This window comes from Pseudomonas sp. GW822-FHT05A08 (genome assembly GCF_058800485.1).
Genome location: NZ_CM179511.1, coordinates 3,015,809 through 3,071,425, shown reverse-complemented (window position 1 = coordinate 3,071,425; position 55,617 = coordinate 3,015,809). Strand labels below are relative to the sequence as shown.

Genomic DNA, 55,617 nt, shown 5'->3' with positions numbered 1-55,617 from the left:
GCCGGGTCCTGTCGGGTGCGGCGCACGGCGGGCACGACGATCCCGCCGACCGCGGCGATATCCGCCAGCTTCGAACCCGACACGCCGGAGAAAAATGCCGTGGCCAGGATGGCGATCAGGTTCATCGAGCCCCGTACCCGGCCGAAGAGCCGTACCAGCAGTTCGATCAGGCGCGAGGACATGCCGTTGGCTTCCATCAGCAGCCCCGCCAGCACGAAAAACGGAATCGCCAGCAACACGAAGTGATCCATCCCGGCCATGACCTGCTGCGAGTAGATCACCATCGGCAGCGACGGATCGCCGATGAAGTACAGCAAGGCGCACAGGGCCAGGACGAAGGCAATCGGTACGCCCGCCAGCAGGCCGCCGAAGAAGCCGCCGACCAGCAGGCCCCAGGGTTGCAGGGCGTAAGCCTCGACCTGGGTGTTCCAGGCATACACCGAGCCGCCAACCAGCAGGCAGCCGAGCAACGTCAGCCAGGTGACGGGAGTGGCACCGTTGACGGCATTGGCAATGCCCACCGCCGTCATCAGCAGCGCGCCGACGAACACCGGCAGCACATTCAGCCACTGCGGCAAGCCCATCGGGGTCACGACGTTGACCGAGTCTTGCAGCAACAGCCAGGACGAGAACGCCAGCCCCGCCGCCGTGCCCGCTACCAACCAGCCCCCGGTCTGCTGCGCGGCCTGTTGCCAGCCGGCGGGCAACAGCGCGCGGAAGAAGTCCACCTGTACATGTTGTTTGCGGGCCAGCACCGTAGCGCCGCCGAGAAACACCAGCATGACCATCAGGCCACGGGCAACTTCCTCGGCCCAGTCCACCGGGTGATGCACGAAGTAGCGCAGGATCACCGAGACGAACACCACCGCCACGTTCAACGCCAGCACCACCGCGCACAGGCGTTCGACCCACCGACACAGCAGCGCCAGCAAGCTGCCACTGCCCGGCGTTGTGGCAAAGCCCCAGTCGTCGGCCATGGCGGCCGCTGCGTTGGTCTGCCCGGGATGTTCCTCTACCACTTGATCCGCGACAGCGAGAGCGTCGGATGAACTCATGGTGTCTGTCTCCTCTTGTTATGGGGGCTGGCCTGGATCACGCCCTGGCCGCGTCGATAAGTCCCAGCACCGACGCCATGGACGGCGTGGTCCGGGTAAACGGCAGCCAGAGTTTGTCGCGCATGAGGGTACGGATGCTGGCGCGCTCGGCGTCAGCCATGGGGAAGAAGGTCATGCCGCCCTTGCCCAGCGCGGCGATGGCTTCGGCGCCTTTGATCGCGGCCGCCCGGCGCTGGGACACGCTGGCCTCCCGGGCAGCCGCCATGAACACCGGTTGCAGGTCGGCAGGAATCTTCGCCAGCCCGCGCTTGCCGATCACGGCAATGCAAGGGCTGAACAAATGGTCGGTCTGCCAGCTGTGGCTCACCACTTCGTCGAGCTTGTTGGCCAGTACGCTGGCGGCATCGTGCTCGAAGCCTTCCACCACCCCCGTCTGGATGGCGGTGTAGACCTCATTGAAGGCAATGGGGGTCGGGATCGCACCCAGCAGCTTGAAGGTTTCGATGAACGCCTGGGTCGGCAGGACCCGCAGCTTGGTATTCCTGATGCTCTCGAGATCCTTGATCGGCGGCTTGGTATAGACGCTGCGCGCGCTGAAATGCGCGCCCCAGCCCACGACCGAGCAACCGGTGCGCTCGCGCAGCAGCCCGTTGTAGATCTCGCCGACGCCGCCATCCACGGAGCGGGCGACATGCTCGTAGCTGTCGAACAGGAACCCCAGGTCCAGCAGCGCCAGTTCCGGCAGGGCCGTGGCCCAGATCGAACTCCCGGAGACCATCAGGTCGATCGAGCCCAGGCGCACCTGTTGCACCACATCGGCCTCTTTGCCGAGTTGGCCGTTGGGGAAAAAATCGATACGGATACGGTCGCCCACGGACTGTTTCAGGTTCTCGGCCAGGCGTTGGTAGAACAGGTAGTGCGCCGAGTTCTCGTCCGCCGTCATGGTCGAGGACAAGCGCAATACCGAAGGGGCGGCACGGGCAATGGAAGGCAGGGCCAGCGCGCAGGTACTGAGGGCGGCACACTGCACGAAACGACGTCGGGTCAGAGGCATGAGGCTGTTCTCTTTTGTTGTTGTTTTGCGACATTTGCATGAGTTAGTAAAACGTTTTACTAAATCGTTTTACAAACTACCTCCAATAACCCGGATCTGGCAATGGAAATTTGCCCACGAAGCAGACATTGCCTTCGAGCAAAGCGTCCGACGGGGCCACGCGCGGTCGAAAACCGTCTCCGGTCCGGACACACGAACGGCTTCGTGCCCTGCCACGGCTATCCGCGGGGACTCGCGGGCTACGTCGTGTATCCCACTGTATCTACCGCCCTCCCCGGTACACGCGCTTGCATCCGCCCCGGGATTCGGACACAGGCCAGATACGTCGCGGCCGTCAAATGCAACCCAGGTTGAAGGGGATCAGCCAGGTCCCCCGCCCCACGGCTTGCAATCCAATGGAGAGATCAGCATGAAGATGACACTGCGCAACCACACCATCGGCGCGTCGGTCCTGGCCCTCACCCTGTTCGGCATCCTCGGCACGGCCCAGGCGCAGACGCCCGCAGCGGCGCAAACCGACGCGAGCAGCACCGGCACCACTTATGCCGCCCCTTCGCCGTTCGGCCCGCTGAAGCATGTCAACGCCGGGCTGCTGGATGTGGCATACGCCGAAACCGGCCCGGCCGATGGCCCGGTGGTGATTCTGCTGCACGGCTGGCCGTACGACATTCACAGCTTTGATGAGGTTGGGCCCTTGCTGGCGGCCAAGGGTTATCGGGTGCTGATGCCCTATGCCCGCGGTTACGGCGATACCCGTTTCCTGTCGGCGAAAACCCTGCGCAATGGCCAACCGGCCGCGCTGGCCAGTGACGTCATCGACTTCATGGATGCGCTGAAGATCAAGCAAGCAGTGCTTGGTGGTTATGACTGGGGCGCGCGTTCGGCGGATATCGTCTCGGCGCTGTGGCCGGAGCGGGTCAAGGCGCTGGTGTCGGTCAGCGGCTACCTGATCGGCAATCAGGCGGCCGGCCAGAACCCGCTGCCGCCCAAGGCGGAATTGCAGTGGTGGTACCAGTTCTATTTCGCCACCGATCGCGGTCGCGCAGGCTATGAGAAAAACACCCACGACTTCGCCAAGCTGATCTGGCAACTGGCCTCGCCGCAATGGACGTTCGACGACGCCACCTTCGAGCGCAGCGCCAAGGCCCTGGACAACCCCGACCATGTCGATATCACGGTGTTCAACTACCGCTGGCGCCTGGGGCTGGTTCAAGGCGAAAGCCGCTACGCCGCACTGGAACAGAAACTGGCCACGGCCCCAACCATCAGCGTGCCGACCATCACCCTCGAAGGCGATGCCAATGGAGCGCCGCACCCGAACCCCGCGGATTACGCCAAGCGTTTCACCGGCAAATACCAGTTCCGCCTGATCAGCGGCGGCATCGGCCACAACCTGCCGCAGGAAGACCCGCGGGCGTTCGCCCAGGCGGTGATCGATGCGGATCGTCTTTGACCAGAGGTCTGCTGCCAGCCCCCGCCATGAGGGGGCTGGCGTTTTGCTCTAGGCTACAGAATGCTGGATCCCCTCTTGACCCACATGCCACAGCAAGGAGCGCTGCTCATGTCCGCTTTCCAGAACGCACAGACGATCGATGGTTTCACCATGAAACTGTGGCGCGGCGAACGCATGTGCCTGATCGGTTTCGATGTCGAGAGTCCTCCCGCGGACCTCGTGGGCTTTGCCATCGAATGCAGGTTTCCCGGTACCGACGCGTTCAAGCCCCTGCCCAACCGCATCGCCTTTGCCTACGACGAGCCGGCCCACAGCGCGGTCGATGGCCAGCGCAAGTATTCCTCGCTGGAAGCGCCCTTCCAGAAGTTTCGCTGGGTTCACGTCCCCCATGAGGTCGACCAAGGCACCTTCACCTACCGGGGCCGGATGATGCACATGGCCAACGACGGCCAGCTGGTTCCCGGCACGGTCATCGAACTGTCGATCGACCTCGACCCCATCAGCTACGAAGACATCCTCGACATTGGTTTCACCCGGGGCTTTACCTCCTCGCAGGCCTTCCGCGACCGGGTGCCCGCGGGCGTCAAGGTCGATGTGTATGGCAAGAGCCTGATTCCATCGAAAACCAAGGACGGGCTCGACCACCCGAAGACCGAGACGGCCATGTACCAGTGGCTCGGCTTCGAGGCGGTGTCGATGATTTTCGCGGTGCTGGATGAAGTCCTGCGGCAGCCGGACACCACCCTCGATGTCTTCGCCTACGACTTCAACGAACCGGACATCCTCGCCAGACTGGAGGCGCTGGGTAGTCGCCTGCGCATCATTATCGACGACGCCGGCGATCACGCCGCCGCCGACAGCTGCGAGACCCGGGCCGCCAGCCGCCTGCTGGCCTCGGCCGGCGCGGACCGGGTTCGACGCAGCCACTTCCATGGCCTGCAGCATCACAAGGTGCTGATCGCCCGGCGCAACGGCAAGCCTTACCAAGTGCTGTGCGGCTCCACCAACTTCAGCTTCCGCGGCTGCTATGTGCAGAACAACAATGCGCTGTTGTTCAAGCACCTCGAGGTAGCGGACCTGTTCGGCCGGGTCTTCGACGCCAGCTTCAGCGATCCGAAAAACTTCGAGGCCAGCGACCTGGCGCAGAAATGGCACGTGATCGAAACCGGCACCGCAACGACCGCTGGCCCGCGCCTGCATTTCTGTTTCTCGCCACACAACGGCAGCGACCTGTCGCTCAGCCCGATCGGCGGCGCGATCGACCAGGCCAGCCGCTCGGTGCTGTTCAACATCGCCTTCCTCAACCAGATCACCAGCGGCCCCCTGTACGAGTCGATCAGCCGCCTCTACAAGCGTCCGGTGTTCAACTATGGCGTGACCGACAAGGCCTCGGGCATGGATGTGATCAAGCCTGATGGCACATCGGCCGAGGTGGATTTCGCCTATCTCGCCCAGTACGCACCGGAACCTTTTCGCAGCGAGTGGTCCGGCGGCACCGGTATTTCGGTACACAACAAGTTCGTCGTCACCGACTTCAACCTGCCGAGCGCCAAGGTCTTCACCGGTTCCTCGAACCTGTCCATTTCGGGGGAAGAAAAAAACGGCGATCACCTGGTCCTGATCGAGGACCAGAAAATCGCCGTGGTCTATGCCATCCAGGCCCTGCTGATATTCGATCACCTGCACTTTCGCAGCGTGATGCAAAAAGCCTTCACCAGCGCCGATGAGACCCAGGGGAAGCAGCCACCGCCACTGTTGCTGAAAAAACCCACGGCGATCTCGGGCCAGCCCGCCTGGTTCGAGGCGTACTACGTCGCAGGTTCGCAGAAACAGGGCGACCGGCAGTTGTTCTCTCACTAAGGGCACGAACTGTCGAAAGGTGCCAGGAAGGCCTCATGCCCTGCTGGCGCCTGCGCGGGTCAAACCGAGAAGATCATGCAACCGATCGCACCGGCCTCGTGGTAGATGGCGTGGCCGCTGTTCTCCACCGTGAACCCGCGCAACGAGCGTTTGGCCACGTCGCTATAGGCCAGGGAAACCACCCAGCGGGCCTCGACAGGCTCGGTGTATTTGGCGATTTTCTCGATATCCTTGCGGGTTTCCGCCAACAGTTTGTTGCCAGCATTGGTGGCGCTCTCGACTTTCACCTCGATGGCATAGATCTCGACACCCTGGCTGGCCAGTACATCCAGGTGCAGGGTGCCGTTCGGCGGTGGGTAAGGCGCTTCGCGAGTGCACCCCAGGTGGGCTGCGCGCAGCAGCATCAGAAACTCGACCTGGAACCAGACTTCCCAGGCCGCGCCGGTACTGATGGCGGCCTCGATGCGCGAGTGGTCACTGAGGATGATGTGGCTGAGTTCGGTGTTTCTCATCGGGCGTTCCCTCTAATGGTTGGTAGAGAGAGGAACGAGCCGACGGCGCCGTTGTGAACAATGAGCGTGAGGCCGGCATACCTGCGCATGCCGGCCTAGTGGTTTTATTTCCTGATGGAAACGATAGTGGCCGCGCCGCCGTCCAGGCGGAATGCGAAGGTCACCCGGTCGCCAATCGCCAGTCCCGCCAACTGCTCTGCGGTCGCGGCGAAGGTCATGGTCATCGACGGCCATTGCACGGCGGGGACGGCGCCGTGGGCGATGGTCACCCGCTGCTTCGCGGCATCGATGGCCTTGATCGTGCCCTCGGCACTGGCCTGTTGAACCTGTCGGGCTTCCTGCTTCATCTGCATGCCGTTCATGTCGTCCATTTTCATGCCATCCATTTTCATGCCGGGCATGTCCTGCGCGTGGGCGGCAAGGGACAGCGCGGCCAGGGTGCCAGCGATAACGATCTGGATCAGTTTCATAGGTTTTTTCCTTGTGTGATGGAGACAGCGCGAAGGTGCCGGCGGCGCATCAGGCGATAGGCCGCCGGTATGACGAACAGGGACAACAGGGGCGCGGTGAGCATGCCGCCGACCATGGGCGCGGCGATGCGGCTCATCACTTCGCTGCCGGTGCCGCTGCCCAGCAGGATCGGCAGCAGGCCGGCGATGATCACCGCCACGGTCATGGCCTTGGGGCGCACGCGCTGCACCGCGCCTTCGCGAATCGCCGCGAGCAACCCAGCCTCGGTACGCTCGGCGGATTCCTCGCGCTCGGCCCAGGCGTTCTTCAGGTACAGCAGCATGATCACGCCGAACTCCGCCGACACCCCGGCCAGGGCGATAAAACCGACGCCGGTGGCCACCGACAGGTTGAAGCCCAGCCAATAGAGGAACCACGCCCCGCCCGTCAGGGCGAACGGCAACGTGGCCATGATCAGCAAGGCTTCGTCGAAGCGGGTGAAGGTCAGGTACAGCAGCACGAAGATGATCAGCAGGGTGGCCGGGACCAGCAGCTTGAGCCGGGCGTTGGCCCGCTCGAGAAACTCGAACTGCCCGGAGTAGCTCAGGCTCATGCCCGGCTGCAGCTGGACCTGCTCGCTCACCGCCCAACGCAGGTCGGCGACCACGGAGGCAATATCCCGCCCCCGCACATCGACATACACCCAGCCCGAAGGCCGGGCGTTTTCGCTCTTGAGCATCGGTGGACCCTCGCTGACCTTGACCTTGGCCACGGTGCCGAGGGTGATCTGGCTGCCCAGCGGGGTGTAGATCGGCAACTGCTCCAGAGCCCCCAGCGAGTCCCGCCAGTCACGGGGGTAACGCAGGCTGATCGGGAAGCGGGCCAGCCCTTCAATGGTCTCGCCGATGTTTTCACCGCCAATGGCACCGCTGACGATCGACTGCACGTCGGCGATATTCAGGCCGTAGCGCGCGGCCGCCTGGCGGTCGATGTCCACATCGATATAACGACCACCCGTCAAGCGTTCGGCCAGCGCCGAACTGACCCCGGGCACGTTCCTGGCCACCCGCTCGACGGCCTGGGTCACGGCATCGATCTGCCGCAGATCGCTGCCGGCCACCTTGACCCCGATCGGGCTCTTGATGCCGGTGGCGAGCATGTCCACACGGTTGCGGATCGGCGGAATCCAGATATTGGTCAACCCCGGGACCCGCACCACCCGGTCCAGCTCTTCGACGAGTTTTTCCGGGGTCATGCCCGGGCGCCACTGGTCATGGGGCTTGAACTGGATAGTGGTCTCGAACATCTCCAGGGGCGCCGGGTCGGTGGCGGTTTCCGCGCGGCCGGCCTTGCCGAACACATGCTCGACCTCAGGTACGCTCTTGATCAGCCGGTCGGTCTGTTGCAGCAGCTGCGCCGCCTTTTGCGCCGACAGCCCCGGCAGCGCCGACGGCATATACAGCAGGTCGCCTTCGTCCAGCGGCGGCAGGAACTCTCCCCCTAGACGCGAGATCGGCCATAGCGCGCTGAGGAACACCAGCAAGGCCACCAGCAAGGTCGCCCGGGGCCTGCGCAATACCGCCTCCAGGGCCGGTTCATAGATACCGATCAACCAGCGGTTCAGCGGGTTCTGCTGCTCGTTGGGAATCCGCCCGCGAATCCAGTAACCCATCAACACCGGGACCAGGGTCACCGACAGCCCCGCCGCCGCGGCCATGGCGTAGGTCTTGGTAAACGCCAGCGGGCCGAACAACCGCCCTTCCTGGGCCTCCAGGGTGAACACCGGGATGAACGACAGGGTGATGATCAACAGGCAGAAGAACAGCGCCGGCCCGACCTCGGTCGCCGCCTCGGTGATCACCTGCCAGCGCTGTTCGCCTTGCAGGGTGTGCCCGGGGTGGGCCTGGTGCCAGGCCTCGAGCTTCTTGTGGGCGTTCTCGATCATCACCACCGCCGCATCGACCATGGCCCCGATCGCGATGGCGATCCCGCCCAGGGACATGATGTTGGCGTTGAGCCCCTGGTGCCGCATCACCACAAAGGCGATCAACACCCCGATCGGCAAGGAGATGATCGCTACCAGGGAGGAACGCAGGTGCCAGAGGAAGATCCCGCACACCAGTGCCACGACGATGAACTCCTCCAGCAACTTGTGGCCGAGGTTGCTCACCGCGCGGTCGATCAGCTGGCTGCGGTCGTAGGTGGTGACGATTTCCACCCCCGCCGGCAGGCTGCGTTTCAGCTCGTCGAGCCGGGTCTTGACCGCCGCGATGGTTTCCCGGGCGTTCTTGCCGCTGCGCAGAATCACCACGCCGCCCACCGCTTCGCCCTCGCCGTCGAGTTCGCCGATGCCGCGGCGCATTTCCGGGCCGAGCTGGACAGTCGCGACCTCGCCCAGGGTCACCGGCACCCCGCCCGCCGTCAGCTTGAGTGGAATGGCGCGGAAGTCATCGAGGGTCTTCAGGTAACCGGAAGCCCGCACCATGAACTCCGTCTCCGCCATCTCCAGCACCGCGCCACCGGTTTCCTGGTTGGCCTTGCCGATCGCCGCGCCGACCTCGGCCTGGGTGATACCGAAGCTGGCCAGTTTCAGCGGATCGAGCAGTACCTGGTACTGCTTGACCATACCGCCCACCGTGGCGACTTCCGCCACGTTCGGCAGGGTCTTGAGCTCGAACTTGAGGAACCAGTCCTGCAGCGCGCGCAGTTGCGCCAGGTCATGCCCACCGCTGCGGTCCACCAGGGCGTACTGGAAAATCCAGCCAACCCCGGTGGCATCCGGCCCCAGCGCCGGCCTGGCACTGGCCGGCAAGCGACTCTGGACCTGGCTCAGGTACTCCAGCACCCGCGAACGGGCCCAGTACAGGTCGGTGCCGTCTTCGAACAACACATAGACAAAGCTGTCGCCGAAGAACGAATAACCGCGCACGGTCTTGGCCCCCGGCACCGAGAGCATGGTGGTGGCCAATGGGTAGGTCACCTGGTTCTCGACGATCTGCGGTGCCTGCCCGGCATAGGGCGTGCGGATGATCACCTGCACATCCGACAGGTCCGGCAGCGCATCGACCGGCGTGCTCTGCACCGACCAGACACCCCAGGCGCTGACGAACAGCGTCGCCAGCAACACCAGAAAACGGTTGGCCACCGACCAACGAATCACGGCCGCGATCATGGCTGGTTCCCCGCTTTTTCCAGGCGTTGGACCCGCAGCTCATTGCCGCTCTGGCTCAGCGCCACCCGCACCTTGTCGCCTACCTTGAGGCCCTGCGTCAAGCCAGGATTGGCCAGAGGAAAGGTCATGGTCATGGCCGGCATGCCCAGGCTCTTGAAGGGACCATGGGCCAGCGTGACTTCCTGACGGTCGATGGCCAGGATCTGCCCTTCGGCTTCATGCAAGACGGCTGCGGGGGCCGCCAAGGAAGCGGCGACTATGCCCTTGAGGCTGGCTTCCGAATCCAGCAGGAACTGCCCGGACGCCACCACCTGCTGCCCTTCCTCCAGGCCTTTCAAAATCGCCGTCTGGCCAGCATTGTCCGGCCCTGGCTGCACCTCCACCGGGCGGTAGCGCCCCCCGTCTTCGGCGAGCATCACCAGGGCCCGGCGGCCGGTGCGAATCACCGCCACGCTGGGCACCCACAACAGAGCTTGTTGGGTCGCACGCTTGAGGCTGACCTGGGCGCTCATGCCCGGCCGCAGCCGACCCTGCGGGTTGACCAACTCGACCCGCACCCGCAGCGTGCGGCTGTCGGCATTGGCCTCTGGAAGGATCGCGTCGACCTTGCCGGCGAACACCTCCCCCGGAAAAGCCGGCAAACGAGCCTCGGCCACCTGCCCGGTGACGAGCGAGCCAGCCTGCGCCTCCGGAACCGCCACCGCCAGCCAGACGCTGTTCAAACCGTTGACCCGGGCCAGGGTCTCGCCGGCGGCCAGGGTCATGCCCTGGCGGACATTCAGCTCTTGCAGCACACCGCCGATGGGGCTGCTCAGGGTCAGGGTCGGCTGGGCCTTGCCACTGCGCTCGACCTGGGCAATCACGGCTGTTGGCATCCCGCTAAGGCGCAGTCGCTGGCGAGCGGCCGCCAGCAGAGCGGCATCGCCACTGGCCTTGAGGGCGAGGAACTCTTCCTGGGCCGCTGCCCATTCCGGCACCAGGATCTCCGCCAGGGCCGCATTGGCCTTGAGCAGATCCCCCGGGGCCCGGGCATACACCCGCTCGACAAAACCCGCGGTGCGCGGCTGAACGACCGCCACCTCGCGCTCGTTGAACGCCAGCACCCCGACGGCATCGACGCTGCCGGCCAACACCCCGCGCGTGACGCTGGCCAGGCGCAGGCCGAGGTTCTGGGTCAGGCTCGGATCGATGCGCACCGCCGCGCCATCCCCCTGGGCTCCCTGGCCCTCGGCGTACCGCGGCACCAGTTGCATGTCCATAAAGGGCGACTTGCCCGGCTTGTCGAACTTCTGCTGCGGGTACATCGGGTCGTACCAGTACAGCGCCTTGGGCTCGGCCGATGCCTCCTGCCCGACCGCCACCACCGGCATTTCACCCCTGCGCGGCTGGGCCAGCCAGTAACCACCCGCCCCTCCCAGGGCCAGCGAGACGCCGACCAGCGAAGCGACTTTCCATATCGATGCATTCATTGCGCGGTCTCCCCATAGGCGAAATACAGCCGAGCGTTGGTCAGGGCACGCTGTTCCTCGACGTCGATCTGCTTGAGGCGGGCTTCGATCAGTTCGCGGCGGGCGGCGACCACCGCCGCCAGGTCGCCCTTGCCGGCGCGGTAGCTGGCCAGGCTCAGGTCGACCTTTTCCCGGGCCAACGGCACCAGGCTTTGCTGGTTGCGGCGCACCGCGCGATCCAGGCGCTGGTAGTCGGCCAACTGCGCTTCCAACTGCTGGGCGTGCTCCCGGGACAGGGCTTCGCGCTCGGCCTCCAACTGGCTCAGCTCGGCCTGCCGGGCGGCGATTCTGGGGTTCTGGCGCGAGCCGGGAAACAACGGCAAGTCCCAGGAAAACTGCACGCTGACCATGTCGCCGAACTCACGGCCGCGGCGCTGATAGTCCAGCTCCCAGCTCCAGTCCGACTGCTTGTCGGCCTCGGCCTCATGAACCCTGGCTTGCGCCTCGCGGGACATGGGCGCGAACGCCGCCAGTTCAGGATGGTGTTGCAGCTTGTGCGCGTAGCCTGCGCTGTCCACCGGCCACTCGGGCAAACGTCCCTCGGGCCGGTCGTTGGCGGCGCCGCCGATCCAGCGCTTGAGCGCGGCCCGGGCCTGGGCCCGCTGGCTGATCAGTTCGTCCTCGCGTTCGGCCAGTTGCGCGGCTTCCTGGCGGGGCGTCACCGCATCCGCCGGTAACCCGCGGCCACCGGCGATCTGCGCACGCACGGTGTCGCCCAGCAGGCGATTTTCCTTGTACAAGTCCTGGAGCAACACTTCCTTGCGCTCCACCGAATAGCTGTTGATCCAGGCCAGGGCCGTGGCCTGGCGCACGTTCAGCAACTCCACCCGACGCTCGGCGGCGGCCCGCTCGACCGCCCCGGCGGCGACCTCGACGCGGGCCTTGCGCTTGTCGCTGTTGGGCATTTCCTGGCGGATGCCGACCATCTGCATGGTCATGCCGTCCTGGTCGAGACGCCAGCGATCCGGGCCACCAATGGGGTAGTTCTGCACCCCCAGCAACAGCTTGGGGTCGGGCAATTCGCCGGCGGGGATGGCCGCGCTGCTGGCGGCCTGGATTTTCGCGTCTTGGGCAGTCAGCGACGGCGCGTTGTTCTCGGCCAGCCGCAACGCCTCGTCGAGGGTCAAGGCGCCAGCGAGGCTCGGCCACACCAGCGCGCCCGCCGCCAGGCCAGCCACGAGGGACCAGCCGGTGCAATAGCACTTGGGGTTCATGTTGACGATTCCTGTGATGATCCACCGCGCGCCCGAAAGACAGGCACGCAGCCATGTCATCCCGTTAATACGGAATGAGGTTCAGGGGGATACAGGAATCAGGCCCGGGGCGGTCGCCATACCCCGGAAAGGTTTTGCGCGGGCAGAAAATCGCTGGAGAAGGACAGGACAACGGGGTGGCTCAGGGTTACGGCAGGCTTGACGATCGAGACTTGCAGCATCCCGCCGGTCTTGCATTCCTGGCCCGGCTTGCAGGGTTTGCCGTGCTCGACCGGGCTTTTCAGGTCATTGCAGCAATCCATGCCCATGCCGTCCATCATCGCCATGCCCATGGACTTCATCGGGCAGGGTTCGGTCGGCGCCTGAGCGCCCGCCATCCCGCTGAGGGGAAGCGCCAGGCTGATCAGGAACACAAGACAAAACCGCAGGTAGCGTTTCATGGGTCTGGAGTTTAGCGATAAAAAACCGAGTGGTGGAAAACCGCTCTTGCCCTTGGACCGATGGCATAAACCGGCCGCCGAAAAAACCGGCTGCGCATGATATCAACGGACCAGGATTAAGCCAGGATTAGGGCGCGGAAAAATCGCTACAAGGACGGCTCGAACACCCCCGCTTCTTCCAGCATGTGCACCAGCGTTTGCGGCCAGACGGTGGCCTCGGTGGCTCGCAGATCATCGGCGGACCACCAATGATGATCGGCCATCACCTGGGCCTCGGATGAGGTCCAGCCTGCACGAGAGAGCGGCTGATCTGGCGCGTGCACCACAAAATATTGCTCGACGGAGGTCACCCATTCGCCACAGGGCAGTTGCATGGGGAACCGGCGACCGGCCACCGGCTCTCCCACCGCGCTGACCTGAATACCGGTTTCCTCGTGCAGTTCACGAATCGCCGCGACCTGGAAGGTTTCGTCCCCTTCAAGCCCGCCACCGGGCGTGGCCCAATAGTCATCCCCCGCCAGCGCCCCTTCCTTGTGCAGGAAGCGGAACAGCAGGACCTTTCGCGAAGGGTTGATGACCAGCAATCTTGCCGATTTTCGTTCACGCATCGGTATCTCCCTGAAGTGTTGTTCTGATGTATGCGTCGACGCGTCTCACAACGGCAGCGAGCGGTCCTGAATCACCCGTTTCATCACCAGGGTCGAGGTCAGGCGCTGGACGTTGGGCAGCTTGGACAGGCGCTCATCGTAAAGCTGCTGGAAGGCCGGCAGGTCGCGGGTGATGACGTGCAGCAGGTAATCCGGCTCGCCAAACAGCCGTTGCGCCTCGACGATCTGCGGGATCGGCAGCAGCGCCGCTTCGAAGGCGGTCACCGCCTGGTGATCGCCCTCGCGCAGCGTGGCAAACACCATCGCCGAAAACGTCAGGCCCAGGGCGCTGGGCGACAACTGGGCGCGATAGCCCTGGATCACCCCCGACTCCTCCAGCGCCCGCACGCGACGATGGCACGGCGACAGGCTGAGGCCGACCCGCTCCGCCAGCTCGGTCACCGACAAACGCCCGTCCGCCTGCAGCTCGGCAAGAATCTTCTGATCAATTCTATCCACCTGGAAGGATCTACCCAAAAACCTTATTCAGACTGGAATAATAGAGAAAATATTCTCACCGCACTCCATTAATCTTTCCGCAAACCTGATCTTTGCGAGAAAGAAGCATGCCCTCCCCGATTAACACCACCGTCGACAGCCCAGAAACAGCATTCGCCCAGCAGCACAAGGCAAGACGGCCATGAGCCTGAGTATTTTCGCGGCGTTCTGGGCGGTGTCGTTTCTATTTGTGATCACCCCCGGGGCGGATTGGGCCTACGCGATATCGGCCGGCCTGTTCGGGCGGGTGGTGATACCCGCGGTGGCCGGCCTGTTGATCGGGCATCTGCTGGCGACGCTGATAGTGGCCGCCGGGGTCGGCGGGCTGATCGCCAGCAATCCCCTGGCCCTCTCGCTGCTGACCCTTGGCGGGGCTGGCTATCTGCTCTGGCTGGGGATCAATATGTTGCGCAACCCGTCCGTGCCCCGCGCCGGGGAGGCCCAGCCTTCCGCGTCCTGGGCTCGCTGGACCCTCAAGGGCGCCTGCGTCAGTGGCCTCAACCCCAAGGTGTTCCTGCTGTTCCTGGCCTTGCTGCCACAATTCACCGACCCGCTGGCCGCCTGGCCGGTGCCGCTGCAAATCGTCGCGCTGGGGCTGCTGCATGCCTTCAGTTGCGCGGTGATCTACCTGCTGGTGGGCTTTGCTTCCCGCGCCGTGTTGCAGACGCGCCCGGTGGCCGCGCAAGCGGTCAGCCGGCTCTCGGGGGCGCTGATGATCATCATCGCCGTGCTGCTGTTCATCGAGCAGATCCTGCGCTGAACCGGTATGTTCCACGGGTATCCAAAAGGCTCGAATACCGCACTCCCCCGAATACGCAAAAGGACCAGGAACCGCAATGAAAAGCTTCCGACAGCGCGCCACCGAAGGGCTTCAGGCAGGCGACCGCTTCACCCTCTCCCGCTGTTTTTCAGAGGCGGATATCCAGGGCTTCGCCACGCTGTCCCGCGACTACAACCCGGTGCATTTCGATGCCGAGTTCGCCGCGGCCCGGCGCTTCAGGGCACCGGTTTCCCATGGCCTGCTGACCGCCAGCCTGCTCACCGAAATCGGCGGACAGATCGGCTGGCTGGCCTCGGCCATGAGCTTCCAGTTCAAGCAGCCGGTGTATGCCGGCGACACCATCACTTGCCACTGGGTCATCCAGGCGCTGGACGAACAAGGCCGGGCTACGGCGGCCATCAACATGACCAACGAAGACGGCATCATCGTCCTGGAAGGCCAGACCAGCGGCCTGGTGCCAGGGCCGAAGGAGCGGGCAATCCTGATGCGCATGCTGGCCGAGGGCGACCCGAGCAATGGCGCGGCGGGTGCGGGGGAATGATGGGCATTGGGCGAACCGCGCGTCTGGCTCGCCCGTATCGATGTTCGGCCCGTGCTCACTCTTGCCGGATAATATCGACCGAGATCTCCCGCGCCGGAATCGGCCCTTTGTTCTCAAGCCAGTGCGTGGTGTCCCGGTCCTCGGGCCACCCCACTCCCGGGCCATAGTCCGTGTCGCCGCCATCGCGATGGTCAGTGATGGTGCCTTCCAGTATGTAGACGACGCCTGGCCGGTCTTTATGGTTGTGGATCGGCCCGAATACGCCTCCAGGCTCGATGGTCACCAGGCGCATTCTGAGTTGGCGCCCGGCCATACCCTCGATTTCGGGACCCAGGTCAATGGTTGCCAGTACCTGCACTGCAACCCCTTTGGTTTCCGGTGCCACTTGTTCATTGCTCATGCTGCTCTCCTCCCTGTACCTACAGGGCCTCACTAGCAGTAGACACCCCTAAAAGGAGAGAGCTGCCGACAGGCGACAAAGGGTCGGGAGCAGGCGTTCAATGGGGACCAGGATGGATCGACATCCCGCTCTCGGCTTCAGGCCCCACACTGGCAACACACATTCCATTCCCGGTGCAGTCGGCCCCGCTATTCGCCTTTAACTGGCGATGCAAAACCGGCACAATCGCCGGCTTTTTTCGCGACAGGAAGCGCCCATGCAACGGATTGTAATTCTGGGTAATGCCGGGAGCGGCAAATCCACCCTCGCCCGTGCCCTCGGCAAGCGCCGGAACCTGCCTGTGGTCCACCTGGACACGCTGTTCTGGGAACCCGGTTGGGTCGAACCCGACGCCGAGCAGTTCCGCGAACGGGTCCGCGCGGCGCTCGCACCGGCTGCCTGGGTGTGTGAAGGCAACTATGCCCGGCGGACCTTCGACCTTCGCCTGCCCCGTGCCGACCTGATCATCTGGCTCGATACGCCACGGCTCACCTGTTTCACCCGGGTGATCATACGCAGCATCATGAACCGTCCCCGGCCTGACCTTGCCGCAGGCTGCACGGAAAAGCTCGATCGGGCATTCCTGACCTTCCTGCGCTTCGTATGGACTTTCGATCGCGGCTACCGTCCGGGTATCGAGGCGGTACGCCTGGCCATAGGTCCGCAGATTCCCACGCTGCACTTGCGCGGCCGCCGGCAGATTGCGGCGTTTCTCGATAGCGTGTCGGCGGCGCCTGAAGCCTGCCTCGAATGATCCGCAGCCGATAACGGCCAGTCACGCCTGAGCATTTACGAGCCGTTGCGGTCGTTCGAGATGCCCAGGAAATCAGCGACGATTCAAAGTTTGGTTCAGCCTCCCCAAACTTGCCAAAGGAGGAATATCCCTTGCTGCTGCCTTGTAGGGATTGGCTATATAAATAAACGCACTTTGATATTATGAGACGCTGTTTTCGAACTATACGTAATACAGTCACCATCACTTTCAAGGAGGAACTTTATCTTTAATACAAAACATTCCAATGCGTTTAAATTGCTCGCTTCGTTCGCAGGGACGAGCTAAAGCCCGCCCCTGAGTTCGATCGCCAGGCATGGCGTTGAGATTCCTCGCAACTCAACGTTTACCATCTCTCGGGATAGTCGAAGGGAATTGCCATGAACAGATCATCGGATGTTGTTCACTTGAGTAGGGTGACGTGCGAAGACGTCGAATGGCTATACAAGGAAAAGGAGAGGCATCTCCATGAGAAAATTGATGCGACCAGAGATGCTTATTTTGGATTCATCTTCCCCATAAATCGCTCCGATCTTTCTGCGGTTTCGGAAGCTTTCGGACTGGATCACCAGGTTGCGCAGCTGATCTATAAGAAAAGCAAGGACTTTTCCACCTTTAAAGTTCCGGGCAGAACGTTTGGCCAGCTCACCAATCATATATACGGTGCGTCGGTACTTGCCCTAAGAGGGAAAAGCCTCGACACAGGCCTGGAGTCGGTCTCCGATCGCAGCATTAACGAACTTGCTGCGGCAAACGAAGATGTAATTCTCGAAATTGCAGGCGTGAGAGCATCCTGGTTTGGAAGAATATTCTTCCCTGCGCAAGCATTTTCAAATGCAATTTCCGTTTTTGGTGGAAAGGTAAGTCCAGAAGCGCTTTATGCTCTGGCCCAGGATTACGGTTATGCAAGTGTCGCGGGCAGTCGCAATACCATCAGGGGCGATTTCGGTATCGCACTGTGGTTAACGCTGCTTGCCCGAGCGCCCTGAGCTTCAGGCTGACAAGTGGCTGTGCCTGGCATCGACTGTCTTGCGCGTGCTTGTCGAAACTTTCGGCAAGCACGGTGCTTTGACCTCGAGGTCACCTTGAATAAAGCGCTTCCTCAGGACTCACAACCAGGGTTTGAGGAAGCGCTTTTATAGACTCTGGGATTCGAGCAGGCAGTGGCGAGCGTCCGCTTCTGGCCGAAAGCCAGTGTTGACCGGTAGCAATCATCAGCCCTAAGCGGTCGGTCACATTGCTTCTGGCTGACGCCTGCCTATCAGCTCCGGCAGGAGTAAGTGCCAAACTCGAACGTTTCAATCATTACCCATCAACTCGACGCAGGCTTCCATTGGAAACCACGTGCAGCGTCACAGTTACTGCAAAGGTCTGCGGTTTTTCCCAACATCAAGTCTTCGCGAAACTGCCAAAGCTGCGGGGAATTGTAGACTTTCTCGCCCGGCAATATTTCCGGGTAGGTCAGACCATACTTGTCGGCCAGCAATTTCACTTTAGTCGTGGATATGTAGCAGCACGGTCGCACCACATAACCGCCCTCGTGTTTCGAGACTTGCACGGGCTGGTCCCAAGGGTAACGGCACAGCCGGATACTCATATCCTCCACGGTATCGCTGGTCTGTAGCTCACGTTCGGCCGTTTCGCGGCTCGCAACGCTCGCCGAAGCGTAGATTCCCTGAGAGAAGTAGAAACCAATACCCAAACGTGCAGCCTCGGCGCGTGCATCATCAATGAGCTGCGCTCGATGTTCAGGGTTGAGTCTGTCAATCAATATATGGGATATGCGTGCCGCAACGGTGGCCTCTTTGGCCTCCATCGCCTGCGCCCAAATATCCGAAACGCCCAACGTATGGGCAAGACGAACCACATCGATCAGCTCGTGCAAGTTGCTAGATGTGGCAGTAAAGCTGAACGTAATGGCTTTCGGAAACCCAGTTTCTTTTTTGATACTGACAATCGCTTTGGTATTTTCGATAAAGTCTTCGAAGCGTGCACCGACACGAATACCTTCAAAGGTTTCCTTGGTTGCACCATCGATGGAAAGCCCGACTTTGTCGAGCTTTGAAATAGCGTTGCGATAACGACCTTTCAAGGGAATAGTGCCATTGGTAATCACCCATAACCGGGCAGAAGGGTGCAACTCCCTGCACATATCGATAATGTCGCAAAACTGTGGATGTAACATTGCCTCATTGGTGGTAAAACTAATCTCTTCGATGCGCCCCTCAAACTGGATAGATTTTCTGACCTCCTCGATATCAACGTAGTTTTTTTTGAACTTACCTTCGGAATAACAGCCAACGCACCGGAGGTTGCAGTTGTCAGAAATATTCAACCATATGGATTTTGGCGACAACACCAATCGGCCCGCTCGACCCTCAGCGATTTCGCCCCTTACCACGTGCTCATACTGCTCATAAAGCGACGTCAAGGCTTTTTGTTGCGGCGAAATGGGCTGGGATTGCGATGTCAATCTGTCAACATCTGTCGCAATAATAGAGCTATTTTCTGTATTTAGTGACATTACCGCGACGTCCTGACGTAATGAAAAGTGAGAGCTGGATCGCCCCTCATGGCTTCATAGGTAGCCAAAAAATTGAATGCAGGATCAATAATGATAGCGACTGATTGCTTGTTCAAGACAGAATTCCGTCTTCGGAGGATTGTCCACGAGCCGCGCAACAATGAAGAGCTTATCGACATCATCGATCATGTGTCGCATGTAACAGTGGACCATTCGATAGCGTTCTATGGCGAAATAGGTGTTCATTATTTTGAATTTTTCGTCCATATCACCGTCATCACCTACGGTGCCACCACCAGGCCCGAAAACACTGTGGCTTTCAAACAGCAGGTAGCCACCCGGCTTTAGAAGCGACACCAGGCGCTTCATGTAGTTTTCAAATCCCATATTGAAGTTGCCATCAATGGTGTGATGATTGGAAAACGACAGAACTACATCAAATTTCTTATCGGTGGTAAATACCGAAAAATCGCTTTCTATAAACTCTATATTGTCGCGTTTCAAATAACGCGCGGTATCCTTCGCCACTTTATTGAGAAAAGGGTTGAGTTCGACGGCTGTCACGGATTTCGCCAGTCGCGAACAATATACTGAGACAAAACCGCAGTTGCTGCCGATGTCCAGTACGTCAGCGCCCTTCAATTCTTCATCAATGGCGTATTGCTTGAACCGAAAACCCGTCGGTTTCAGGCCTGTGATTCCCAGCTCTTCCAAGCCCTGATAGAAATATCCTTGGCTGTATTGTTGCTTCTTTGGCCAGTTCTTCTGCTGTTCCTTCAAATGCCCTCGCAAACGCTTCTGGATGAAAAGCGTGCCTTTGAAGAGCCCCTTCCAGAAATCAAAAAATGAAAGTCTGACGCTGTATGGAATTTCCATTGATAAACCCGAAATAAGACGTCGATACTGGTGATCCTTCCAGGCTATCGGCCGCAGGTGGATTCACATTAGGCGTGGGCCGATTTCTGCCGGTGCCGACGAGCCGCCTTGGGTTGCCAAAGGCAGCCGTTCGACATCCACGATATCGACTGCTTAAATGGGCGCCCTTTCGTTTCAAGGTGCGCCCTTCAATGACCGACACCTTCCAGGGCAGTTGCCTGTGCGGCGCCGTCAACTACCAGCTCTCATCCCGCCCCAAGGCACTTTCCCACTGCCATTGCAGCCAGTGCCGGAAAAGCCATGGAGCGGCATTCGCCAGCTATGGCAGTGTGTTGCGCAGCGATCTGCGCATCGTGCAGGGTGCCGGGAGCCTCCAGTCCTATCGATCGTCCGAATCGGTGCTGCGCCAGTTTTGCGGCCAGTGCGGTTCGTCGCTGTTCTGGTCCAGGGACCAGGGCGAATACGCCGACTGGATCTCGATCGCCCTGGGCACTCTGGATACGCCCTTCACCGCGGATAAACAGAAACACATTCAGGTGGCGTTCAAGGCTTCGTGGTACGAAATCCAGGACAATTGGCCGCAAGAACCATGACTGCAATAAGGCAAACACGGATGGCAACCGACGCAAGGCACACCCAAACGCATCCACTCCGCCAGACGGCTTCAGGGCCAGGCGCGATACCCTCTAAGCTGAATAGAGCAGCACTGCGAACACGCCTCTACCGTCTTGATACAGGGGAACCGGAATGACCAGAACAGCAGTACGCCCATACTCGTCATGGATCCTGTTTTCCCTGCTCGCCATCAACCTGGCGCTGATCGCGGGATGTTCAAGCAAAGCCGCCAAGTATCGTTATTCGACCGCCAGCATCGGCTCGAACTGTTACGCCAAAGCGCTGCCCACTTCCGGCGAGGGTGGCCTGGCCTGGGGTTCCACCCTGGGCATGGCGCGCCAGAAATCCCTGAATAACTGCATCCGTTATGCCGGCCGCTCCGGCGGCACGCCCGGCACCTGCAAAGTGGTGTTGGCGGAGTGCAAGAAATAGCAGTGCAAAAGAAATAACAGGGAGCTTGCGAAGCAGGCCGCTCGGTTCTCAGGGTATTCGTTTATCTGGATGCCCTACCCTCATCAGGTCGACAACATGGAGGTTGATATGGGGAACGCGGTAAACAAACGCGTCGTGGTCATTGGCGCGGGCATAGTGGGCGCGTCCCTGGCGTATCACCTGGCGGGCAGAGGCGCGAAGGTCATTCTGGTGGAGGCTGAAGACATAGCGTCCGGGGTGACGGGACGCTCATTCGCCTGGATCAACACCGCCCACGACGGGCCCGATCCCATCGCCTCATTGCGCGGTACGGCGATCCAGGAGTACCGCCGGCTCGAAACCGAGCTGCCTGGCCTGAAGGTGCGCTGGACCGGTGCCCTGTCTTACGGCACAAACCCGAGTGAAGCGCTGCACGCCTCGGGTCACCCGCCTTCGGCAACCCAGCTGTCGCGCTCACAGATCCTCGACCTCGAGCCAAACCTCAAGCATCCCCCGCAGCAGGCCATGTACGCCGCCGAAGAAGGCGCGCTGGACGCCGTGCAAGCAACCCAGGCGTTGATCGCCGGCGCCCAGGCTCATGGCGCGCAGGTGCTCACCCAGACGCGGGTGTTCGGCTTTACCACCCAGGGTGCGCGGGTAACGGGCGTCACAACCGCAAGGGGCCGTATCGAGGCCGACGTTGTCGTGCTGGCCGCCGGGACGGGCATCAAGCAGCTGACCGAGCTGCTGAACCTGCCCCTGCCAATAGCGGCCTCCCCAGCCATATTGATCCGCTACGCCTCACAACCCGACCTCGTGCGCACCCTTATCTCCAGCCCGGAAATGGAAGTGCGGCAAGGCCCGGACGGCACGCTGCTGGCGGCGGAAGACTACCTGGACGACACGTTGGAAAACCAGCCAGCCGCGATAGCGCTGCGCACCGCCCAGGCCATCCGGAACGAGCTCCACGGGGTTGCGTCCATCGAGCTGGAGTCGGCCTGTGTCGGGCTCAGGCCCATGCCGGTCGATGGCACGCCCATCATCGGCTATCTGCCCGATATCGGCGATGTGTATGTGTGTGCGATGCACCCTGGCGTCACGCTGGCGGCGATAGTCGGCCGCCTGGCCAGCGAGGAGATCATCGACGACACGGCATCCCCTGCCCTTGCCCTCTGCCGTCCCGGGCGATTTTTCCAGGCATAGGGACCATGACCGACCGCGAGCAACTCCATCGAGAGGGTTACGTGCTGCTGCGCCAAGCAATCCCGGCCGAGTGGCTGGGTGAGCTGCGTGCCGTGTTCGACGCAGGCGTGATGCCGTCGAACCAATGGCCTGTGCCCCGTGGCATGGACTGGCGCCATTCGCTGCTGGACGCGGATTCGACGGTTCAGGCGGTGTGTCGCCTGCCGCAGGTGCTGGCGGTGGTGGGCGAGTTGATCGGGGAACGCTTCTTCCTCTCCCAGGTGGAAGGTCGCGAACCTCTTGCCGGTGGCGGTCAGCAGCAGCTGCACCGCGACTTGTCGGCCCAACGGCCAGGCGACATAGCCAACGCCCTGGCTTTTTTCGACGACTATGGCCCCGGGAACGGCGCCACCCGTATCGTCCCCGGCAGCCATCGCCCCGGGCCGGGAGAGCCGCCACCCGACTTCACCGACGAGTCGCGGTCGGTGCAGCTTTCAGGCTCCGCCGGGGACATCCTGGTGTTCGATGTCGATCTGCTGCACGCGGGCTGCCTGAACCCGAGCGGCGCACGCCGTCGCTCGCTCCTGATCAGCTATTTTTCCGAACCGCTCTATGCGTCGCACCTGGAAACCCTGGGTTTGCGCAATATCCGGATGGACACCACCGAGCGCTTCGATCCGGCGGACTTTGCCCTCGACCGGATCTAGTCCGCTCGCCGCCGCGCCTCCCCTCAAGGTCCATGAAGCACTGAACGATTGCCCATATCGGATGGCATAATCCCCCATCGTTCATAACGGGGGCGGATAAATGACCACTGAAAGCTACGACCTGCTCGCGATCTTCGCCGCCGTGGCCCAGGAGCGCAGCTTCACCCGCGCCGCCGCCAGGCTCGGTATGTCGCAGCCAGCCTTGAGCCGGGCCATGCGCCAATTGGAAGAACGCCTGGGCGTCAGGCTGCTGGCGCGCACCACCCGCAGCGTCTCCCCCACCGAAGCCGGCGAACACCTGCTGCGGGTGGTCTCCCCCCGGCTCGAGGAAATCGACGACGAGCTGGCCTTGCTCAGCAAGTTCCGCGACAAGCCGGCGGGCAAACTGCGCATCACCGCTGGCGAGCATTCGGCGATCACGGTCCTGCAACCGGCGCTGGAGAAACTGCTGCCCGAGCATCCCGACCTCAACATCGAGATTATCGTCGACTACGGCCTGACCGATATCGTCGCGGAAGGCTTCGACGCCGGCGTGCGCCTGGGTGAGCAGGTGGCCAAGGACATGATCGCGGTGCGCATCGGCCCCGACATGCGCATGGCGGTGGTTGGCTCCCCGGAATACTTCGCCCGCTATCCCAAGCCAAAAGTGCCGAGCGACCTGATGCAGCACAACTGCATCAACCTGCGCATGCCGACCTACGGCGGGATCTTCTCCTGGGAGTTCGAGAAAAAGGGCCAGGCACTGAAGGTGCGAGTCGAGGGCCAGCTGGTGTTCAACAACATCGCCATGCGCCTGGACGCCGCCCTCAAGGGGCTGGGGCTGGCCTATATGCCGGAAGACCTGGTGCTGGCCCATGTCGAGCAGGGTCGCTTGATTCGCGTGCTGGCGGACTGGTGCGAACCCTTCTCCGGCTACCACCTCTACTACCCCAGCCGGCGCCAGAGCTCACCGGCCTTCACCCTGCTGCGCGACGCCCTGCGTTACGCGGACTGATGCCCTGAGCGGGGGCCGCCTCATGGCCGCCCGGCGCTTGCCGCCAGGTGTTTTTCCAACGCCTCGCCGGCCCGCTTGGCCGCATCGGCCTCGCCCTGCTCGGCCAGCACCCGGACCAGTTGCCGCAGTTGCCCGACGCTCAGCCCTACCCTGATGCTGGCGGCCATGTGCGAGCGCAGTTGCGGCTCCGCGCCGGGGGTGGCGGCCAACGCGCCGACCGTGGCCAGCTCACGACTTTGCCAGTCCAGGTTGTCGCGCTCGAAGATATCGCCGAACAGATGGGCCTGCAGGTATTGGTTGATCACCGGGGCGAAGTCGAACAGCGGCCCCTGGACCGGCGCGCCGGAAATCCGCGTCTGGTTGGCCTTGCCCGCCGCCAGCAGCGCGTCGCCCGTGGGAATGCCGGCGCTGGGCTCGCGCCCCGGAACGTCCTCGATGCCGCGTTGCTTGCGCGCCTCGAGCACTTTCATCAGCTCGCCAAGGGCATTGAGGCTGCGCGGAAAGCCAGCGTAGGCATAGAGCTGCACCAGGATTTCCCTGGCCTCGCTGACGGTCAGCCCGGCATCCAGCCCCTGGTTCAAGGCGGCATTGAGCCGCGGCATGTTGCTGGTGGCCATGGCCGCCGCGATCAACGGGATGGCCTGCTGCTTGTGGGACAGCGTCTCGGAAACGGCGGGTACGGAGGACATGGCTTGAGGCTCCCTAGGGTTCTGCGCGGCGTGGCTCGGCGTCATCGCCAGGTTCAGGCTCAGCAGCGCGAAGGCCACTGTCATCCCTCCGGGCCTGCACCGCTTAACGGGCGTTGTATTGGTCATCGGTGACCTTCTCCAGCCATTGCACGCTCTTGCCATCCACCGCGCCGGTCACCGCCAGATGGGTCATGGCGCTCGTCGCCACGGCACCGTGCCAGTGCTTGACGCCCGGCGGGCAGACGATCACGTCTCCCGGATGGATTTCCTGCACCGGCTTGCCCCACTCCTGCGTCAGGCCCACGCCGGAAACCACCACCAGGCGCTGCCCCGCGGGATGGGTATGCCAGGCCGAGCGCGCGCCCGGCTCGAAGGTCACGTAGGCGCCGGAGGCATTGATCGGGCTGCTGGCGGGAAACAGCGGATCGACGCGCACCCGCCCGGAAAAGTAATCCTCCGGGCCCGCGACCGAAGACTGGGTACCTGCACGACTGATCTGCTGGGTGGCGAAAGGCTCGCTGGGGTTTTCAGCCTGGCCGGCCGCGTCAGCCAAGGGCGCCGCGGCGCATACCGCGAGCCCCAACAGGGTCTTGTTCATGATGAGAATTCCTCGTTGGTCGAGCCTATTGAAATGGCGAGCCGTTGCGGCGATCACAGCGTCCTGGCGTAGAACGCCGTCAGCTTGCTGATGGCCGCGTCCACATACTGGGGCACCCAGTAGGTTTCGATATGGGTGGCGCCGTCGATCTTGAACAGCTCCTTGTCCTGGGCGCCGGTGGCCTTGGCGAACGCATCCTCGGTCATGTAGAGGCTGTCGGCCTTGCTGCCGGCGATCATCAGCAACGGCTGCCGGATCAGTTCGATCTGCTGGGTGGCGTCGAAGCGCATCAGGTCCAGCAGGCTGCTGGTGGTGTATTTGAAGGTCGAGTTGGGGTGCGCGTGGGTTTTCCAGTAGTACTCGTAGCCCTGCCGATACAGCGCGAAGGGCAATTGGGCGATCTGTTCGTCGGTCAGGTTGGCATCCCCCGAATACAGCACTTCGCCGCCGGCCGCTTCCTGGGCACGGGCCGCCGAAGCCTGCTGCAGGCGTTGCTGGATGCTGTCCAGTTGCGAGTCGTTGTAGCCATTGCGGCGAACCCGCCCGGAATTGAACATGCTCACCGTCGCAATCGACTTGAAGCGCTTGTCGGTTTGCGCCGCGGCCAACGAATAACCACCGCCGCCGCAGATGCCGAGCAGGCCCAGGCGTGCTCTGTCGACGCCGGGATAGCCGGCGATGAAATCCGCCATGCCATGGATGTCCTCGATGCGGTACGCGGGTTTGTCCACGCTGCGCGGCTGGCCGCCACTGGCGCCCTGGTAGGCCGCATCCGCGGCGATGGTGATGTAGCCCTGGTCGGCCAGGCGCTGGGCATACAGGCCGGCGACCTGCTCCTTGACCCCGCCATTGGGGTGCGCCACCACCACGACCGGGTATTGCTTCGCCGGGTCGTAGTTCGCCGGGGTGTAGACGTTGGCGGAGATGTCCAGGCCATTGAGCTTGTAGCTGACCGGATGGATGTTGACCTTGCCCGGCTCGTTCTTGCTGATCGCGCCCTCGTAGACCAGGGTGAACGGATTCTGCTTGTAGTCCGCGGCCTCGGCGGCCGACATCCCGACCATCGCGGCCATGAGCGTGGCCTTCAGCGTTTGCTTCATTTGAATACTCCTGCCCTGCTTTTGAAGAACACGGCAGCCAGCCGCCGTGCCCATAGTCAATCCAGAGACTTCTCTGCAAGAAACCTCGAAACCAGGTCCGCGATCTCGACATTGTTGAGGTCCGAGAACGGGAAGTGGCTGTTGCCCTTGATCCCGATCTCCGGCAAGTGGATCAGCCTGGCGTCACCGCCATGCCGGTTCACCGCGTCGCGCCACAGCCGCGCCATCTCGAGCCGGGCGCGCCAGCTGTCCTGGGCCGGCAAACGCACCGGCTGGGCGGGAATGTTGTCGCCATAGAGGATCAGGATGGGAATGCGCGTCAGCGCCTCGAACTGCGCCTGGCTCACGACCTGCGCGGCGACGGTGTCGAACGCGCTGGGAATCGGCGCCGGCGCCTCGCCCTCGGGAAACACGAAGCTGCTGCCCGGCTCGAACGCGACGATGGCCCGCACGTTGCGGCTCTTGATCGCCGTCAGCCAGCCCGGCCCGCCCCCCTGGGAATGGGTGAACAGAATGGCCGGGCCGGTCTTCTCCAGCAGCGCCGACACACCATCGGACACCACCTCGATGTCGTAAGGGCCGGTGTTGGGCGTCATCGAACGGAAGAACTGCTCCTGCGCCGCCCGCCCCGGCGGGAACTGGCTGCCCGCGAAGGTCTCGGGCCACAGGCCGATGCGGAACTGGTTGAACCACAACTGCTCGTCCGCCACCGGCTTGATCGTCGCTTCGACCAGGCTGCGCCCCGCATCGCCACGGCGCGGCTGGTCGATCAGGTAGGTGGAGAAACCGCGACGCAGGAAGATGTTCTGGAAACCTTCACGCCCATCGGCCGTGGTCTCCCAGGACTTCGCCGACTGCCCCGCGCCGTGCCACATGACAATCGGCAGCGGGCGCGCGTTAACCGGCTTCTGGTAGAAGGCATACACATGGTCGCCGTGGTAGGTCTGGCCATTGGGATTCATCGGGTGGTAGGGATCGAAGGTGCCCGGCTGAGTGCGCACGCCACCGCCCGCGATCAGGCTGCCCTGATCCTCGATCACCAACGGACCGCGCTCGCTCGCCTCAACAACCGCGCCGCTGCACAGGGCAAAACAGAGGGTGCCCGCCCTGGCGGCGGCGGGCATGTACTTGCGGATCAGGTGCTGGGTCATGGAGGGCTCTCGATTGGAAATCGCAGAACCCCAACTTACCCCTCGGCCATTGATTGATAAATGGCACGGATTGGATAGGACTAATACCAGAAACGCATAGGTAGACTAATTGCCCCACCCACCGCCAAACGACCATTCCTCTGCCTCAGTGGTGGTAATCACCACCATCACATCCTCGGCATCGATGCCTGGCACGCGGCCCAGTCGCACGCTCGCCAGCTCGGGTCGACGAACGTCGACATCCCGCCTCCATCGCTGGCGTTCTTTCTGTCATTGGGGGGTGTTTAACAACACTTACCAATGGATCCATTAAAAATAAAAGCAACAGCTATCAGTCCGATAATCGCCCATAAATCAACCTTTAACCTGGATATTATCGTTGACACTCAAACACCACAGCTTCTCTAATGGATCCATTAAATAAAAACAATCACTCCCCAGGAGAGCCCTCCATGTACCCCAAGAACACTTGGTACGTTGCCTGCACCCCCGATGAAATCGCCGACAAGCCCCTGGGCCGACAGATCTGTGGGGAGAAGATGGTGTTTTACCGTGGCCTGGAGGGCCGGGTCGCGGCGCTCGAGGACTTCTGCCCCCATCGCGGCGCGCCGCTGTCGTTGGGGTATGTGGAAAGCGGCAACCTGGTGTGCGGTTATCACGGGCTGGTGATGGGCTGCGATGGCAAGACCGCGGCAATGCCCGGGCAACGGGTGCGCGGCTTCCCGTGCAACAAGACCTTTGCCGTGGTCGAGCGCTACGGCTTTATCTGGGTCTGGCCCGGCGACCAGGCGCTGGCCGATTCGGCGCTGATCCATCATCTGGAATGGGCGGTCAGCGATGAGTGGGCCTACGGCGGCGGGCTGTTCCACATCCAGTGCGACTACCGCTTGATGATCGACAACCTGATGGACCTGACCCACGAAACCTACGTCCACGCCTCCAGCATCGGCCAGAAGGAAATCGACGAGGCGCCGCCGACCACCACGGTCGAGGGTGATGAAGTGGTCACCGCGCGGCATATGGAAAACATCATGGCCCCGCCGTTCTGGCGCATGGCCCTGCGCGGCAACGGCCTGGCCGACGACGTGCCGGTGGACCGCTGGCAGATCTGCCGCTTCACCCCGCCCAGCCATGTGCTGATCGAAGTCGGCGTGGCCCATGCCGGCCAGGGCGGCTACAACGCGCCGGCGCAGTTCAAGGCATCGAGCATAGTGGTGGATTTCATCACCCCAGAGAGCGACACCTCGATCTGGTACTTCTGGGGTATGGCGCGCAACTTCAACCCACAGGACGAGGCGCTGACCGCGAGCATTCGCGAGGGCCAGGGCAAGATTTTCAGCGAAGACCTGGAGATGCTCGAACACCAGCAACAGAACCTGCTGGCCCACCCCACGCGCAACCTGCTCAAGCTGAATATCGACGCCGGCGGCGTGCAGTCGCGGCGGGTGCTGGAGCGCCTGATCGCCAGGGAACGCGCCGGCGAAGCACAACTGATCGCCACGGCCACGGCCTGAGCCCTGCGCGGCACTACGCCGGCAGTGCACCGGTGCCGCGCCCTGCCCTTTCCCCAGCCTTTTACCCAAGAAAAGAAACAGAAGTGACCGCCCTGGGCGGCAGCACTCGGAGGACCGACGATGATCGATGTGGTGGTGGTATCCCGTAACGACGAAGCCCAGGACATCTGCAGCTACGAGCTGGCCAGTGCCGATGACCGCCCGCTGCCGGGCTTCAGCGCCGGCGCGCATATCGATGTGCACCTGCCCGGCGGCTTGATCCGCCAATACTCCCTGTGCAACCACCCCGAAGAACGCCATCGCTACCTGATCGGCGTGCTCAAGGACCCGACCTCCCGCGGCGGCTCGCTGGCCATGCACGAGCAGATCCACGCCGGCACGCGGCTGCACATCAGCGAGCCGCGCAACCTGTTTGCGCTGGCCCATGAAGCCCGGCGCAGCCTGCTGTTCGCCGGCGGCATCGGCATCACCCCGATCCTGTGCATGGCCGAGCGCCTGGCCCACAGCGGCGCCGATTTCGAGCTGCATTACTGCGCCCGCTCCAGCGAGCGCGCGGCCTTTGTCCAACGCCTGCGCGATTCATCCTTCGCCGAGCGGGTGTTCCTGCATTTCGACCAGGAACCCGAGACGGCGCTGGACGCGACCAAGGTCCTGGCCGCGCCTCACAACGACGTTCATCTATATGTGTGTGGTCCCGGCGGCTTTATGCAGCACGTGCTGAACACGGCCAAGGCCGCGGGCTGGCGGGAGGACTGCCTGCACCGCGAGTACTTCGCCGCCCCCGTCGATACCCGCGCCGATGGCAGCTTCTCGGTCAAGGTCGCCAGCAGCGGCCAGGTCTTCGAGGTGCCTGCGGACAAGAGCGTGGTGCAGGTCCTGGAAAGCCATGGCATCGACATTGCCATGTCCTGCGAACAAGGGATTTGCGGCACCTGCCTGACCCGGGTACTGGAGGGCGTGCCGGAGCACCGCGACCTGTTCCTCACCGAGGACGAGCAGGCGCGCAACGACCAGTTCACCCCCTGCTGCTCGCGCTCGAAAACGCCGCTGCTGGTGCTGGATATCTGAAGGGAGTCAGGCGGGGCGGAGGATGACCTTCATCCGCTCGTCCGCCGCCGCGCTGCTGAAGATCTCGGCATAACGCAGGGTCGCGTTGGCATGCTCGCGCATGATCGCCTCGGCCCGCGCGCCCTGGCGATTGACCAGGGCGTCGAACACCGAATGGTGCTGCATATGGGCGTAGTTGAAGCGCCGGTATTCGCGGGCCATGTCCTGGCGATCCACCGCCAGCGCGGTGACCGAGGCGAACGGCAGATGATCGTTGCGCGCCAGGGCATCGGCGATCGCCGGGTTGTGGCTGCCTTCGACAATCACCTGGTGAAAACGCATGTTGAGGTCGTGATAGACCTCCAGGTCGTCCTCGGTCACATAACCCTTGGCAAACAATTGGTCGCCCTGGGCCAGGCACAACTCCAGGGCCGCCCGCGCCACCTCCGACAAGCCGCGCTCGGCGGTCTGGCGCGCCGCCAGCCCTTCGAGCACACCCCGCACCTCGACCGCGCCGGCGATGTCCTCGGCACTCACCGAACGCACCTGGAACCCCCGCCCGCCAAACCGCACCAGCAGGCCTTCCTGCTCCAGGGTACGGAACGCCATGCGCACCGGCATCCGCGACACCCCGAACAACTCCGCGGTCGGAATCTCCATCAGCCGTTCACCGGCCGCCAGTTCGCCCGAGGCGATCATCTTGCGCAACGCGACCAGCACCAATTGACCGGGCTTACTCATCCAGGCAACTTCCAGAAAACGTGGGCGGCCATAGTACCGCAAGCCTTGCGCCGGCGGCATGCGGATAGCGGCGTGCCGACAATGGCGACCTCACGGACGCCATCGCGGGCAAGCCTCGCTCCTACAGAAAATGCGTAACCTACTGCCTCACAGCACACGCCTCCCTGTAGCCGCTGCCGCAGGCTGCGATAAGGCCGCAGGCCTTCAGCGATCTCAAGATCTTGCGCCCCCTTCGGGGTCGATCGCAGCCTCGCAGGCTCGGCAGCGGCTACAGGAAACACACCCACCCCAGGCCGGCCGGCAGGTCGCCGTCTTGCTTTTGCTTTTGATCTGAACGCCCCGTTAACCACGATGGCCGAACGCAGGCATTGAGCCGTGGGTAACCCGGCAGGGATGCCGGGTTAGCCGCCCCAGGCCATGGATGGCCTGTGGCGGCGGCCCACGGATCAATGCCTTCGTTCGGGCATGCCGAGCCTTAGCGAGGCACCGAGTGGGGGGCGAAGCGTTTTGGTTACTTTGGACTGGGCCGGCTTCCGGATCTTCCAAAGTGACCCGCCGTAAGGGCGGAACCCTAAGTAGCCGTAACCGCAGAAACGGATATGCACACATCCCAAAAATGCAGCGCCAAAACAGATGCCATCGCGGGCAATTCGAGCGTCGACCGGCCGCTCCCGCCCGCGACAACACTGCAAGGCTCAAAACGACAACGGATAACTCACAATCACCCGAGTCTGATCAAAGTCACTATTGAAACTGCGCCGATTGGTAGCGTTATTCACCCGCACACTGAGATTCTTCAGACTCCCACTCTGAAAGGTATACCCCACCTCCGTATCCCGCTCCCACTCCTTGCCATTGCTCCCGGCCTTGGTCGTGGCATTCTCGCCATGCCCATAGCGCACCATGGCCAACAACCCCGGCACACCCATGGCGGCGAAGTTGTAGTCATAACGCAGCTGCCAGGAGCGCTCGTCGGCGTTGCTGAAGTTGCCGTTGAACATATCGTTGCCCAGGGTCCGGCCGCTGCTGCCATACACCGACATCCACGGGCTGTCGCCACTGACCTTCTGCAAGCCCAGGTACAGGGTATGGCCAGCGGTGGAGGCCGAGAGCAAGGCATAGGCGGTACGGCTCCGGATCTCGCCGATGCGCGCCTGGCCGTCATCCTTGTCGATGAAGTAACCGAGGTTCGCCCCCAGCACCCAGTCGCCCACCGGCTGCTTGTGCAGCAGGTTGAAGTAGCTCTGCTGGTAGATGTCTTCCAGTTGCGCATGCCAGGCGCCGATCAAGGTGCGCTGCTGGTTGAAACGGTACTCGGCGCCGGCATAGGTGAAGCCATCGGACGTGACCCCGGGCGCGGCCCAGGCCGAGAGGTCCTGCATGTCCGAGGAGTTACGCAGGCTCACCGAACGGTACTGCCCGGCCTGCAACCCCAGCCCGGCGATTTCCCGCGAATCGAGCATCGCCCCACGGAAGGTCTGCGGCAGCAGCCGGCCATCGTCGTAGCGCAGCAGCGGGATGTCCGGCAGCAACTCGCCAACCTTCAATTCAGTGGCGGAAATGCGCATTTTCGCCGCCACGCCGGCGCGACCGTAGTTGTCCGCCGCACGCCCGTCGTCATGTACCGGCAGCAGCTCCGAACCACTGGTACCGCGCCCGCTGTCGAGCTTGACGCCGAACATGGCAATGCCGTCCAGGCCGAACCCGACGACGCCCGGGGTGTAGCCGGAATTGAACTTGAGGATAAAACCCTGGGCCCATTCCTCGACCTTGCTCTTGGCCGCACCCGGGTCGCGAAAATCCCGATTGAAGTAATAGTTGCGCAGCACCAAATCGGTCTTGGCATCTTCGAAAAAACCACCGTCTTCGGCCCAGGCCGGCAGGCCCGTGCCCAGTGCCAGTGAAGCCGCGGCCAGCGAGCGCGCGAGGATGCAGTGAGGGGTGTTCATTATTATTGTTCTCCGCTTTGCATAGGCGCAGCCGTTCCCCGACAGGCCGCTCCAGGCCCGCCTTCTATCGGCTGCAAAAATGCCCGGTCTCTCTTTTGGGAAAGACCGGGCGATATCCTCAGCTCAAGGCATCAGAAGGGATAACGACGCGCCGAGTGCTGCACGCTGATCCAGTGATCGCGGGTGAATTCGTCGATCGCCCAGTCGCCGTTGAAGCGCCCGAGCCCCGAGTTCTTTTCCCCACCGAAGGGCGCGTTGGCCTCGTCGTTCACCGGGATGTCGTTGATATGGGTCATGCCCGCGCGAATCCGCCGGGCGAAGTTCACCCCGCGCTCCAGGTTGCGGCTGAACACCGCGCTGGACAGGCCGAATTCGCTGGCGTTGGCCAGCTCCAGGGCGTGGGCCTCGTCCCGGGCGCGCAGCAGGCCCACCAGCGGACCGAAGATTTCATTGCGCGCCAGGTCCATATCGACTGTGACCTCGCCGTAGACATGGGGCGCCAGCAGATTGCCCTGGGCCCCGCCCTCGTAGAGCGGCTCGGCGCCTTCGCGGCGAGCCAGCTCGATCTTCTCCCGCAGGCCTTGCAGCTGCCGCGCATTGATCACCGGGCCGATCACCGTCTCGATCGATTGCGGATCGCCGACCTTGAGGCCCTTGACCCGCTCGACGAAGCGCGCGGCGAAGGCGTCGTAGAGGCTGTCGTCGACGATGATCCGGTTGACCGCCATGCAGATCTGCCCCTGGTGCAGGAACTTGCCGAACACCGCCGCGTTCACCGCCTGTTCGAGGTCGGCGTCGGCCAGGACCACGAACGGGCTGTTGCCGCCCAACTCCAGGGCCACATGCTTGAGGTGCGCGCCGCCGCTGGCGATCCGGCCGATACCGCGGCCGACCGGGGTGGAGCCGGTGAAGGTGATCAGCGAAGGTACCGGGTGCTCGACAAAGGCATCGCCAATCTCGCTGCCCGCCCCCACCACCACACTGAGCACGCCCGCCGGCAGGCCGGCCTCCTCGAAGATCTTCGCCAGCAGCAGGCCGCCGCAGACCGGCGTATCGCTGGCCGGCTTGACCACCACCGCGTTGCCCAGGGCCAGCGCCGGGGCGATGGAACGCTGGGTCAGGTGCAGCGGGAAGTTCCACGGGCTGATGACCCCGACCACCCCCAGGGCGCTGCGGTAGACCCGGCTCTCCTTGCCCGGCACATCGGACTCGAGAATGCGGCCGTGGACCCGCGCCGGGAACGACGCCGACTCCAGGGCGATGGCCCGCGCCGCGCCCCACTCCAATTGCGCCTTGAGCCGGGTGCTGCCGGACTCGCGAATGATCCAGTCGACGATCTCCTCGCGGCGCCGGTCGAACACCGCCACCACCTGATGCAGCACCGCCGCCCGCGCCGACGGCCCGAGCGCCGCCCAGTGCGGCTGCACCGCGGCGGCCTTGGCATAGGCGGCATCCAGGTCGGCGCGGTTGGCCTGGGCCACTTCCAGCAATAGCGCGCCGTCGAACGGGTTGCTCACCGCCAGGGTTTTGCCGGCCGCGCCGGCGCGCCATTCCCCGGCGATGGGTTGCAGGTGCAGGTCGCTGTAGACAGCTGTGGACTCACTCATGACAAAACTCCTTGAGGACAGGATTCACAGGAAAGATGGGCTCGCGACTCAGGGCGCCGAACCGGGTTTACGTGGCTATGCATGACTGCCTCCGGTGGCCGCCCGCGCCTCGATCAGGCGCAGCAGCCCCAGCAGGGTTTCGGTGTGCGGCACGGCGATGCCGGCCTGGCGCGCCCTGGCCAGGACCTCGCCATTGATCGCGCCGACTTCCGTGGGCCGGCCGGCCAGCACGTCTTGCAACATGGACGGCTTGTGCGCCCGGTGGTGGGCAATGGCATAGGCCACGCTGTCCAGGCAGCGCCGCGCATCCGTGGCCACCCCCACCGACTGCGCGACGCCGAGCACCTCCAGCACGATGGCCCGGGCCAGCGCCGTGCCTTGCGGCACGGCATCCAGTTGCCCCACCGTACAGCCGGTGACGGCGCACAGGCTGTTCAAGGCCGCGTTGAACGCCACCTTCTCCCAGATCGAGGTCCAGACCTGCGGGTCCACCGCGCAGTGCAGCCCCACCGCCTCCAGCACCGCGGCAACCTGGGTGCTGGCCTGGCGCTCGATGCCATCCAGCGACAGCAGCCGGACCATGCCCTGGCCATGGGAGCGGACATGGGCCGGCCCGGCCATATCAGCGGGCCAGGTGGTCATGCCGATCATCACCTGCTGCGGGGCGACGTGGCGGCACAACGCTTCGGCGTTGCCCAGGCCGTTCTGCAAGGTCAGCACCCGCGTGTGCTCGCCGATATGGCCGGCAATACTGCGCAGCGCACCGTCGGTGTGCTGGGCCTTGGTGAAGACCAGCAGCAGGTCGGGCTGGCCCGTCACCTGCTCCGGCCGGCAGGCGCTCAGGCCGCCGATGCGCCGCTCGCCGCTGTCGGTGTCCAGGCGCAAGCCCTGGCGGCGGATCGCCTCCAGGTGCGTGTCGTTGATGTCCAGCAGCGTGACGTTCTGCCCGCTTTCCGCCAGCAGGCCGCCGAACAGCGAGCCCATGGCGCCCGCCCCGAGAATGCTGATGTTCATCGAACCTCCTTATGGCTGTGAGGGTTGATCGGCAAGGTGCTGCTTGTCGGCCCGGGTTGGTCCAGGCGCCCGCCGGGGAATATGGCGGCGCACCAGCACCAGGGCGATCAGTGCCAGCACCATCACCGTTCCCAGCAGCGTCAGATAGCCGTGGGCGCCGCCCTGGGTGATCACCGTGGCACCGACGAAGGCGCTGAGAATCGCGCCCAGGCGCCCGAACGCCAGGGCCGATGCGGTGCCGGTGGCGCGCACGGCGGTGGGATAGATAAAGGCGCACAGCGCATAGAGGGTGGACTGCACGGCGTTGACGAACAGGCCATGCACGCCAAAGCCGAAGATCAGCAGGCTGGTGTTCTGGTTGACGTCCACGGCCTGCATGGCGAAGGCACTGGCCGCGCCGCCCGCGCAGCAGATCAGCAGCGGCCAGAACGAGCCCCAGCGCGTCATGGCGACCGCGCAGAGCAGCGCGCCGATCACCCCGCCCAGGTTGTAGGCGGTAAGGCCCGAACCGGCCACCGCCAGCGACAAGCCTTCGGACAAGAGCATGGTCGGCAGCCAGCTGAAGGCGCTGTAGACCGCGGTCAGGCACATGAAGAACGCCACCCAGACCGCCACGGTATCGCGCCCGTAGCCGGGGGCGAACAAGGCACGGAAGCCGCCCTGCTGCTCGCTCTTCTGCTCCAGCGCATCGGTGTAGCGCACGCCTTCGGGCATCGGTCGGCCCATGCGTCCCAGCAGCGCAGTCAACTCGCCCCAACGCTGCGGCCGGCGCGCCAGGAAACGCGGCGACTCCGGCAGCGTCGCCAACAGCAACAGACCCAGCACGATAGGCAGGCTGCCGCCGATAAAGAACAGCGTGCGCCAGCCATACAGCGGCAGTACGTGGGAGGCGAACAGCCCCGCCAGCATCCCGCCCAGGGGCACACAGACGATGGTCGCGGTGACCGCCAGGGTGCGGCGGCGCGCCGGGGTGAATTCGGCGGTCATGGTGGTGGCGCTGGGCAAGGCACCACCGATGCCCAGCCCGGCGATAAAGCGCAGCGCCGCCACGGTCAGCGCATCCGGCGAGAGGCCGATGGCGCAGGTCGCGGTGCCGAACAGGATCACGCTGGCGATGACCGCCATGCGCCGGCCGAAACGATCGGCGAACAGCCCGGCGCAGGCACTGCCGATGCCCATGCCGATCAGCCCGGCGGCCACCGCGGGGGCGAAGGCCTCGCGGGTGATCCCCCACTCCTTGATCATCAGCGGTATGGCAAAGCCGATGAGCTGGCCGTCGAAACCGTCCATCACGATCGACAGCGCGGCCAGCAACACCACGATCTTCTGCATCCCGGTATAGGGCCCGTCGTCGAGCAAGGTGCCGATATCGGCACTGCCGGAAACCGGGCTCGACCGCTGGGGCCCAGCCTCCATCACTTCACTGACCGAAGTCGTGTTCATAGCCACCTCTTTTTATTGTTGTGGTGTGCGCGCAAGGCGCGCTTGGCATTGCCGGATCTTCTGCCCGGCGCCGGGAGCCCGGACTTTGAGAATCAGGGCTCGATGGTCAGGGTCGGCACCTCGATCAATACCGGGCGATTGCCGGCCAGGGCCGCGCTGAAGGCGGCGGCGAACTCGGCGCGGGTCGCGGCATGCACCGAATGCACGCCATAACCCTGGCCGATGGCGCAGAAGTCCAGGCCGGGAACGTCCAGCCCCGGCGCATCGCTGACCTGCAGCACATCGGCGAACCAGCGCAGCGCGCCGTAGGTGCCGTTCTTGAGGATGATGAACACCACCGGGATGCCGTACTGGGCAGCAGTCCACAGCGCGGTGATGCCGTAGTTGGCCGAGCCGTCGCCGATGATCGCCACCACCCGCCGCCCGGGCGTCGCCAGTTGCACGCCGACCGCGGCCGGCAAGCCGAAACCCAGGCCGCCGGCGGCGGGAAAGAAATAACTGCCGGGCTGGCTCATCTCCACCCGCTGCCAGAACGCGCTCACCGTGGAGGTGGATTCCTTGACGTAGATCGCGTCCCGCGGCGCCAGCTGGTTGATCAGGTCGAAGACTGTTTCCGGACGCAGTAGGACGCCCTCCTCGCGCACCGGCGCCGGCAGCGGCAAGGCACTCGGCAGCGGCCGTTCGCTCTGTGCCAGCACGTCGACCAGAGCTTCGAGAGTCAGGGCGATATCGCCCACCAGCGCATCGCCCATGGGCGCCCGCGCCGCCTCGCCCGGGTCGCAGGTCAGGTGCACCAGTTCGCAGTCCGCCGGCAGGTAATCGCCCGGGGCGTATTGGTGGTAACGGAACACCGGAGCGCCCACCACCAGGATCAAATCGTGCTCGGCCAGGCAGCGGCTGATCCCGGCGATGGCCGCCGGCAGCACGCCACGGAAACACGGGTGGCGGGTGGGGAACGGGCAGCGCGAAGCGGAAGGCGCGACCCAGGCCGGCATGCGCAGTTTTTCCGCCAACTGCACCGCCAGGCCGTTGCTGCCGCTGCCGTCGACATCCGGGCCGAGCACCAGCACCGGGCTACGTGCCGCCGCCAGGCGCTCGGCCAGCGCTTGCAGTTGCGCTGCCGAAGGCAGGCCGGCGCTGGCCACCTGGCGCCGCGCCAGATGCTCGACCCCGGACGGCGCCGCGCAGGCCCAGTCGTCATAGGGAATCGACACGTACACCGGCCCGCGTGGCGCCAGGCTGGCCATATGGATCGCCTGGCTCAGGGTGCGCGGCACGTCCTGGGCCGAGGCCGGCTCATGGCTCCACTTGACCAGGGGCTTGGGCAGCTGCGCCGCATCGACATTGGCCAGCATCGCTTCCACGCCGACCATCGAGCGCACCTGCTGGCCGGCGGTGATCACCAGCGGGCTGTGGGAGTACCAGGCATTGGTCAGCGCGCCCATGCCGTTGCCGGTGCCGGCGGCGGCATGCAGGTTGACGAAGGTCGGCTTGCCGGTGGCCAGGGCGTAACCGTCGGCCATACCGACCACCGCGCCTTCGTGCAGGCCGAGGATGTAGCGGAAGTCCTCGGGAAAACCCTTGAGAAACGGCAGCTCGTTGGAGCCAGGATTACCGAAGATGGTGGTCAGGCCTTGCTCGCGAAGAATCTCGTAGGACGCAGAGTGAACGGTTTTCATAAGGACCCTTGTTGTTAGGTTTCGGGTTACTCTTGCAGCCGCTACGAAATTGATCAAATCGATACTATCTCTATCAAAAATAAAACCTATCTATGTTCATAACGGCAGCAGAGGCGGTATGAGCCACATCGATCTGAACCTGATCCGCACCTTCGTCACCCTCTACGAAGCCCGCAGCGTGACCCTGGCGGCCGAGCGCCTGTTCGTCACCCAGCCCTCGGTCAGCTATGGCCTGGCGCGCCTGCGCGAGCTGTTCGACGACGCCCTGTTCAGCCGCACCCGCGACGGCATCCAGCCGACCTTTGTCGCCGAGCAGCTGTACGGCCCCTTGCGCGAATCCCTGACCCGCATCGAAAGCACCGTGCAGAGCTGCCGCCAGTTCGACCCGGCGAGCACCGAGCGGCGCTTTCGCATCGCCCTCTCCGACCTCGGCGAAATCGGCTTTTTGCCGCTGATCCTGGCGCGCCTGAACCAGGACGCGCCGCTGGCCGAAGTCGAGGTCCTGCCGCTGCAGGTGGACCAGGTCGGCGAATGGCTGGCCAGCGGCAAGGTCGATGCCGCGATCTGCCGCCAGCCGGTCCCCGGCATCCGCAGCCGGGTGCTGATGCACGAGCGTTATGTGTGCCTGCTGAGCACCGGCCATCCGCGCATCGACCAGCAGTTGAGCCTCGAACAGTTCCTCGCCGAACGGCACGTCGCCGTGACCCGCACCACCGGCCACGGCAATGTCGAAGACGTGCTGAAAAACATGCACGTGGAACGGCGCATCAACCTGCATGTGCCGCACTTCTCGGTGCTGCCGAAAATCATTCCCGGCACCGACCTCTTGGCGGTGCTGCCGGCGCAGATCGCCCGGCTGTTCATCCACGAGGGCGAGCTGAAGATGCTCGAACTGCCGTTCCCGGTGGCCGAGTTCGCCGTGTCCCTGAACTGGCACCCCAACAGCGACAGCTCCGCCGCCCTGCGCTGGTTCTGCGACACCATCGCCGACGCCATCATCAGCGGCCAGGGCCATCACTAGTGGCTAGGCCCCGACCATCGCCGGCTGCGCCTGGGCCCGGGCGGGCTTGAGCAGCAACAGGCAGCCGGCGGCGATCACGAACACGCTGGCAAACACCCCGTACAGATGCAGCGGCTGCCAGCCGCCATCCAGCAGGAAGCCGGCCACGGTCGGCGAAAGAATCGCGCCGATGCGGCCGATGCCAATGCCCCAGCCGACGCCCGTGGCGCGCACCGGGGCGTCGTAGACCACCGGCGACAGCGCGTAGAGGCCGGCCACGCAACCGTTGGCAAACAGCCCGATCAGCAGCCCCAGGCCAAGCGCCGCGCCAATCGACGAGGCCGAGCCGACAAACAGCACCAGCAGGCCGGCGGTGATCAGCATGAACAGCGCCAGCACCCGGCCCAGCGGCCAGCGCGAGGCCAGGCCGCCGACCAGCGCCGCGCCGAAGATCCCGCCGACGCTGAGCAGCACCCCGCCGGTGATCCCCTGCTGCGCCGACAGCCCGGCGGCCACCAGCAGTTTCGGGGTCCAGCTCATGACGAAGTAGAAGCCGAACATCACCAGGAAAAACAGCAACCAGATCAGCAAGGTGGTGCGGCGCATGGCCGGCGCCAGCAACTGGCCGAAACCGCTGGGCGCGCCGGGTTGCCTGGGCACCTCTGGCGGCAACTGTTCAAGCTCAGGCTGCTCCAGGCGCCGGGCCAGGCGATTGACCCGTACCAGGGCATTGGCCGGGCGGCGGGCGAGCAGGAAGTCCAGGGATTCGGGCAGCCACAGCAGCACCAGGGGAATCACCAGCCAGGTCACCGCGCCGCCGAACAGGAACACCGAGCGCCAGCCCCAATGGCCCAATAACCACACCGCCAACAGCCCGCCCAGGGTGGCGCCCAGGGCATAACCGGTGGATTGCAGGCTGACCGCCAGGCCGCGCCAGCGCTTGCTCGAATACTCGCTGGCGATCACGTTGCTGCTGGCCAGGATGCCGCCGATACCGAGGCCCGTCAGGCCGCGCAGCAGCGCCAGTTGCAGGGGTGTCTGGCTCAGGGCCGAGAGCAGCATGCCGAGCCCGGACAGCGCCAGGCAGAACAGGATCAATGGGCGCCTGCCAAACCGATCGGCCCAGGGCGCGATAAACAGCGAACCCGCCGCCATGCCGAACAGCCCGGCGCTGAGCAACAGGCCGACCTGCGCCCCGTTCAGCCCCCATTCGGCCGACACCGAGGCCGCGGTGAAGGCCATCACCAGCACGTCGAAACCGTCGATCATGTTCAAGACCATGCAGATGCCGATGGCCAGGCATTGGAAGGAACTCATCGGGCCGCTGTCCACGCGGCTCTTCAGGTCGAGCGTCATGAACGCACCTCCACGCCGCCTACCGGCGACGGCGAGAGGGAAAACAGCGGCATGCACACAGACAGACGGCGGACGGAACCCAGGCGGTTCCGCGCCCTTGATAAGCCATTCATGACGAGACCCTTCTTGTAGTTTTTATCGGGGGACGGCCGGGAGGGACCCGCCATCGCCAGGTGGCTAATCAACCACCCAATGGATCCATTAACAAGAGATGAAATCCATGGAGTCCATGGAAAATTGGCTGAAATACCTGGAGAAATGCTCAGGTACTTTTATTTAAAAGACGAAAATCAATGACTTAACCAAACAGCCATTGACTGATATTTGCGGGCGATTATCGACCAGACTCAAAAGGCGCAGACTGTTGAGGATCCTGTGGCCGTGAATGGCTACAGGACCCAGAAATAATGGATCCAATAAATCAAAACCCTGAAGGCAGATGCTCAGCTTTTCATCAATGGACTGACAATCCGCCTCAAGGGCTGTGACCTTATCTTTCAACGCCCTGCCCCGGGATCGGCCGCCACATTTTGTAAAGCATCCCCGGCCACGGATTGGCGAAATGATTATTGCGCCGGTGGGACATCTGCTAAAACGCGGTTTTTATCCGTACGCGGTGCCACAGCCCATGTCCTCCTCATTCTTCTCGCGCTGGCGACCTCGCTGGTGGTCGCTGCTTGGCATGGCTGCCCTGTTGATAGGCCTGCCGGTGGGCTGCCAGGTGCTGGAACACAAGGAACGCGAACTGGTGTTTCGCGTCGAACCGGGCAACGTCAGTTGGTATCGCGGCCTGCCGGCCGGGGTGCGCGAGCTGGAGTTCAAGGGCGACAGCCTCAAGCCCGAGCAGAACATTCATGCCTGGTGGTGGCCGGCCCAGCGGGCCGATGCGCCGGCCGTCCTTTATCTGCATGGGGTGCGCTGGAACCTCACCGGGCAGCTGTTCCGCATCGAGCAACTGCACGCCCTGGGGTTCTCGGTGCTGGCCATCGACTATCGCGGCTTCGGCCAGAGCCTGGGCGAGCCACCGTCGGAAACCAGCGTCTATGAGGACGCGCGGATCGCCTGGGAGCAATTGCAAAGGCTGCAACCCGACGCCGGCAAACGCCTGATCTACGGCCATTCCCTGGGCGGCGCGGTGGCGGTGGAACTGGCCGCGCAACTGGGGCAACAGGCGGCCAGCGACGGCGCGCCGATCCCGGCCCGTGGCTTGATCGTCGAATCCTCGTTCACCTCCCTGGCCGCTATCGCCGCCGAGCTGGGCAATACCTCGCTGCCGGTGCGCTGGCTGCTGTCGCAGAAGTTCGACTCCCTCGACAAGATCGCCCATATCGGCATGCCGCTGCTGATCGTCCACGGCCTGGACGACCGCTACGTGCCGGCGCGCTTCAGCCAGCAATTGTTCGACGCCGCGCGGCAGCCCAAGCAACTGCTGCTGGTTCCCGGGGCCACCCACAACAACAGCATGCGCCTGGCCGGCGAGCGCTACCGCCAGGCCCTGAACATTTTGTTGCATGCCCGGCCGGCGAAGGTCGCCACCGCGGAACCGGCCCGCGTGCCGACCAGTTGAACCACGAACCGGCACCGTTGCCGTTACGCCCTACTTCTTCAGTCGGATGAGCTCGTCCTTAGACAACCTGTAACAACTCCGGCTGGCCCAGGCAGCGCTTAAATGAGATGGTCTCCTGTTGATTGTTTTGGAGGCATGTCATGACTACATTTCAATTCATCGCAGGCATGGTCTTTTGTCTGGCGGGACTGGGCGTGAGGGCCTACCTGACCCTGCAGCATCCCGGGGAAGAAAAGGCCTGGCGCTCGTCCAGTGTGCGAAAGTCCGCCAAGTAAGCCTTGCCCCCGCCCCTGAATACCGCTGATGGCCTCCTGGCCGGCCCCGCCTGGATCAGGTGGAGGCCCATGGAAAATGCCCGTATCGCGCGATACGGGCATTTTTTTCAGCCCAGGGCATCAGTCATTCCGCCTGATGCCGGCCGGCAACAATGGCAAAATAGCCGCCGCCCATGCCCGAGACCGTCCCATGCCAGCCACCCCCACCCTCACCGCCCGCGAAATCTGCCAGGTGCTCAGAGAACTGGCCCTCGGCACCCGCACCCTGGGTCCATCGAGCCACCGCGTTTTGCTGGCGGACGATAGCTGGCAAGTGCGGCTCGACATCGAAGGCTGGACCCTGACCCTGGTCAACCATGGCCAGACCCTGAGCCACTGCGAGCAATGCCGCTCGCCGGATGGCCGGGTCGAAACGCTCGACGCCTGGCAGCGCTACGGCACCGACCCGGTCAAACTGCTGAGCATCTGGGAACACCAGCAGTTGCAGCGCCTGCTGCAGGCGTTGTGATCCACCTTCATTACACCCACGCCAATCCCCCGTCCGTCCGCCCAAGCCACCGGAACCCGTGTCGTTCATCGGGATAATGGGAATCGGCCATGGCGTTTTTGCCAGGCCTCTATACTCATTTTCGACGAGGCGCGCACCGGCACTGCGAGCCTCATGAGCGCAGTTCCGCCGTGAACATGAAGTCGCCAGCGGCAAAGGATTGCGAGGGGTGTGGCGCCATACGCGTCACCTGGCCTGATGCTGCAAGGAAGGTGCATTCATGAACACGATCCGACAGGATGTGGCAACACTCGGCTCCGGATGGGACAACAAGGTCTTGCTCAACTACGCGCTGGCCATGCGCGAGCTGGACAAACTGCCGATCACCAACCGCAACAGCTGGAAGTTCCTCGGCGCCATCCACGGCTTCGATCGGCAGTTGTGGGTCGAGGTGAATGTCCTGGGCGATTCCGATCCGGTGCCCAAGGACCTGACCAACTTTACCTACGGCAGCCAGTGCCAGCACGGCAGCTGGTACTTCCTGTCCTGGCACCGCGGTTACCTGGCGGCCTTCGAGGCGATTGTCGCGGCCAAGGTCAAGGAACTGACGGGCGACGACTGGGCGCTGCCGTACTGGAACTACCTCAATAGCAAAAACCCGGATGCGCGGCGGGCCCCGGAGGCATTCCTGGCGGACACCCTGCCTGACGGCAGCCCCAACCCGCTGAAGAAATACCCTCGCCGGCAGGGCTTTACCACGCTGCGGCCGAACTCCCTCGATGCCTTCAGCCTGGCAGCGATGCAGGAGAACGATTTCCAGGTCGGCAATGACGGCAGCATCGGCTTCGGCGGCGGGGTCACCGGCAATTTCGCCCAGTTCGCCCGCTGGACCGGCGACCTGGAGAACAACCCGCACAACACCGTGCATCGCCTGATCGGCGGGGGCGAAGGCTTCATGGCCGACCCGTACCTCGCCGCCCTGGACCCGATCTTCTGGTTGCACCATTGCAACGTCGACCGGCTCTGGGAGGCCTGGATGAACACCCCGGGCAAGACCATGGTCCGCGATCCGCGCTGGCTCGACGGTCCGGCCGACCGCCGCTTCATCATGCCGCAGGTCGGCGGCAATGACCCTGGCATGAAATTCACCGGCCGCGACACGTTGAAGGATGGCAAATTGCATCCGCGCTATGCCGACTTGAGCATCGGCACGGGCGTGAAACCGGGAGTAGAGGCCGTGACACGGGTCAAGATGGGTGCGCCGGAACAACAGAACATCGAACCGATCGGTGCCAACCGTTCGGTGGTCACGGTCGGCGGCGCGCCGGTGCGCACCCAGGTCGACCTCGACCGCCAGGCCACCAGCACCGGCATCGCCGCGATGGGCGCGACGGACCTGGGCCAGCCGGTGACCCGGCTCTACCTGGCGCTGGAGTCGGTGCGCGGCTCCGCGCCCTCGCCGCAGCTTGCGGTGTACATCAACCTGCCGAAAGACAGCGATCCGCAGCAGCATCCCGAGTGCCATGCCGGCAGCCTGACGCTGTTCGGGCTGAACGTCGCCTCGCGCCCGGACGGTGGCCATGGCGGCCACGGGCTCGGCTATACGATCGACATCACCGACCTGGCCCAGCGGCTGACCGATGCCGGCGATTTCGATCCCGACTATCTGCGGGTGACCCTGGTCCCAGGCGAGCAGGTATCGGCGGATAAACCGGTGACCGTGGAGCGGATCAGCGTGCTCAAGCGCAGCGGTATCGTCAGCTGAGTCACGCCCCATGCAACCCGGACCGGTCTTGCTCAGCTTCACCCGGGCGCCCTGGCCGTTGCTGTTCGCGACGGCCGGGCTGGGCCTGGCCCTGTGTCTCTACACCGCCGGGCACAGCACCCTGCCCGCCTTCTGCGGTTCCGCGCTGTCCATCGTTGCCAGTTGGCCCACCGTGCTGGAGGCCGAGCTGGCCCTGAACCCGGTGCAGCAGATGCTGGCCGACTGGGCCCTGATGCTGCTGGCGATGATGCCGCCGCTGCTGGCAATGCCACTCATGCATGTCTGGCGCTCCAGCCTGCCGCGCCGGCGCATTCGCGCGGCGCTCGGCTTCCTGCTGGGCTACAGCGCCTTATGGCTGGCCGCCGGACCGCTGCTGATGGTGCTCGCCTTATTGCTGCAACTGAGCGTCGCCGACGCGGCGCTGGCCACGGCGCTGCTGGTTGCCCTGCTGTGGAGTGCCAGCCCGTGGCAACGCGCGGCGCTCAACCGTGGCCACCGCATGCGCCGGATCGGCCTCTTCGGCTGGGCCGCCGACCGCGATTGCCTGGTCTTCGGCGCAAGCCACGGCGCCTGGTGCATCGCCTCATGCTGGGCCTGGATGCTGATGCCGCTGCTGGGCGGGGCCTGGCACATTCCACTGATGCTGGTGGCCGGGGCCATCATGCTGGTCGAACGCCTGGCACCCGGCGATCGGCCGCGCTGGCACTGGCCGGTGATGCTCCCCCGGCTCGATCTCTGGCTCCTGACTACGCGCAAGGTGGCGCACTCCCATGACTAGACGGACCTGCCTGGCGATCGGCGTGAGCACGCTGACGCCGTTGCCAAACCAGACGCTGCGCTTCGCCTACCTGGACGGCGCCGTGCTCGCCGCCCGTTCGATCGGCGACTGGGCGCTGCGCTCGGGCTTCGGCGCCGACAACGTCAGGATCGTCGACGACGGCCCGATAGACGGCCAGGGCAATCCGGTCACCCGCGAACGGGTGCAACAAGCGGTGGATGAGCTGTTTCCCTCGGGCGCCGAAGTGGTCGAGCAATTGATCCTGGCGTTTTGCGGCCACGGCCTGACCGACGCGAATATCGGCTCGATCTCCTGGCTGTTCAGCGACTCGCTGCGCCAGAAGTACCGCGTCCTGGCCGACTCGTTCTACACCGAGTTGCTGCTGCACGGCGTGCAGCGCATCACCCTGATTACCGATGCCTGCCGCGAGGCGCCGAAGAATCTCGACCTGACGCGACTGGATGCGGTGCGCGGAATCGTCGTGCAAGGCACGCAAGTGGAAAACCCCAGGTTCGACCGCCTGGCCGCCTGCCAGGACGGGCAGCTGGGTTACATGGTGTCCGAACCGATGTCCGGCGCTCCGGGCAAATGCGTGTTCTCCGGGGTGATCGCCGATGCGCTGTGGGGCATCGAGCCGACCGCCATCAGCAATGGCCTGATCACCACCGCGACCCTCGGCATGTGCGTGCGCTCGCGCACCACCGAGCGGGCGAAAGAGTATCGCCTCAAGCTCAACCCGCAATGCCTGGTCGATCCGGAACCGGCCGTGCTCTACAACACCGCCCAGCCGTTGCCGGGCCCCGCCGGGTTGCAGCCCTGGCCGGCCGCGGGCAACGCCGCCACCATGGGCCCGGCCGCCGGCCCGACGGATTCCGCCGAGCACAATCTGGAGCGGGTACACAGCGACGCGGCCTTTCGCGAGCGCATGCTCGGCGCCGATTTCGGACTCAAGCAGCATGACCTGGCGGTTCCCGCCGACCAGATGATCAGCATTCCCGACTCCAGCAAGGAGCTGCTGCAGGATCTGGTGGTGCTCCGCCAGCAGAGCCCGCGTTTTCCCGAGAAGAAACAGAAGGTCAAGGCGCTGGTCCAGCGCCTGGAAGCGGATGCCGCCGCCGATATGCGCAAATCCGCGGCCACCGAGGTTCGCCGCCGGATGAAACAGATCGGCGACCCCGGCGAGGCCAACCTGATCGTCTACGGCGAGGGCGCGAAGCTCTTGTCCCGCAACCCGATCGAGCGACTGGACAGCACCTCGCGGTTCGAAACGTTCCGCGCCACCAGCGATCCCCGGGGGATGCCGGTCCTGGTGGCGCTGGCCGATGGCACCTTCACCCCGGTGGTGCCTTATGCGGGTCAGTACGCCGTGGTGATGCCCAGCCCCCTCGGCGATATTTTCCAGGCCTATGGCATGCCCAAGGCCCCCGACAGATACCTGGCGATGCTCGGCGCGATCGACGATTTCGCCGCTGGCCGGCTACAGGCCGAAGACATCGACCAGTTCGCCGCTGGCGTGTGCCATAAAAAGCATGCCGACCCCATGCTGGGTGTGATCTGCGCCTACCTGTACCGCGCCGTGGCCGACTACGACAGCATCCGGCGCCTGGCGTATTTTTATGCCGCCCAGGACCAGCCGGTGCCTTTCGACATTGCCTTGCTCGGGGCGATGCGGGTGACCCAGGAGGCAGACGGCACCCCACGCTTGCAGATACCGGCCGTCAAGGCGCGCGCGCTGCGACCCAAGGCGGCCAAGGCCCCTGATTATGTCCGGCGCGCGACACCCGCGGTGCAGGCCTGGATCGGCGGGCGTTGCCCCTGGCTGGGGCTGGGCTGGGACTATGTCAACGACCCGCGGTCGGAATGGGCCGCACTGGTCGAAGGGCTGGCCGAGCATGCCAGATTGGTGCGGCACAGCGGATCCACGGTGCTGCCGGGCAAGGTGGCGCGCAAGCTGGCAAAAGCCTGGCACCTGCGATCATCGGCCCGGGAAGACCTGACGCGACCCGCGGTAGCCCGCCAGGTACCCGCCAAGGAAACGAACCGACCCTCGCAACGGTCTGAACAGTGATGGCATTGAGAATGGGGCCGCGCCACGCCCTGTCATTCACACTGGAGGTCTCGTCATGAGCGCCCTGACAATCGAAGGCTGGTGCAAGGCCAGCGATGGGCAAAAATCCACGCCGCTGGGAGAGATCCATTTCTACGTCGATGGCCCCCTGCACCTGCGCCTGGAAGAAGCCGAGGAACGCCTGCAGAAAACCCATGAACAGGAGGCCATGGTCGACGTCGACATGGACACCATGGAGCTGATCATGCCCGAGGGGTACAGCCCCCTGTCCGACTGCCGGATGCGCGTCTATTTGCAGCACGGTCGCGGCCAGTTCCACCTGGTGGGGCACCGAGCCAGCGATGGCAGCCTGATCTACAGCAACGCGGTGCTGATCGACCAGCTGCTGTAGCAAAGCGGCTTCTGCGCCAGCGCCATTTCATCCGGGCGTTATCGCTCCCGAGGCTCACCAGAGGCCGGGAACCAAGCGCCAGCGCACCCGCTGGCAATAGTCGGCATAACCGGGCAACTCGGCCTGCAACAGCGGGTCCTCCCATGACGTGCGCAGGACCAGCAGCGCCGCAGCCAGCGCCGCGGGAACCAGCGCCAGCAGTTTTTTGTCCCAGTTTTGGGTACCCGCCTGGAAGCGGCTGCGCGCGCAGCCCCCTGCCCAATCCGGCGCCGAGACGCGCAACTGCGCTCGGTCGCTCACCCCTATCGGCAGCTTGGCAACTCGCTTTCACATCCGTATATTCGAATAACCATATATTCAAGCCCGTGACTGTTTAACGTCATGGCTCCCCCCTCTGCCCGGAAGCCCCGATGAAAATCCTCTTCATGTGCACCGCCAACAGCTGCCGCAGCGTTCTTTGCGAAGCCCTGTTCAACCATCTGGCGCCGGCCGCTCACCAGGCGGTGAGTTCGGGCAGCTTCCCCGGCGGCACGCTCAACGCCCGCGCCCTGGCCACCCTGGAACAGGCCGGTGTCAGCACCGCCGGCCTGTATAGCAAAGGTTCGGAGGTCTTCGCCGACAGCCCACCCGATATCGTCATCACCGTCTGCGACAAGGCCAGTGGCGAGCCCTGCCCGGTGTATTTCGGCCCGGCGCTGAAAAGCCACTGGGGGCTGGAGGACCCTTCCGAGGTCCAGGGCGATGAGCAGGCAATCCAGGCCGCCTTCGAGCAGACCGCGCGGAAAATCCGCCAGCGCTGCGCCGCCTTCTTCGCCCTGGACCTCGACCACCTTTCACCCACCGAGCTGAAAAATGCCCTCGACCGCATCGGAGCGCTGTGATGAGCGACGACCGCAAGCCCAGCGAAGAACAGCTGTCCGCCCTCGATCTCGAACTGCTGCAAGCCTTGGCGCCGGAGCATCTGGAGACCCCGGCAACCGCCGCGCACAAACCGCGCATCCTGCTGCTCTACGGCTCCACCCGCGAGCGCTCGTTCAGCCGCCTGCTGACCCGGGAAGCGGCGCGCATTCTCGAATTCCTCGGCGCCGAAACCTACATCTTCGACCCCAGCGGCCTGCCCCTGCCGGACGATGCGCCGGCGGACCACCCCAAGGTCCGGGAACTGCGCGAACGGGTGCTGTGGTCCGAGGGCCAGGTCTGGTGCTCGCCGGAACGCCACGGCGCCATGTCGGCGGTGTTCAAGGCGCAGATCGACTGGATCCCCTTGACCCTCGGCGCGGTACGCCCGACCCAGGGCAAGACCCTGGCGGTGATGCAGGTCTGCGGCGGCTCGCAGTCGTTCAACACGGTCAACCAGCTGCGCGTACTGGGCCGCTGGATGCGCATGTTCACCCTCCCCAACCAGTCCTCGGTGCCCAAGGCCTTTCTCGAATTCGATGACGACGACCGCATGAAGGCCTCGCCCTTCTACGACCGGGTGGTGGATGTGATGGAGGAACTGATGAAGTTCACCCTGCTCCTGCGCGGCCGCGCCGACCTGCTGGTGGACCGCTACTCGGAACGCAAGGAAAGCGCCGCGGCGCTGTCCAGCCGGGTCAATCAGCGTTCGATCTAGGTTCACGGAATTCCAGCGCAAGAGACCGAGTGCAGCGCCAGGCATTGCTGGTTAATCTCTGGCAACGCCCTTCGCCCAGGACTCTCCATGCCCGATCCGTTTCTTGAGGCCCGCGCCTTTCTGGCCGGGCTCGACCTCGACTGGGCTCGTCACGTCGAGGCGGTCGGCCCTTGCCTGCACCAGGCCAAGCCGGCCCGCGAACCCTGCGAGGCGCTGGTGCGGGCGATTGCCTATCAGCAACTGCACGCTCGCGCCGGCGATGCGATTCTCGGGCGCTTCCTGGGGTTGTATGGGCAAACCTTCCCCTCCCCCGAGCAGATCCTCGCCACCGATTTCGAGGCATTGCGCGCCTGCGGTTTTTCCGCCGGCAAGATCGCCACTATCCGTGGCATCGCCGCGGCGACCCTGAGCGGTGTGGTGCCGGATTACCAGGCGGCCCGAGCCATGGACGACGAGGCGCTGATCGAGCGCTTGACCCGCCTGCGCGGCATCGGTCGCTGGACCGTGGAGATGCTGCTGATCTACAGCCTGGAACGCCTGGACATCCTGCCCGCCGACGACTTCGGCGTGCGCGAAGGCTACCGGCGCCTGAAGGGTCTGGAGCAGCAGCCGACCCGCAAGCAGATGATCGAGATCGGCCTGTCCTTGCGCCCGCATCGTACGGTGGCGGCCTGGTATCTGTGGCGGGTGCCGGCGCGCTGACGGATGTGTTCATCGCGCAGGTGCAGGCAGGTACAGCGGGATGCCAACACCTGTAGCCGCTGCCGAGCCCGCGAGGCTGCGATCGGGGCGCAGCCCCGTAAACCTGGCGATGCAGTTGGCGTTGGCCTGGCGACCGCTACGCGGTCGATCGCAGCCTCGCAGGCTCGTCAGCGGCTACAGGAGGGACGGATGAACGCCGAAAAAAGCTGGCGGTTGCTCGATGCCCAGGGCAATACCTTTCTCAGCGAACAACCGGGCACCCTCGGCGGCCACCGTGGCAGCCGGATCTACGGACGGCTGGATTGCCCGGCCGCCCTGCGCGCCATCGCCCGTGGCGGTTATGTCCGCCAGCGGGTGTTCTTTGCCGACGAGGCCAGCGCCCGCAGCGCCGGTTATCGACCCTGCGCCCGCTGCCTGCCGCAAGCCTACGCCGCCTGGCGCGCGCTCACAGCCCCGACTTGAGGCGGCTGAAGGCGCGGATCAACGCACGGTTGAAGGCCTTGCCGTTGTCGTTCTTGCTGTACAGCGAGGCCCGCACCTCGGGGGTCGGGTAGGTGCCTGGGTCGTTGCGAATCGCCGGATCGACCAGGGCATCCGCTGCGCTGATGGCATTGGCGTAATGGATGGTGTCGGTGATCGGCGCGATCACCTGCGGGGTCATCAGGTAATCCATCAACGCCAGCCCGGCCTCGGGGTGCGGGGCGTCCTTGGGGATGACCATGGCGTCGAACCAGATCAGCGTGCCCTCCCTGGGGATGCGATAGCGCAAGGTGAAGGGCTTGTGCGCCGCCTCGGCCTGCCCGGCGGCGATCGCCACGTTGCCGTTCCACGACATGGCCACGCAGGTGTTGCCGTTGGCCAGGTCGCTGATGTTCAGGTCGTTGTCGAAGTAGCGGATATAGGGCCGGATCTTCGCCAGTTGCTGCTCGGCGAGTTTCAAGTCGTCGAGGTTCTGCCGGTTGATGTCCAGGCCCAGGTACTTCATCACCGCGGCGAACACCTCGTTGGGATCGTTGAGCAGGCTGACCCCGCAGTCGGCGAATTTCGCCACCACCGCCGGATCGAACAGCATCGCCCAGCTGTCCCGCGGCGCATCGGCCAGGCGCTGGCTGACCGCCTGCTCCTGATAACCGACACCGGTGGTGCCCCAGGCATAGATCCCGGCATAACGGTTGCCCGGGTCGAACACCGCCATATGCTGGCGGAACTCCTCGCCGACCCCGGCCAGGTGCGGCAGGCGCTGCTTGTCCAGCGGCTGGAGCGCGCCGCTGGCGATGGCCCGGGACAGGTGCTGGCCGGCGGTCAGCACCAGGTCGTAGCCGCTGCGCCCGGTGAGCAGCTTGGTCTCCACGGTCTCCAGGGAATCGAAGTGATCGACCACCACGCGGATGCCGGTCTGGCGCTCGAAGTTGTCCAGGGTGTCCGGGGCCAGGTACTCGCCCCAGATATACAGATTGACCGTGGGTTCGGCCTCGTCGGCCGCCTGGGCGCACAACGGCGCCAGCACCAGCAGCAACGCGCGGCCCAGCCTGTGCAGGTTCATGTTCAGCCCTCTTCGCCGGTGCGCCGGGGAGCCGCGTATTGCGGCATGGTGATGCAGGCGACGTTGCCGCCGCCGAGGAGAATTTCCCGCGAATTGTCGATGCCGACGATGCGGTGCCGGGGGAAGAGTTCGGCCAGGGTGGCCAACGCCGTTTTGTCGTTACGGTCGCCGAACAGCGGCACCACGATCGCGCTGTTGCCGGCGTAGTAGTTGATGTACGAGGCACAGATCCGCGTGCCGGCCTGGCGTGCATGGGTGCTGTCCAGCTGGTCCAGGCCTTCGGCTTCGGCGGCGGTCCATTCCAACACGTCGGGCTGCGGCAGCTTGTGCACCACCAGCTCTCGACCACGGCTGTCGCGGGTGCTGCGCAGGATGTCGTAGGCCTCCTGGTAGATTTCCCACTGCGGGTCGTCGCGGTTGTCGGTCCATTGCAGCACCACTTCGCCGGGGCGCACAAAACACGCCAGGTCGTCGACATGGCCGTCGGTCTCGTCGAACTTGCAGCCGCGCGGCAGCCAGATCACCTGCTCCGCGCCCAGGTAGTCGGTGAGGCGCCGGGTGACCTCGGCCTTGCCCAGGTGCTGGTTGCGATTGCGGTTGAGCAGGCACTGCTCGGTGGTGAGAATACTGCCCTGGCCATCGCTCTGGATGCCGCCCAGCTCGGCAATCAGCGGCGCGCGGTAGCGGTCGAAGTTTTCGATCTCGAGGATCTTGCTGGCGATCTGGTCGTCCTTGTCCCAGGGGTAATACAGGCCGCCGTCGAGGCCGCCATAGGCGTTGAACTCGAAATCGACGCCGCGCACTTCGCCGCTCTGGTCATTGACCACGAAGCACGGCCCGCTGTCGCGGAACCAGGTGTCGTTGCAGGTCATTTCCACCACCCGCACCTGCGGCGGCAACAGCCGGCGAGCATTGGCGAACTGGGCGGCGGAAGCACAGACGGTGACCGGTTCGCTCTGGGCAATCGCGGTAACGATCCGCACCCAGACCTTCTGCGCCGGCTTGGCGCCGTTGCGCCAGACGTCGGTGCGCTCCGGCCAGCCGAGCCAGCAACCGGCCTTGGTTTCGAATTCGCCGGGCAGGCGGAAACCATCGTGTTTGGGAGTGGTGTCGAGCAATCGGGCCATGGGGCAAACCTCGTCGGTGCTGGGGAATGGCCACCAAACTAGCGCCGCGCCGGGTCAAGGCACCAACGATGAATATTGCGCGACAGTTGAATTCAACTCATCAATCGCTCAACTGATCGCTGAACCAGTCCAGCAACTGCATCAGCGCCGGGCGCTCCAGGCGCACCCGCTCGCACACCAGGGCGTACTGCCCCAGGGCGGTCATGCTGGCGGCGTTGAAGGGCCGCACCAGTCGGCCATTGAGCAGGTCTTCCTGGGCCGTCAGGTTATCGCCCATGGCCACGCCCTGCCCTTGCGCCGCCGCTTCCAGCGCCAGCCCGGCGTGGGCGAAATACAGCTGGCGCGCCGGGCGCAAATCGCCGGCGTGGCTGGTCAGCCAGGCGGTCCAGGTCTTGCCGTCCTGATCGTCGTGCAACAGGCAATGGCGGGCCAGGTCCCGCGGGCTTTTCAGGGTGCCCTGGTTGAACAGCCCGGGGCTGCACACGGGGAAGAACTGCAGGCTCGGCAACGGCCGCACGAAGTAGGCGCTGCTGTCCTGCGGGCCGCTGCCGTAGGTGATCGCCAGGTCGATGTCCTCGCCCGGCACACTGGCGTCGATCGGCTGTTCATAGAGATGCAGGGTGATATGCGGGTAACGCGCGGAAAAGTCCGCCAGCCGGCTCATCAGCCATTTCTGCGCCAGCTCGGCGGTCACCGCCAGGCGCAGCACCGCCAGGGAAGACGGATCGCGCAGCTCGTCGCAGGCTTCGCCGATCAGCTCGAAAGCCTGCTGCAGGCTCTGCATCAGCCGCCCGGCCGCCAGGGTCGGGCGGATCTGCCGGCCCTCGCGGACGAACAACGACACCCCGAGTTGCTCTTCGAGCTGGCGGATCTGATGGCTCACCGCGCTGTCGGTGACGCACAGCTCAGCCGCCGCCCGACCAAAATGCGCATGCCGCGCCGCGCACTCGAAAGTCCGTAATGCCGCCAGGGAAGGCAGACGTCGCATAATCCAAGCCCCCGAAATGAAGGCGCCCATGCTGCCGCGATGCAGCGCCAGCGTCCAGCACCCCGTAGGAGCGAGGCTTGCCTGCGATAAGCCCGCAAGAGCGCTGCACATCTCAAGGCCCCATCGCCAGCAAGCTGGCGCCTACAAGGATCGTGCAAACCGCCTCTCCTGCAAGTAAAGGCGTTGCGTCAGTTCATCCCCAGCCAGTTCGGCAGCGCCAGGGAAATGAACGGCACGTAGGTCACCAGGATCAGGAACGCCAGCAGGATCATCAGCCACGGCAACGCCGCGCGGATGGTCTGGCCGAGCGTCAGGCCGGTCACCGCCGAGGTGACGAACAGGTTCAGGCCCACCGGTGGATGCACCAGGCCGATCTCCATGTTGACCACCATGACGATCCCCAGGTGGATCGGGTCGATACCCAGCTTCATGGCGATCGGGAAGAAGATCGGCGCCAGGATCAGCACAATGGCCGAAGGCTCCATGAAGCTGCCCGCCACCAGCAGCACCACGTTGACCATCAGCAGGAAACCGATGGGCGACAGCCCGGCGTCCATGACGAAGGTGGTGATCTGCTGCGGGATCTGCTCGGTGGTCAGCACATGAGCGAAGAGCATGGCGTTGGCGATGATGAACATCAGCATGATCGACAGCCGGCCCGACTCCACCAGCACTTTCGGGCAGTCGCGCAGGCGCATGTCCTTGTAGACGAACAGCGCGACGAAGGCCGAATACACCGCCGCCACCGCCGCCGCCTCGGTCGGGGTGAACAGGCCGCTGTAGATGCCGCCGAGGATGATCACCAGCAACAGCAGGCCCCAGAAGGCCCGGCGCGCGGTGCTCAGCCATTGGCGGAAGGACACCCGCGGTTGCGCCGGCAGCTTCTTGATCCGCGCGACGATGTAGATCACCACCATCAGGATCACGCCCAGCAGCAGCCCCGGCACCACACCCGCCATGAACAGCTTGCCGACCGAGGTTTCGGTGGCCGCCGAGTACACCACCATCACGATCGACGGCGGGATCAGGATGCCCAGGGTCCCGGCGTTGCAGATGATCCCGGCGCCGAACTCCCGTGGGTAGCCGGAACGCACCATGCCGGCCACGGCGATCGAACCCACCGCCGCCACGGTCGCCGGCGACGAACCGGACAGCGCCGCGAACAGCATGCACGCCAGCACCGCGGCAATCGCCAGGCCGCCACGGATGTGGCCGACGCAGGCGTTGGCGAAATCGATCAGGCGCTGCGCCACCCCGCCGGTGGTCATGAAGGCCCCGGACAGCAGGAAGAACGGGATCGCCAGCAAGGTATAGGCCTCGGAGGTTTCGAACAGCTTGATCGCCAGGGAGCTCAGGGAGTCCGGGCTGAACAGCAGGATCGACGTGGCGCCGGCCAGCCCCAGGGAAATGGCGATCGGCACGCCGAGGAACATGAACACGAACAGCATCAGAAACAGGCAGAGAATGGCCATCAGTGCTGATCCTCGTGGTGACTGGCAAGCTTGCTGGCCTCGGCCGCTTCATCGGCCAGGCCCAGGTTGATCTGCCCGCGCATGAGGATGCGCCACATGATTTCCAGGTAGCGGATCAGCACCAGGGCAAAACCGAAGGGCACGATCATCGCGATGTGCGACAGGTGGATGCCGAACCGGTCCAGGTCCTCGGCTTCGATGCCGGCCTGGATCAGCGCCATCAGCCACTTGAAGCTGGCGACCATG

General features: G+C 64.2%; 53 protein-coding genes and 2 pseudogenes (2 of these 55 only partly in view). 25 read left to right on the top strand and 30 right to left on the bottom strand.

The annotated features are described in order from the left end of the window. Nucleotides 1-1,055, bottom strand: partial view of a TRAP transporter large permease gene (locus AC3RCP_RS13845; RefSeq protein WP_492570024.1) — the 5' portion only. The gene continues 886 nt to the left of window position 1, outside the view; only the first 1,055 of its 1,941 coding nucleotides appear in the window; its start codon is at nt 1,053-1,055; its stop codon lies beyond the left edge, outside the window. A 37-nt stretch (nt 1,056-1,092) separates the two neighbouring features. Continuing rightward, nucleotides 1,093-2,109 (bottom strand): TRAP transporter substrate-binding protein, encoded by a 1,017-nt coding sequence (locus AC3RCP_RS13840; protein ID WP_492570022.1) that lies wholly within the window; start codon nt 2,107-2,109, stop codon nt 1,093-1,095. A 409-nt stretch (nt 2,110-2,518) separates the two neighbouring features. Between AC3RCP_RS13840 and AC3RCP_RS13835 the strand changes: the two genes are divergently transcribed. Next, entirely contained in the window at nt 2,519-3,562 is a 1,044-nt protein-coding gene (locus tag AC3RCP_RS13835; protein ID WP_492570020.1) for an alpha/beta fold hydrolase, read from the top strand. A gap of 108 nt (nt 3,563-3,670) precedes the next feature. Continuing rightward, entirely contained in the window at nt 3,671-5,422 is a 1,752-nt protein-coding gene (locus AC3RCP_RS13830; RefSeq protein WP_492570018.1) for a phospholipase D-like domain-containing protein, read from the top strand. A gap of 59 nt (nt 5,423-5,481) precedes the next feature. Here AC3RCP_RS13830 and AC3RCP_RS13825 read toward each other — a convergent pair whose 3' ends face one another. The 8 genes from AC3RCP_RS13825 to AC3RCP_RS13790 all read right to left on the bottom strand — a co-directional run bounded on the left by AC3RCP_RS13825 (nt 5,482) and on the right by AC3RCP_RS13790 (nt 13,824). Continuing rightward, on the bottom strand, nt 5,482-5,934 hold the full coding sequence (locus AC3RCP_RS13825; protein ID WP_492570017.1) for a hypothetical protein: 453 nt from the start codon (nt 5,932-5,934) through the stop codon (nt 5,482-5,484). A gap of 104 nt (nt 5,935-6,038) precedes the next feature. Next, the gene (locus AC3RCP_RS13820; protein ID WP_492570015.1) at nt 6,039-6,404 is read right to left on the bottom strand and encodes a copper-binding protein; all 366 of its coding nucleotides are present in this window, start codon (nt 6,402-6,404) and stop codon (nt 6,039-6,041) included. Further along, complete coding sequence (locus AC3RCP_RS13815) at nt 6,401-9,556, bottom strand: efflux RND transporter permease subunit (protein WP_492570014.1); 3,156 nt, start codon at nt 9,554-9,556, stop codon at nt 6,401-6,403. The genes AC3RCP_RS13820 and AC3RCP_RS13815 overlap by 4 nt, the downstream gene beginning before the upstream one ends. Further along, entirely contained in the window at nt 9,553-11,025 is a 1,473-nt protein-coding gene (locus AC3RCP_RS13810; RefSeq protein WP_492570012.1) for an efflux RND transporter periplasmic adaptor subunit, read from the bottom strand. Before AC3RCP_RS13810 ends, AC3RCP_RS13815 begins: the two co-directional genes overlap by 4 nt. Next, nucleotides 11,022-12,278, bottom strand: a complete 1,257-nt coding sequence (locus AC3RCP_RS13805) for a TolC family protein (protein ID WP_492570010.1) — start codon at nt 12,276-12,278, stop codon at nt 11,022-11,024. Before AC3RCP_RS13805 ends, AC3RCP_RS13810 begins: the two co-directional genes overlap by 4 nt. Nucleotides 12,279-12,376: 98 nt before the next feature. Next, nucleotides 12,377-12,718, bottom strand: a complete 342-nt coding sequence (locus AC3RCP_RS13800) for a hypothetical protein (RefSeq protein WP_492570008.1) — start codon at nt 12,716-12,718, stop codon at nt 12,377-12,379. 146 nt (nt 12,719-12,864) lie between these two features. After that, nucleotides 12,865-13,326 carry an NUDIX hydrolase gene (locus AC3RCP_RS13795; RefSeq protein ID WP_492570007.1) on the bottom strand — a complete coding sequence of 154 codons (462 nt, stop codon included), beginning with the start codon at nt 13,324-13,326 and terminating at the stop codon, nt 12,865-12,867. A gap of 45 nt (nt 13,327-13,371) precedes the next feature. Beyond that, on the bottom strand, nt 13,372-13,824 hold the full coding sequence (locus AC3RCP_RS13790; RefSeq protein ID WP_492570005.1) for an Lrp/AsnC family transcriptional regulator: 453 nt from the start codon (nt 13,822-13,824) through the stop codon (nt 13,372-13,374). Nucleotides 13,825-14,005: 181 nt separating this feature from the next. Here AC3RCP_RS13790 and AC3RCP_RS13785 point away from each other — a divergent pair, with 181 nt between their 5' ends. Next, nucleotides 14,006-14,623 carry a LysE family translocator gene (locus tag AC3RCP_RS13785; RefSeq protein ID WP_087087765.1) on the top strand — a complete coding sequence of 206 codons (618 nt, stop codon included), beginning with the start codon at nt 14,006-14,008 and terminating at the stop codon, nt 14,621-14,623. Nucleotides 14,624-14,699: 76 nt separating this feature from the next. Then, nucleotides 14,700-15,185 carry a MaoC family dehydratase gene (locus AC3RCP_RS13780; protein ID WP_492570003.1) on the top strand — a complete coding sequence of 162 codons (486 nt, stop codon included), beginning with the start codon at nt 14,700-14,702 and terminating at the stop codon, nt 15,183-15,185. 55 nt (nt 15,186-15,240) lie between these two features. Here the strand turns inward: AC3RCP_RS13780 and AC3RCP_RS13775 are convergent, their stop codons facing one another. Continuing rightward, entirely contained in the window at nt 15,241-15,585 is a 345-nt protein-coding gene (locus AC3RCP_RS13775; RefSeq protein WP_007932019.1) for a cupin domain-containing protein, read from the bottom strand. A 256-nt stretch (nt 15,586-15,841) separates the two neighbouring features. On the opposite strand from AC3RCP_RS13775, the gene AC3RCP_RS13770 reads away from it, so the two are divergent. Next, nucleotides 15,842-16,378 (top strand): P-loop NTPase family protein, encoded by a 537-nt coding sequence (locus AC3RCP_RS13770; RefSeq protein ID WP_492570001.1) that lies wholly within the window; start codon nt 15,842-15,844, stop codon nt 16,376-16,378. A gap of 398 nt (nt 16,379-16,776) precedes the next feature. After that, complete coding sequence (locus AC3RCP_RS13765) at nt 16,777-17,385, top strand: hypothetical protein (protein ID WP_492569999.1); 609 nt, start codon at nt 16,777-16,779, stop codon at nt 17,383-17,385. Nucleotides 17,386-17,708: 323 nt separating this feature from the next. Here the strand turns inward: AC3RCP_RS13765 and AC3RCP_RS13760 are convergent, their stop codons facing one another. Both AC3RCP_RS13760 and AC3RCP_RS13755 read right to left on the bottom strand, forming a co-directional pair. After that, the gene (locus AC3RCP_RS13760) at nt 17,709-18,920 is read right to left on the bottom strand and encodes a radical SAM protein (RefSeq protein ID WP_492569997.1); all 1,212 of its coding nucleotides are present in this window, start codon (nt 18,918-18,920) and stop codon (nt 17,709-17,711) included. Between the two features lie 84 nt (nt 18,921-19,004). Beyond that, nucleotides 19,005-19,796, bottom strand: a complete 792-nt coding sequence (locus AC3RCP_RS13755) for a class I SAM-dependent methyltransferase (RefSeq protein ID WP_492569995.1) — start codon at nt 19,794-19,796, stop codon at nt 19,005-19,007. 191 nt (nt 19,797-19,987) lie between these two features. On the opposite strand from AC3RCP_RS13755, the gene AC3RCP_RS13750 reads away from it, so the two are divergent. The 5 genes from AC3RCP_RS13750 to AC3RCP_RS13730 all read left to right on the top strand — a co-directional run bounded on the left by AC3RCP_RS13750 (nt 19,988) and on the right by AC3RCP_RS13730 (nt 23,705). After that, complete coding sequence (locus AC3RCP_RS13750) at nt 19,988-20,389, top strand: GFA family protein (RefSeq protein WP_492569993.1); 402 nt, start codon at nt 19,988-19,990, stop codon at nt 20,387-20,389. A 154-nt stretch (nt 20,390-20,543) separates the two neighbouring features. Then, nucleotides 20,544-20,843 carry a hypothetical protein gene (locus AC3RCP_RS13745; protein WP_007932027.1) on the top strand — a complete coding sequence of 100 codons (300 nt, stop codon included), beginning with the start codon at nt 20,544-20,546 and terminating at the stop codon, nt 20,841-20,843. Nucleotides 20,844-20,951: 108 nt separating this feature from the next. After that, nucleotides 20,952-22,025 carry an NAD(P)/FAD-dependent oxidoreductase gene (locus tag AC3RCP_RS13740; protein ID WP_492570470.1) on the top strand — a complete coding sequence of 358 codons (1,074 nt, stop codon included), beginning with the start codon at nt 20,952-20,954 and terminating at the stop codon, nt 22,023-22,025. A 5-nt stretch (nt 22,026-22,030) separates the two neighbouring features. Continuing rightward, nucleotides 22,031-22,711, top strand: a complete 681-nt coding sequence (locus AC3RCP_RS13735) for a phytanoyl-CoA dioxygenase family protein (RefSeq protein WP_492569992.1) — start codon at nt 22,031-22,033, stop codon at nt 22,709-22,711. Nucleotides 22,712-22,811: 100 nt separating this feature from the next. Beyond that, nucleotides 22,812-23,705 (top strand): LysR family transcriptional regulator, encoded by an 894-nt coding sequence (locus AC3RCP_RS13730; protein WP_492569990.1) that lies wholly within the window; start codon nt 22,812-22,814, stop codon nt 23,703-23,705. A gap of 20 nt (nt 23,706-23,725) precedes the next feature. On the opposite strand, the pseudogene AC3RCP_RS13725 reads toward AC3RCP_RS13730, so the two are convergent. From AC3RCP_RS13725 to AC3RCP_RS13710, 4 genes and pseudogenes are all read right to left on the bottom strand, one after another. After that, nucleotides 23,726-24,992: pseudogene (locus AC3RCP_RS13725) on the bottom strand ((R)-mandelonitrile lyase). A 53-nt stretch (nt 24,993-25,045) separates the two neighbouring features. Beyond that, the gene (locus tag AC3RCP_RS13720; protein WP_492569988.1) at nt 25,046-26,092 is read right to left on the bottom strand and encodes an alpha/beta hydrolase; all 1,047 of its coding nucleotides are present in this window, start codon (nt 26,090-26,092) and stop codon (nt 25,046-25,048) included. A gap of 56 nt (nt 26,093-26,148) precedes the next feature. Then, nucleotides 26,149-27,243, bottom strand: a complete 1,095-nt coding sequence (locus AC3RCP_RS13715; protein WP_492569986.1) for an alpha/beta hydrolase — start codon at nt 27,241-27,243, stop codon at nt 26,149-26,151. Nucleotides 27,244-27,348: 105 nt separating this feature from the next. Then, nucleotides 27,349-27,450: pseudogene (locus AC3RCP_RS13710) on the bottom strand (tautomerase family protein); the annotation flags it as partial. 245 nt (nt 27,451-27,695) lie between these two features. Between AC3RCP_RS13710 and AC3RCP_RS13705 the strand changes: the two are divergent. Together AC3RCP_RS13705 and AC3RCP_RS13700 are read left to right on the top strand one after the other, a co-directional pair. Further along, on the top strand, nt 27,696-28,757 hold the full coding sequence (locus AC3RCP_RS13705; RefSeq protein ID WP_492569984.1) for a Rieske 2Fe-2S domain-containing protein: 1,062 nt from the start codon (nt 27,696-27,698) through the stop codon (nt 28,755-28,757). Between the two features lie 120 nt (nt 28,758-28,877). Next, the gene (locus AC3RCP_RS13700) at nt 28,878-29,825 is read left to right on the top strand and encodes a PDR/VanB family oxidoreductase (RefSeq protein WP_492569983.1); all 948 of its coding nucleotides are present in this window, start codon (nt 28,878-28,880) and stop codon (nt 29,823-29,825) included. A 6-nt stretch (nt 29,826-29,831) separates the two neighbouring features. Here AC3RCP_RS13700 and AC3RCP_RS13695 read toward each other — a convergent pair whose 3' ends face one another. From AC3RCP_RS13695 to mdlC, 6 genes are all read right to left on the bottom strand, one after another. After that, the gene (locus AC3RCP_RS13695; RefSeq protein WP_492569981.1) at nt 29,832-30,545 is read right to left on the bottom strand and encodes a GntR family transcriptional regulator; all 714 of its coding nucleotides are present in this window, start codon (nt 30,543-30,545) and stop codon (nt 29,832-29,834) included. A 695-nt stretch (nt 30,546-31,240) separates the two neighbouring features. Then, complete coding sequence (locus tag AC3RCP_RS13690; protein WP_101337666.1) at nt 31,241-32,494, bottom strand: OprD family porin; 1,254 nt, start codon at nt 32,492-32,494, stop codon at nt 31,241-31,243. Between the two features lie 131 nt (nt 32,495-32,625). After that, nucleotides 32,626-34,101: an aldehyde dehydrogenase family protein gene (locus AC3RCP_RS13685; RefSeq protein ID WP_492569979.1), complete on the bottom strand. Its 1,476-nt coding sequence runs from the start codon at nt 34,099-34,101 to the stop codon at nt 32,626-32,628. 75 nt (nt 34,102-34,176) lie between these two features. Continuing rightward, nucleotides 34,177-35,115, bottom strand: a complete 939-nt coding sequence (locus tag AC3RCP_RS13680) for a ketopantoate reductase family protein (protein WP_492569977.1) — start codon at nt 35,113-35,115, stop codon at nt 34,177-34,179. Between the two features lie 9 nt (nt 35,116-35,124). After that, on the bottom strand, nt 35,125-36,558 hold the full coding sequence (locus AC3RCP_RS13675; RefSeq protein ID WP_492569975.1) for an MFS transporter: 1,434 nt from the start codon (nt 36,556-36,558) through the stop codon (nt 35,125-35,127). Between the two features lie 92 nt (nt 36,559-36,650). Next, a complete protein-coding gene (mdlC, locus tag AC3RCP_RS13670) occupies nt 36,651-38,237 on the bottom strand; it encodes a benzoylformate decarboxylase (RefSeq protein WP_492569973.1) in 1,587 nt (528 codons plus the stop codon). A 118-nt stretch (nt 38,238-38,355) separates the two neighbouring features. Between mdlC and AC3RCP_RS13665 the strand changes: the two genes are divergently transcribed. Next, the gene (locus AC3RCP_RS13665) at nt 38,356-39,258 is read left to right on the top strand and encodes a LysR family transcriptional regulator (protein WP_492569971.1); all 903 of its coding nucleotides are present in this window, start codon (nt 38,356-38,358) and stop codon (nt 39,256-39,258) included. Between the two features lie 3 nt (nt 39,259-39,261). Here AC3RCP_RS13665 and AC3RCP_RS13660 read toward each other — a convergent pair whose 3' ends face one another. Then, complete coding sequence (locus AC3RCP_RS13660; protein WP_101337660.1) at nt 39,262-40,593, bottom strand: MFS transporter; 1,332 nt, start codon at nt 40,591-40,593, stop codon at nt 39,262-39,264. A gap of 628 nt (nt 40,594-41,221) precedes the next feature. Between AC3RCP_RS13660 and AC3RCP_RS13655 the strand changes: the two genes are divergently transcribed. From AC3RCP_RS13655 to AC3RCP_RS13625, 7 genes are all read left to right on the top strand, one after another. Then, nucleotides 41,222-42,160: an alpha/beta hydrolase gene (locus tag AC3RCP_RS13655; RefSeq protein WP_492569969.1), complete on the top strand. Its 939-nt coding sequence runs from the start codon at nt 41,222-41,224 to the stop codon at nt 42,158-42,160. A gap of 140 nt (nt 42,161-42,300) precedes the next feature. Then, complete coding sequence (locus AC3RCP_RS13650; protein ID WP_007931277.1) at nt 42,301-42,435, top strand: hypothetical protein; 135 nt, start codon at nt 42,301-42,303, stop codon at nt 42,433-42,435. A 190-nt stretch (nt 42,436-42,625) separates the two neighbouring features. After that, nucleotides 42,626-42,943, top strand: coding sequence for a DUF7693 family protein (locus AC3RCP_RS13645; RefSeq protein WP_101339419.1), 318 nt, complete (start codon nt 42,626-42,628; stop codon nt 42,941-42,943). A 259-nt stretch (nt 42,944-43,202) separates the two neighbouring features. Further along, the gene (locus AC3RCP_RS13640; protein WP_101337659.1) at nt 43,203-44,687 is read left to right on the top strand and encodes a tyrosinase family protein; all 1,485 of its coding nucleotides are present in this window, start codon (nt 43,203-43,205) and stop codon (nt 44,685-44,687) included. 10 nt (nt 44,688-44,697) lie between these two features. After that, nucleotides 44,698-45,465, top strand: coding sequence for a copper chaperone (locus AC3RCP_RS13635; RefSeq protein ID WP_492569967.1), 768 nt, complete (start codon nt 44,698-44,700; stop codon nt 45,463-45,465). Next, entirely contained in the window at nt 45,458-47,533 is a 2,076-nt protein-coding gene (locus AC3RCP_RS13630; RefSeq protein WP_492569965.1) for a hypothetical protein, read from the top strand. The genes AC3RCP_RS13635 and AC3RCP_RS13630 overlap by 8 nt, the downstream gene beginning before the upstream one ends. A 55-nt stretch (nt 47,534-47,588) precedes the next feature. Continuing rightward, nucleotides 47,589-47,924, top strand: coding sequence for a hypothetical protein (locus AC3RCP_RS13625; protein WP_007931271.1), 336 nt, complete (start codon nt 47,589-47,591; stop codon nt 47,922-47,924). 54 nt (nt 47,925-47,978) lie between these two features. Here the strand turns inward: AC3RCP_RS13625 and AC3RCP_RS13620 are convergent, their stop codons facing one another. Next, nucleotides 47,979-48,224 carry a hypothetical protein gene (locus AC3RCP_RS13620; RefSeq protein WP_492569963.1) on the bottom strand — a complete coding sequence of 82 codons (246 nt, stop codon included), beginning with the start codon at nt 48,222-48,224 and terminating at the stop codon, nt 47,979-47,981. A 110-nt stretch (nt 48,225-48,334) separates the two neighbouring features. Between AC3RCP_RS13620 and AC3RCP_RS13615 the strand changes: the two genes are divergently transcribed. The 4 genes from AC3RCP_RS13615 (at nt 48,335) to AC3RCP_RS13600 (ending at nt 50,703) form a co-directional block, all read left to right on the top strand. After that, nucleotides 48,335-48,805 carry an arsenate reductase ArsC gene (locus AC3RCP_RS13615; protein WP_101337656.1) on the top strand — a complete coding sequence of 157 codons (471 nt, stop codon included), beginning with the start codon at nt 48,335-48,337 and terminating at the stop codon, nt 48,803-48,805. Then, nucleotides 48,805-49,539, top strand: a complete 735-nt coding sequence (gene arsH, locus AC3RCP_RS13610; RefSeq protein WP_101337655.1) for an arsenical resistance protein ArsH — start codon at nt 48,805-48,807, stop codon at nt 49,537-49,539. The genes AC3RCP_RS13615 and arsH overlap by 1 nt, the downstream gene beginning before the upstream one ends. A gap of 87 nt (nt 49,540-49,626) precedes the next feature. Then, nucleotides 49,627-50,241, top strand: coding sequence for a DNA-3-methyladenine glycosylase family protein (locus AC3RCP_RS13605; RefSeq protein WP_101337654.1), 615 nt, complete (start codon nt 49,627-49,629; stop codon nt 50,239-50,241). A gap of 189 nt (nt 50,242-50,430) precedes the next feature. Beyond that, nucleotides 50,431-50,703 carry an Ada metal-binding domain-containing protein gene (locus AC3RCP_RS13600; protein WP_101337653.1) on the top strand — a complete coding sequence of 91 codons (273 nt, stop codon included), beginning with the start codon at nt 50,431-50,433 and terminating at the stop codon, nt 50,701-50,703. Here the strand turns inward: AC3RCP_RS13600 and AC3RCP_RS13595 are convergent. From AC3RCP_RS13595 to AC3RCP_RS13575, 5 genes are all read right to left on the bottom strand, one after another. Continuing rightward, the gene (locus AC3RCP_RS13595; protein ID WP_124320523.1) at nt 50,687-51,784 is read right to left on the bottom strand and encodes an extracellular solute-binding protein; all 1,098 of its coding nucleotides are present in this window, start codon (nt 51,782-51,784) and stop codon (nt 50,687-50,689) included. The two genes, AC3RCP_RS13600 and AC3RCP_RS13595, sit on opposite strands and share 17 nt — an antisense overlap. Nucleotides 51,785-51,786: 2 nt before the next feature. After that, complete coding sequence (gene aguA, locus AC3RCP_RS13590) at nt 51,787-52,911, bottom strand: agmatine deiminase (RefSeq protein WP_492569960.1); 1,125 nt, start codon at nt 52,909-52,911, stop codon at nt 51,787-51,789. A 100-nt stretch (nt 52,912-53,011) separates the two neighbouring features. Further along, on the bottom strand, nt 53,012-53,899 hold the full coding sequence (locus AC3RCP_RS13585) for a LysR substrate-binding domain-containing protein (protein ID WP_085531287.1): 888 nt from the start codon (nt 53,897-53,899) through the stop codon (nt 53,012-53,014). Nucleotides 53,900-54,087: 188 nt separating this feature from the next. Then, complete coding sequence (gene dctM, locus AC3RCP_RS13580; protein WP_007931262.1) at nt 54,088-55,371, bottom strand: C4-dicarboxylate TRAP transporter large permease protein DctM; 1,284 nt, start codon at nt 55,369-55,371, stop codon at nt 54,088-54,090. Continuing rightward, nucleotides 55,371-55,617, bottom strand: the 3' portion of a protein-coding gene (locus tag AC3RCP_RS13575; RefSeq protein WP_492569958.1) for a TRAP transporter small permease. The gene runs 386 nt beyond the window's last position; 247 of the gene's 633 nt are visible here — the last part of the coding sequence; its start codon lies beyond the right edge, outside the window; it ends in the stop codon at nt 55,371-55,373. The genes dctM and AC3RCP_RS13575 overlap by 1 nt, the downstream gene beginning before the upstream one ends.

What these genes read in the sequence shown, in the direction of transcription:
- AC3RCP_RS13840 (WP_492570022.1), bottom strand. Translation starts at nt 2,109, where the DNA reads ATGCCTCTGACCCGACGTCGTTTCGTGCAGTGTGCCGCCCTCAGTACC.
- AC3RCP_RS13835 (WP_492570020.1), top strand. Translation starts at nt 2,519, where the DNA reads ATGAAGATGACACTGCGCAACCACACCATCGGCGCGTCGGTCCTGGCC.
- AC3RCP_RS13830 (WP_492570018.1), top strand. Translation starts at nt 3,671, where the DNA reads ATGTCCGCTTTCCAGAACGCACAGACGATCGATGGTTTCACCATGAAA.
- AC3RCP_RS13825 (WP_492570017.1), bottom strand. Translation starts at nt 5,934, where the DNA reads ATGAGAAACACCGAACTCAGCCACATCATCCTCAGTGACCACTCGCGC.
- AC3RCP_RS13820 (WP_492570015.1), bottom strand. Translation starts at nt 6,404, where the DNA reads ATGAAACTGATCCAGATCGTTATCGCTGGCACCCTGGCCGCGCTGTCC.
- AC3RCP_RS13815 (WP_492570014.1), bottom strand. Translation starts at nt 9,556, where the DNA reads ATGATCGCGGCCGTGATTCGTTGGTCGGTGGCCAACCGTTTTCTGGTG.
- AC3RCP_RS13810 (WP_492570012.1), bottom strand. Translation starts at nt 11,025, where the DNA reads ATGAATGCATCGATATGGAAAGTCGCTTCGCTGGTCGGCGTCTCGCTG.
- AC3RCP_RS13805 (WP_492570010.1), bottom strand. Translation starts at nt 12,278, where the DNA reads ATGAACCCCAAGTGCTATTGCACCGGCTGGTCCCTCGTGGCTGGCCTG.
- AC3RCP_RS13800 (WP_492570008.1), bottom strand. Translation starts at nt 12,718, where the DNA reads ATGAAACGCTACCTGCGGTTTTGTCTTGTGTTCCTGATCAGCCTGGCG.
- AC3RCP_RS13795 (WP_492570007.1), bottom strand. Translation starts at nt 13,326, where the DNA reads ATGCGTGAACGAAAATCGGCAAGATTGCTGGTCATCAACCCTTCGCGA.
- AC3RCP_RS13785 (WP_087087765.1), top strand. Translation starts at nt 14,006, where the DNA reads ATGAGCCTGAGTATTTTCGCGGCGTTCTGGGCGGTGTCGTTTCTATTT.
- AC3RCP_RS13780 (WP_492570003.1), top strand. Translation starts at nt 14,700, where the DNA reads ATGAAAAGCTTCCGACAGCGCGCCACCGAAGGGCTTCAGGCAGGCGAC.
- AC3RCP_RS13775 (WP_007932019.1), bottom strand. Translation starts at nt 15,585, where the DNA reads ATGAGCAATGAACAAGTGGCACCGGAAACCAAAGGGGTTGCAGTGCAG.
- AC3RCP_RS13770 (WP_492570001.1), top strand. Translation starts at nt 15,842, where the DNA reads ATGCAACGGATTGTAATTCTGGGTAATGCCGGGAGCGGCAAATCCACC.
- AC3RCP_RS13765 (WP_492569999.1), top strand. Translation starts at nt 16,777, where the DNA reads ATGAACAGATCATCGGATGTTGTTCACTTGAGTAGGGTGACGTGCGAA.
- AC3RCP_RS13760 (WP_492569997.1), bottom strand. Translation starts at nt 18,920, where the DNA reads ATGTCACTAAATACAGAAAATAGCTCTATTATTGCGACAGATGTTGAC.
- AC3RCP_RS13755 (WP_492569995.1), bottom strand. Translation starts at nt 19,796, where the DNA reads ATGGAAATTCCATACAGCGTCAGACTTTCATTTTTTGATTTCTGGAAG.
- AC3RCP_RS13750 (WP_492569993.1), top strand. Translation starts at nt 19,988, where the DNA reads ATGACCGACACCTTCCAGGGCAGTTGCCTGTGCGGCGCCGTCAACTAC.
- AC3RCP_RS13745 (WP_007932027.1), top strand. Translation starts at nt 20,544, where the DNA reads ATGACCAGAACAGCAGTACGCCCATACTCGTCATGGATCCTGTTTTCC.
- AC3RCP_RS13740 (WP_492570470.1), top strand. Translation starts at nt 20,952, where the DNA reads ATGGGGAACGCGGTAAACAAACGCGTCGTGGTCATTGGCGCGGGCATA.
- AC3RCP_RS13735 (WP_492569992.1), top strand. Translation starts at nt 22,031, where the DNA reads ATGACCGACCGCGAGCAACTCCATCGAGAGGGTTACGTGCTGCTGCGC.
- AC3RCP_RS13730 (WP_492569990.1), top strand. Translation starts at nt 22,812, where the DNA reads ATGACCACTGAAAGCTACGACCTGCTCGCGATCTTCGCCGCCGTGGCC.
- AC3RCP_RS13720 (WP_492569988.1), bottom strand. Translation starts at nt 26,092, where the DNA reads ATGAAGCAAACGCTGAAGGCCACGCTCATGGCCGCGATGGTCGGGATG.
- AC3RCP_RS13715 (WP_492569986.1), bottom strand. Translation starts at nt 27,243, where the DNA reads ATGACCCAGCACCTGATCCGCAAGTACATGCCCGCCGCCGCCAGGGCG.
- AC3RCP_RS13705 (WP_492569984.1), top strand. Translation starts at nt 27,696, where the DNA reads ATGTACCCCAAGAACACTTGGTACGTTGCCTGCACCCCCGATGAAATC.
- AC3RCP_RS13700 (WP_492569983.1), top strand. Translation starts at nt 28,878, where the DNA reads ATGATCGATGTGGTGGTGGTATCCCGTAACGACGAAGCCCAGGACATC.
- AC3RCP_RS13695 (WP_492569981.1), bottom strand. Translation starts at nt 30,545, where the DNA reads ATGAGTAAGCCCGGTCAATTGGTGCTGGTCGCGTTGCGCAAGATGATC.
- AC3RCP_RS13690 (WP_101337666.1), bottom strand. Translation starts at nt 32,494, where the DNA reads ATGAACACCCCTCACTGCATCCTCGCGCGCTCGCTGGCCGCGGCTTCA.
- AC3RCP_RS13685 (WP_492569979.1), bottom strand. Translation starts at nt 34,101, where the DNA reads ATGAGTGAGTCCACAGCTGTCTACAGCGACCTGCACCTGCAACCCATC.
- AC3RCP_RS13680 (WP_492569977.1), bottom strand. Translation starts at nt 35,115, where the DNA reads ATGAACATCAGCATTCTCGGGGCGGGCGCCATGGGCTCGCTGTTCGGC.
- AC3RCP_RS13675 (WP_492569975.1), bottom strand. Translation starts at nt 36,558, where the DNA reads ATGAACACGACTTCGGTCAGTGAAGTGATGGAGGCTGGGCCCCAGCGG.
- mdlC (WP_492569973.1), bottom strand. Translation starts at nt 38,237, where the DNA reads ATGAAAACCGTTCACTCTGCGTCCTACGAGATTCTTCGCGAGCAAGGC.
- AC3RCP_RS13665 (WP_492569971.1), top strand. Translation starts at nt 38,356, where the DNA reads ATGAGCCACATCGATCTGAACCTGATCCGCACCTTCGTCACCCTCTAC.
- AC3RCP_RS13660 (WP_101337660.1), bottom strand. Translation starts at nt 40,593, where the DNA reads ATGACGCTCGACCTGAAGAGCCGCGTGGACAGCGGCCCGATGAGTTCC.
- AC3RCP_RS13655 (WP_492569969.1), top strand. Translation starts at nt 41,222, where the DNA reads ATGTCCTCCTCATTCTTCTCGCGCTGGCGACCTCGCTGGTGGTCGCTG.
- AC3RCP_RS13650 (WP_007931277.1), top strand. Translation starts at nt 42,301, where the DNA reads ATGACTACATTTCAATTCATCGCAGGCATGGTCTTTTGTCTGGCGGGA.
- AC3RCP_RS13645 (WP_101339419.1), top strand. Translation starts at nt 42,626, where the DNA reads ATGCCAGCCACCCCCACCCTCACCGCCCGCGAAATCTGCCAGGTGCTC.
- AC3RCP_RS13640 (WP_101337659.1), top strand. Translation starts at nt 43,203, where the DNA reads ATGAACACGATCCGACAGGATGTGGCAACACTCGGCTCCGGATGGGAC.
- AC3RCP_RS13635 (WP_492569967.1), top strand. Translation starts at nt 44,698, where the DNA reads ATGCAACCCGGACCGGTCTTGCTCAGCTTCACCCGGGCGCCCTGGCCG.
- AC3RCP_RS13630 (WP_492569965.1), top strand. Translation starts at nt 45,458, where the DNA reads ATGACTAGACGGACCTGCCTGGCGATCGGCGTGAGCACGCTGACGCCG.
- AC3RCP_RS13625 (WP_007931271.1), top strand. Translation starts at nt 47,589, where the DNA reads ATGAGCGCCCTGACAATCGAAGGCTGGTGCAAGGCCAGCGATGGGCAA.
- AC3RCP_RS13615 (WP_101337656.1), top strand. Translation starts at nt 48,335, where the DNA reads ATGAAAATCCTCTTCATGTGCACCGCCAACAGCTGCCGCAGCGTTCTT.
- arsH (WP_101337655.1), top strand. Translation starts at nt 48,805, where the DNA reads ATGAGCGACGACCGCAAGCCCAGCGAAGAACAGCTGTCCGCCCTCGAT.
- AC3RCP_RS13605 (WP_101337654.1), top strand. Translation starts at nt 49,627, where the DNA reads ATGCCCGATCCGTTTCTTGAGGCCCGCGCCTTTCTGGCCGGGCTCGAC.
- AC3RCP_RS13600 (WP_101337653.1), top strand. Translation starts at nt 50,431, where the DNA reads ATGAACGCCGAAAAAAGCTGGCGGTTGCTCGATGCCCAGGGCAATACC.
- AC3RCP_RS13595 (WP_124320523.1), bottom strand. Translation starts at nt 51,784, where the DNA reads ATGAACCTGCACAGGCTGGGCCGCGCGTTGCTGCTGGTGCTGGCGCCG.
- aguA (WP_492569960.1), bottom strand. Translation starts at nt 52,911, where the DNA reads ATGGCCCGATTGCTCGACACCACTCCCAAACACGATGGTTTCCGCCTG.
- AC3RCP_RS13585 (WP_085531287.1), bottom strand. Translation starts at nt 53,899, where the DNA reads ATGCGACGTCTGCCTTCCCTGGCGGCATTACGGACTTTCGAGTGCGCG.
- dctM (WP_007931262.1), bottom strand. Translation starts at nt 55,371, where the DNA reads ATGGCCATTCTCTGCCTGTTTCTGATGCTGTTCGTGTTCATGTTCCTC.